Genomic DNA, 57,671 nt, shown 5'->3' on the forward strand with positions numbered 1-57,671 from the left:
GCAACAGCATGATTGGCGAGTTGCTGCCACATCGCTGGACGCCGCCAACCGCGTCACCCTGACTGTCACCACCACTGCAGGGCCGCGGTCAATATGGGTTTGCCGCGCGCTTACGATGTTGGCGTCTTTGGGTAGGGTAATTTCTACCAGCGCTTCATGCTTTTTCTTGCACAACACGATGCCGACGGTGGCCGCCTCCGTGTCGGTTTTGACATAGCGGTCAAAGTAGTTGACGTACATCTGCATCTGGCCCAGGTCTTGGTGCGTGAGCTTGCCGAGCTTCAGGTCGATGAGCACATAGCAGCGCAGCAGGCGGTTGTAAAACACCAGGTCCACAAAAAAGTGGTCGTCGTCAAAGGTGAAGCGCTTTTGCCGCGCCTCAAACAAAAAGCCCTTGGCCAGCTCCAGCAAGAAGTGTTCGATCTTGTGGATGATGGCCGACTCAAGCTCGGATTCAGAAAACCGGGCCTGCTCTGACAGGCCCAAAAACTCCAGCACCAACGGCTCTTTCAGCAGATCACTGGCTTGGCTGACGATTTGCCCTTGTTGGGCCAGTTGGCGAATGCCGTCTTGGTCGCGGCTCAAAGCCAGGCGCTCGTACAAGCTGCTTTGGAACTGGCGGCGCAGCTCCCGCAGGGTCCAGTTTTGCTGGGTGGACTCGATTTCGTAGAAGCTGCGTTCATCCGCTTTTTTGATGCCGAGAAGGAAGACTTAGTGGGACCAACTGAGGGTGAAGGGGCGTTTGCCATTGCCTGCAGCCAATAGGTCAGACAGTGTCTGGCTTATTGGGCGCAATGTCTGGCCATCAGAAAAGCCAGACGCTGTCTGGCCAATTCGAGGCGCGTACTGCACATAAAACAGCCGCATGAGCTTGAGGTTGCTGAGCGAGAAGCCACTCCCAAATTCGGCAGTCAGGCGTTCGGCCAATTGCTTGAGCACTTGTATGCCGTACTCCGCACGTTCATTGCCTTGCTGTTCAAACTCCACAATGTGCCGCCCAATTTCGAAGTTGGTGTGAACCTGCACCAGATCGACACCGCGGGCAATGGTGCTGCGGGCGGATTCGATCAGCGCGCGGATGCTGGCATAGAGCGTGGACTCAGCGTCGATGGCGGCGGGGAGGCGAGGCGTCTTATTCATGGCAGTTCCTCAAAAAACGGTTGGGATACGCTGATGGCTGTATTTTTACACAGTATTTCTGGCTACCGATTTGCTCTGCTATTGATAGCTGCTCGCGCATATTCCACGAGGGCTAGAGGCCTATTTCATCCTCAAGCCTGCGGCAAATACTGATCCAGCAGCACCTGTACCGCATCGGCCTGCAATACGTCCCGGCGGCGCTTGAGAGGGTCACGGTCCGCTTGGCCGGCCAGCCACCGTTTGAACGCCACAAACGTGGCCGGGTGCACGGCATTCATGCGCGCCATGGTGCCGTTGGTGGCGACGATGACCGCGGAGAAGCCCGGCGGGTCGTCACCGGTCTGTTCCCGGCGGATGATGTCCACTTCAAAACCGTCATTGTTCACCGCGGTGTATTTTTGACTCTGGCGCATGCGAAAGCTGGAATCCACTTTTTTGAGCACGCCCAGCATGGAGCTATCTACCCGAGCCAACTGGGTCGAGAAGATGATGCGCTTGCGGGTGTTCCAAAGCAAATCAATGTCGCGCGTGGCGAGGGCTTCGGCATCCAGCCGCACGCCGGCGGCGGCTTCATACGCATAGAGGGCATGGGTGCCGACGACGCGAAAGTGTTCGCTGAGCTGCGTGCTGGCCAGGCGGTTGAGCAGCGCCACTACCAGCGGGTCCACCCGGCTCACGCGCAGGGCGCGATTCATGCGCTGTTGCTGGTCCAGCGCCGCCTTCAGGCCGGTCAGCCGCTCGGCACTGGCCTGCTTTCTTTAGGTGAAGTTGTCGTGGCTGACCTGCGTCTCGGGTGTGCGAGGGCCCAGGCTGGTTTCCGCCCCAGCGGGCGTGGTGCGCACCATGGCCGATGCCTTGCAGTGCGCTAGGCGCTGGCCTCCATCCGCAACCTGAAGGAATACTCGGCCCGTTTGCCTCGGCAGTCAGCCCACACGCCGGAACGTCAGGTTGATGCGCCGCCGCCCCACCAGCGCATGTGTGCCATCGGCCAGTGGCTGCACACCGTGAAAGGCCAGCCGGGACGGCCCGCCCCACACCACTACGTCGCTATGCACCAGCCGGTAGCGTTGCGGACGGTCGCGCCGGTCCAGGGTGCCAAACAGGAAGACGGCCGGCAGGCCCAGTGATACCGAGACGATGGGCGCGGTGAAGTCTTTTTCGTCCTTGTCCTGGTGCAATGACAGTTTGGCCCCCGGCGCATATTGGTTGATCAGGCAGGCGTTGGGCGCAAAGTGGGCATAACCCGCCTGCGCTGCGGCGCGTTGGGCCAGGTCGGCAAAGCACGCGGGCATGCTGGGCCAAGGCTGACCGGTGTGCGGGTCACGCGCGGCGTAGCGGTAGCCATGCGGGTCCGACACCCAGCCCAGTGCGCCGCAACTGGTCGTCGCCACCGTCATGGTGTGGCCGCCGGGGGTCTGCATGTGGCGCAGGGGCGCCTGGGCGGTGAGGCCGTCCAGGGCGTGCAGCAGGGCTGCGTCCAGGTGGCGGGCAAAGCCGTGCAGCAGCACCGCGCCGGGGGCCAGGGGCGTCGGGGGCGCGTCGGCGTCGGGTGGCAAGTCGTCGAAAAGGTCATTGGTCACGGTGCCAAGGCTACCTCAGCCTTCCATTACTATCTCCACTCCCCGTAACAAGCCCTACAAAGGATAAAGCGATGTTCAGTCATGTGATGGTTGGTTCAAACGATCTTGAAGTCTCCAGAAAGTTTTACGACGCGCTGCTCGGCACGCTGGGCATTGCCCCGGGCGTTGCCAACAAAAACCGCTATTTCTACCGCAGCCCCACCGGCACTTTCGGCATTACCACGCCCATCAATGGAGAGCCGCCCACCCATGCCAACGGTGGCACCATTGGCTTCGCCATGCAGTCGCCCGAGCAGGCCGATGCCTTCCATGCGGCCGGCCTCGCAAATGGCGGCACCACTTGCGAAGACCCACCAGGATGGCGCGATGGTTCTGTGGGCAGGCTCTACCTGGCCTACTTGCGCGACCCGGACGGCAACAAGATCTGCGCGCTGCACAGCGCTAAGTGAAGAACCAGGCACTGCCCCACGCCGTTTCCCGCCTGCGCACCGAGCGGCTGGCGCGCAGCGCTAAACCCTTTCTGGCCCGCGGTGGCCCGCGTGGGGAGCGTTGCGCGGGTTGCCGCCTGGTGCCCAGCCATTGCATTTGTGCGTTGCGGCCCGCTGTGCCCACGCGCGCCGGGGTGTGCCTGCTGATGGCCGACATCGAGCCGCTCAAGCCCAGCAACACCGGCTGGCTGATTGCCGATGTGGTGGCCGACATTTTTGCCTTTGGCTGGGCGCGTACGGAGGTCGACCCGGCGTTGCTGGCCTTGCTGGCCGATCCGCAGTGGCAGCCGTATGTGGTGTTTCCGGGGGAGTTTGTGTCGCCAGAGCGGGTGGTTACCGTTGTGCAAAAGGCTGACGACGACAACGCCACAGACGGCCAATTGGCCAAGCGCCCCTTGTTTATTTTGCTGGACGCCACCTGGCCCGAGGCGCGCAAAATATTCCGCAAAAGCCCCTACCTGAACCATTTGCCCGTGCTCAGCCTGCACCCCGATCAGCTCTCACGTTACAAGCTGCGCCGCTCCCGGCGCGATGACCACTTTTGCACGTCTGAAGTTGCGGCGCTGTGCCTGGACCTGGCCGGTGAGACCCATGCAGCGCAAACGCTGGAAGCGTATCTGGATGTGTTTACCCACCACTACCTGCAAGCCAAGCGCCAGTTGCCTGCCGACCTGGACGACGCGGCGCACCAGCGTTTGTCTGGCTTGGCTACTGGGCAGCAGCCTTTTGCACTTCTTCCCATTGGTGCTTGGGGATGTGGCCGGTAAAGCGCTCCACCACCATGTCCATCACCTCCGCATTGATTTCATGGGCCAGGAAGGGGATGACGTCGGCGGTGACATCGCCCCCCAGTCCCACCAGGCGTTCTGCTGCAGACACACAGTGGCCGTAGTGAATAACCGGGTCTGACTTGCCGTGGATGAGGTGCAGCGTGGTTTTCTCGGGCGCGTGGGTGGGCAGCTGGGCATAGCGCCCCGATAGCGCGACAACACGCGCGACCAATCCCGCCTCAGCCTGCGCCGCCTCCAGCGCCATGATGGCGCCTTGCGAAAACCCCACGATGGCGGTGGCGGTCGGCTCCACGCCGCTGTGTTGCTGCCAATAACGCAGGTTGTGGATGAAGGCGGGCATTACCTCGGCAACGCGTGCAGGGCGGTTCTCGTCAGTAATGCCTTGCACCGAAAACCATTGGGCACCCATGCCTCCACTGCTGAGGTCGCACGCAAAGGGAGCATGCACGCTCACGATGAAGGCACTAGGGAACTGCGCCGCCAAGTGCTGCCCCAAGGGGACCATGTCTTGTGCGCTGGCGCCCACGCCATGGTGCAAAACCAGGAGCTGTTGCGCGGCTTGGGAGGGTTGCTGGATGATGATGGAATCAGACACGGTACAGCCTTGCGAAGTAAATAGAACGATCAGCACCACATGGGTGCACATGTCAAGCGTACAAGATGCCGGATCCGCTCCGCGCGTTCCAGCCATTTGACGGTTGTCAAGCGCGGCCCATCCAGCCGAGACGAAGGGCCGGCAAACGAGCCTAATTGACGCAGTTGAATCACAACCAGTTTTATTAAGGGAGTTGCAGATGACCGCCATGATGAAAGCCGCCGTATTTATTTCCCCGGGTCGCATTGAGCTGGCCGACAAGCCGATACCTGATGTGGGGCCCAACGACGCGTTGGTGCGCATCACCACCACCACCATTTGCGGCACCGATGTGCACATCCTCAAAGGCGAGTACCCGGTGGCCAAAGGCCTGACCGTGGGCCACGAGCCGGTGGGCGTGATTGAAAAGCTGGGCAGCGCGGTGCAGGGCTACACCGAAGGCCAGCGCGTGATTGCCGGGGCCATTTGTCCCAACTTCAATTCCTATGCCGCGCAGGACGGTGTGGCGTCGCAGGATGGCAGCTACCTGATTGGCCAGGGCCTGTGCGGCTGCCATGGCTACAAGGCCACCGCCGGCTGGCGCTTTGGCAACCTGATTGATGGCACCCAGGCGCAGTACGTGCTGGTGCCCGATGCGCAGGCCAACCTGGCCCCCATCCCCGACGGACTGACCGATGAGCAGGTGCTGATGTGCCCCGACATCATGTCCACCGGGTTCAAGGGCGCGGAAAACGCCAACATCCGGATCGGCGACACCGTGGTGGTGTTTGCGCAGGGCCCCATTGGCTTGTGCGCTACGGCTGGTGCGCGTTTGCTGGGTGCCTCCACCATCATTGGCGTGGACGGCAACGACCACCGTTTGGGCATTGCCAAAAAGTTGGGAGCAGATATCACGCTGAATTTCAACAACTGTGACGTGGTTGCCGAGGTGATGAAGCTCACCGGCGGGCGGGGTGCAGACTCTGCCATTGAGGCGCTGGGCACACAGGCCACATTTGAGTCGGCCCTGAAGGTGCTTAAACCCGGCGGCACGCTGTCGAGCCTGGGCGTGTACTCCACCGACCTGACGATTCCGCTGGGTGCATTTGCCGCAGGCTTGGGTGACCACCGCATCAACACCGCGCTGTGCCCTGGCGGCAAGGAGCGCATGCGCCGCCTCATGAATGTGCTGGAGGCCAGCCGGCTCGATCTGGGTGTGATGGTGACGCACCACTACAAGCTCGACGACATTGTGGCGGCCTACGACCTTTTCTCGCACCAGCGGGACGGCGTGCTGAAGGTGGCGATCAAACCCTGGTAGGCGCGAGCTGGGGTACGAAGCGTGCCGCCGGATTTGCGGCCAGAATGTGGGCATGAACAATCTCTCTACCTTCCCCATTACCCACAAATGGCCTGCGCAGCACCCTGAGCGGCTGCAGCTGTATTCGCTGCCCACGCCCAATGGCGTGAAGGTGTCGATCATGCTGGAAGAAACGGGCTTGCCCTACGAGCCGCACCTGGTCAGCTTTGAGAGCAACGACCAGATGTCGCCCGAGTTTCTGTCACTCAACCCCAACAACAAGATTCCGGCCATCCTCGACCCCAACGGTCCCGGCGGCAAGCCGCTGGCGCTGTTTGAGTCGGGCGCCATCCTGCTGTATCTGGCGGAGAAGACGGGGCAGTTTCTGCCCAAAGATGCCGCGTTGCGGTACGAGACGATTCAGTGGCTGATGTTCCAGATGGGCGGTATTGGCCCCATGTTTGGGCAACTGGGCTTTTTCCAGATTTTTGCCGGCAAGGACTATGAAGACAAACGCCCGCGCGACCGCTATGCCGCCGAAAGCCGCCGCCTGCTGGGGGTGCTCAACGCGCGGCTATCCACGCGCACCTGGATGATGGGAGACAACTACACCATCGCCGACATCGCCATCTTTCCCTGGGTGCGCAACCTGATTGAACGCTACAAGGCGGATGACTTGGTGGGTATTGACGACTTTGCCCATGTGCAGCGCGCGCTGGCAGCGTTTGTGGCCCGCCCTGCAGTGACACGGGGTCTGCTGATACCGGCGCGGGCCTGATTCAGCTCTTGGTGTACCAACCCCAGGGTTGGTCGCTGGTGCATCGGGTGATTTGCTTGGTTTCCAGGTAGTTGTCCAGGCCCCAACTGCACGCCGGGCACCATGCCGTCTCCTATGACAATGTGCTGGCTTGCCTCTACCAGCCGCGCCAGAAAGCGTTCGTACAAACCGCGTTGTACCAGCACGCGCGAGGTGGCTGAGCAGACTTGGCCCTGGTTCCAGAAAATGCCAAACATTACCCATTCAACGGCCTGCTCCAGGCTGCTGTCGTCGAAGACGATGAAGGGCGATTTGCCGCCCAGTTCCAGGCTGATTTTTTTGATGTCGCGCGCTGCGGCCGCCATGACCCGGGAGCCGGTGGGCACCGAGCCGGTAAAGGCCAGCTTGTCCACGCCGGGGTGCTCGGCCAGTGCCAACGCGGTGAGAGGTGTTAACTCGGATGGCTTGAGCGCCACGGTGCAGCCCGCAGCCAGTGCAGGGGCCACTTTCCATGCGGCCATGAGCAGCGGGTAGTTCCACGGAATGATTGCACCGGCCACGCCCAGGGGCTCACGCACCGCCCGGGATTCAAAACGGTCGTCCGGCAGGGCAATGGGCTGCACGCGTTCGGTGTCCAGTGCCTCGGCCAGCTCCGCGTAGTAGTCAAAGCAGGCGGCGGCGTCAATGTCCTGCGCCGTGGCGGCAGCAACCTGGGCGATAAGTGCCTGGGTGGCAGGGTTGTAAACCGCCAGGGCTTCTCCCAGAGCGGCCGATGTCCAGCTGCCGTTGATAAATAACTTGTCTTGCACGTTGCAGTCCTTTTCAATAAATTTCAGTGCCATGTTTCCACTAGCTTAGCCATGCTGTTACCGGGTTGGCCGCATGAAGACCTTGCTGCCAGACTGGAGCTGCGTGGCCCTGGCGGCGGCGAAATGTTTCGGACGGTAGCTCGTCAAACAGTGCGCGGTAGTCATGGGCAAAGTTGCCAAAGTGCCAGAAGCCGAAACAGGTGGCCGCCTCGGTGACGGACGCAGCGTCTCGCAACGCCCTGCGCACGCGGTTGAGCCGCTCTACGCGCAGGTACGCAACGGGGTTGATTTCCAGTGCATCCTGAAACGCATATTGCAGGCTGCGCCGGCTCACGCCCAGTGCGGCCACCAGTTCGGCGACCGACAAGGGGCAGTCACTCTCTGCTTGTTCCATCAGAGCGCGCGCAGACTGCACAAGGCCCCAGCTGCGTGAAGGGCCGACTGCCGCAGCACTGTCGTGCACAGGCTCCGCGTCCAGCAGATCCGCAATTCCAAAAACCATGGATTTCTCAAACGCGTCACAGACCGCGGGAGTTTCCAGCAGGTGCGGGTTGGTGCCGACGGCTTGAAAGATGGCGCGCAGTAGTTGGCGCATGGCGTCCAGCCGGCCGTCACCCATGTCCATTACGGTGGCACGGGGGCCGAGTTTGACTGCAATGCCGCCCAATGCATCCCGCAGTGCGGGGTTGGTAAAACGACCGGGATAGAACTCGATGTCCACCACGACGTGGCGCTCGGGCGAGCGGAACTCGAATCCGTCGGGGTCCGAGAAAACATGCAAGCCGTCCACATGACTGCGCTGGCCGCACAGCCGCGAATGGCACCGGTATCGATCTCCATGACGCCGCCTTCAAACGCACCAGCAGACAGTTGGCAGTACGACTGATTCCACGCGTGCAGCATGGAGGCCTGCTGGTCAAAGTCCTGGCAATGGAAGACATTGAAGTGCCTGTTTTTTGCTGTGGGTACCCAATTCATGCATTGACTCCAGTCAGGCGTTGCGGTGATGCCTCGCCTTGAGAACTTAGCAGTAAGCAAGTCTTTTGCCAATTCTGGATAGTCCCCGCTTTGTGAAGTCCATAAACTGAATTTTCGGGTCGCAAATGGCCTCAACAAGGAGCAAGACAATGGCAGGTAGGTTGGCAGGTAAGGTGGCGCTCATCTCGGGTGGCGCGACAGGCGCCGGGGGCGCGGCATCGAAATTATTCGCCGCAGAAGGTGCGCGCGTGGCGGTAGTGGACATCAATGTGGCAGCCGGCCAGGCGGTGGTGGCAGAGATTGTGCAGTCCGGCGGTGACGCTGCATTTTTTGAGGCCGATGTGTCCGACCGGGCACAGATTGAGCGCGCCATAGCGGGCACGAATGCACGCTTTGGCACCATCTCTGTGCTCTTCAACCATGCGGGCACCATCATCGTGAAGCCGTTTCTGGATACCAGCGACGACGATTTCGACAGGCTGATGGATGTCAACGTCAAGAGCATGTTCATGATGACGCGCGCAGTGTTGCCGCAGATGCTGGACGCCGGCAAAGGCAGCATTGTGTGCACCGCGTCCATATCGTCCGTGGCCGCCACACCACTGGAAGTGCTGTATTGCATGACTAAAGGAGCGTGCGCCATGCTGGCGCGCGCGGTAGCGGTGGAGTACCGCGACCGCGGCATTCGTTGCAATGCGGTATGCCCCGGCTTTATCGACACACCCCACGGACAGCGCGAAATCGCCGCGCTGGCGCAGCATGGTTTTGATTCCTCGGTGGAGGCGCTTTCGGTTCAGCAGGGGCGCCTCTGCCAACCCGAAGAGGTGGCCAAAGCCGCCCTGTTCCTTGCCAGTGACGATGCCAGTTTCGTCAATGGCGCCCATCTGTATGTCGACAACTGTTTTACCGCGGCTTGACTTTCAACTTAATCGCAGAAAGGTCTGTTTATGAATGCAATCTCTCCCTCCGCCATGGATGCGGACGTCAAACTCCTCCATGAAATGGGCTACGCGCAGGAACTTTCGCGGCGCATGGGGCGCTTCTCCAACTTCGCCGTGTCGTTTTCGCTGATTTGTATTTGTCGGGCGGCATCACCTCGTTCCAGATGGGCTTGTCTGCAGCGGGTGGCGCGTCCATCGGGCTCGGTTGGCCGTTAGGTGGTTTGTTTGCGATGATCGTGGCTGCGTCGATGGCGCAAATCGCATCGGCCTATCCCACCGCGGGCGGGCTTTACCACTGGGGCTCCATTCTGGGTGGCAAAGCCTGGGGCTGGATCACCGCGTGGTTCAATTTGCTTGGCTTGGTGTTTGTGGTGGCCGCCATCAACTTCGGCACCTATGACCCCTTCTTCAAAACGCTGATAGCGCCCCTGTTTGGCATAGCGCCCGAGTCGCTGGGCTGGGTGCACCAGACCATTTTTCTCACCGTGATCACCGGTTTGCAAGCGCTGCTAAACCACTGGGGAATCAAGTGGGCCAGTCGCATCACGGATCTGTCGGGCTACCTGATTTTTCTCGTGACGGTGGTGCTGGTGGTATCTCTGGTGGCGTATGCGCCGGGCAAGCTGGACTTCAGTCGCCTCTACACCTTCACGAACCTCACGGGTACCGAGGGTAGCGCCTGGCCTCAGCAAACACTGGTCATGGCCTTTTTGTCCGGCCTGCTGCTGACCGCGTACACCATTACCGGTTTTGACGCTTCGGCCCACACGGCAGAAGAAACGCATGATGCGGCCAAAAACGTGCCCAAGGGCATCATCAGTTCGGTACTGTGGTCGGTGCTATTTGGCTACGTCATGGTGTGCAGCTTTGTGCTGGTCATGCCTGACCTGACCGCGGGTATGAAGATGGGAACGGGATTTTTTGAAGCCATTCTGGCGCCTATTCCTGCGCCCTTGCGCATCAGCATTGAAGTGCTGATGTTCTTCATCAACTTTGTGTGCGGTCTGGCTGCAGTGACCTCCTGCTCGCGCATGATGTACGCCTTTGCCCGCGACGGCGGGCTACCCGGTTCGCATTGGCTCAAGCAGGTGCACCACGTGCACCGCACGCCCGGGGCGGCCATCTGGGTCACCGCCATTCTGGCGATTTCAATCACGCTGTATGGCGATGCATTCACCGTGCTGAGCGCCGGTAGCGCGGTGTTTCTGTTCATCTCGTACGCCATGCCGATTGCCGCCGGACTCTTTGCCGAAGGCAAGACCTGGACCAAGAAGGGCCCATTCACCCTGGGTGCCTGGTCCAAACTCTTTGCCGTTCTGGGTACCGTGGGCGCTTTGGTGCTGGCGTATGTCGGTATGCAGCCACCCAACGAAAAAGTGGCCTACGTGAGGATCACACTCTTCGTGTTGCTCAATGTCATCTGGTTTGGCCTGGGCGTGCGTAACCGCTTTGCCGGTCCGCCCATTGGGTTGCGCATCGCAGAACGCCAGTCGCACATGGACGAAATTGAGGCGGAGTTCAAGGCCTAGAAAACGCAAGTTTGGGGCGGCAGCAGGGTGCTGCTAGGATGCCAGAGCTATTTCTGCCAACCCTGCGAGACCCCTCATGATCCCTTCCGATGACAATGCCGCTACGTATCTGGAGAAACGGTCTCTGTTGCTGCTGCTGATTGCCGTTTCTCTGGCGCTGGGGTGGATTCTGCTGCCGTTTTATGGGGCCATCTTGTGGGGCTTCATCATTGCGCTGCTGTTCACGCCCCTGTACCGCTGGTTGCTGCCGCGGTTGAAATTCAGGCGTAACACGGCTGCCATACTGACCATGCTGGCGGTTTTGCTGGTGGTTGTTTTGCCTTTGATTTTGATTGCCGCCTCGCTGGCGAGCGAGGCTACTTCGGTCTATCAGCGTGTGCAATCCGGCGAGCTGAGTCCGACGCTTTATCTGCATGGCGTATTTGATGCGCTGCCCGCTTGGGTGAAGTCGTTGTTGGACCGCTTCGGGTTGGCGAATTTCGGCACACTGCAGCGCCGCTTGAGCGCCGCATTGACCGAGGGCAGTCAGTTCATCGCCACGCAGGCGCTCAGCGTGGGCCAAAACACATTTGATTTTGTTGGCAGTGCTTTCATCACGCTGTACCTCGCTTTCTTTTTGATTCGTGACGGCGATGCCGTGGCGCGCTCCGTGCTGCATGCGATCCCGTTGACATCTGCGCACAAGCGGGAACTGCGCAGCAAGTTCACCACCGTGATCCGGGCAACGGTCAAGGGCAATCTGCTGGTAGCCGCCGTGCAGGGGGCGCTGGGTGGTCTCGCTTTCTGGTATTTGGGGGTCAGTGCGGCGGTATTGTGGGCCGTGCTGATGGCTTTTTCTTCGCTGTTGCCAGCGGTGGGTGCCGGGCTGGTGTGGGTGCCGGTTGCCGTTTATTTTTTCTTGACGGGTGCCATCTGGCAAGGGGTGGCGCTGACGGCCTGGGGCGTGTTGGTGATCGGGCTGATTGACAACCTGTTGCGGCCCATGCTGGTCGGCAAGGACACGCGCATGCCCGATTACGTGGTGCTGATCACCACGCTGGGCGGCATGGCCGTTCTGGGGATTAATGGCTTCGTGGTGGGGCCCACGATAGCGGCAATGTTTATCGCGGTGTGGCACCTTTACGTGACCACGCGGCCAGGGGAAGCGGCTGACTAGAGAGTTCCACGCAGTGGGTGGATGAATTTTTTGTAAGGGGGCTTCATGGTTATACTGTATTTTTATACAGTATTTATATGGAGATTGTTGACCCCCATCCTGCCTACGCCGAGCTGCATTGCCTGAGCAATTTCAGCTTTCAGCGGGGTGCTTCGCAGCCTGAAGAACTGGTGGAGCGTGCGGTTGCGCTGGGCTATAGCGCGCTGGCCATTACCGACGAATGCTCGGTGGCGGGCGTGGTGCGTGCGCACGGCGAGGCGCGAAAACCGGGCTCGCTGGGTTTGAAACTGCTGCTGGGGGCTGAATTCCGGGTCAGCCGCGCCGGCACGGATTCGGGTTTCACCGTCATTGCCCTGGCGCACCATTTACAGGGCTGGGGCAATTTGTGTGAATTCATCACCGTGGCACGGCGGGCGGCGCCCAAAGGCGAATACCAGGTGGGCTGGAGCGGTCCGGAGAACCAGGCGCTGTGGGCGCGGTTGCAGGGATGCGAGATTCTTTTGGCCTTCTCATCTGCTATCAATATAGAAGCGGCTTGCGCAATAGCGACGGGGGCTAGAGCCCTGTTTGGCTTGAATTTGTGGTTGGCAGTTCCAGCGCGCCTGGGCCCGGACGACGCTTTGCAGTTGCACCGTTTGCAGCAGCTGGCGCAGCTCACCGGCGTGCCGCTGGTGGCGGCAGGCGATGTGCGCATGCATGTGCGCTCGCGCAAGCCCTTGCACGATGTGCTTACGGCCGTGCGCCTGGGCAAACCGGTCGCCGAATGCGGCTTTGCGCTGCAGCCCAATGCCGAGTCGCACCTGCGCTCCCGCGCGCGCCTGGCGGCGATTTACCCAGCGGCACTGCTGGCCAATACCTTGGTTGTGGCGGAACGGTGCAACTTTGGTCTGGAAGCGCTGCGCTACCACTATCCGCTCGAAGCGGTGCTGCCCGGCCACACCCCGGCGCAGACGCTGCGCCAGTACACACAGGAGGGCGCGCAGATACGGTACCCGCAGGGCGTTCCTTCCTCGGTACAAGGGCAACTGGAGCATGAGCTGGCGCTGATTGCCGAGCTGAAATACGAGATGTATTTTTTGACCGTGCATGACATCGTGCGCTTTGCCCGCGAGAAAAACATCCTGTGCCAGGGCCGTGGCTCGGCGGCCAACTCGGCGGTGTGCTACTGCCTGGGGGTGACCGAGGTGGACCCGTCGCGCAGCAGTGTGCTGTTTGAACGCTTCATCAGCCGCGAGCGCGATGAGCCGCCCGATATTGATGTGGACTTTGAGCACCAGCGGCGCGAAGAGGTCATTCAATACATCTATGCCAAATACGGCCGCGAACGTGCCGCCATTACCGCGGTGGTGACCAGCTACCGCCCGCGCAGCGCGCTGCGCGATGTGGGGCGCGCACTCGAGATTCCAGATGACCTGATAGCGGCACTGGCCAAGGAGCATCCAGGCATGTACAGCCGGGCGGTGCTGGCGGAGCGTCTGCAAGCGGCCATTGACCGGCTGGGGCCCGGGTTCCAGGTGCCACCTTCCGAGAGGCTGGAACTGTGGGTGAACCTGAGCACCCAGCTGCAGCGTTTTCCGCGCCACCTGAGTCAACATGTGGGCGGCTTTGTGCTCACCCAGGGCCCACTCACCCGCCTGGTGCCGGTAGAGAACGCGGCCATGCCGGACCGATCCATCATCCAGTGGGACAAGGATGATCTGGACGCCGTGGGCCTGTTGAAGGTGGATGTGCTGGCCCTGGGCATGCTCAGCGCCATCCGCCGCTGTCTGGCGCTCATCAGCCAGTGGCGCGGCAAGACAATGCGCATGCAGGACATTCCGGCTGAGGACCAAGCTACCTACGACATGATCTGCAAGGCCGATACCGTGGGCGTGTTTCAGATCGAAAGCCGCGCGCAGATGAGCATGCTGCCGCGCCTCAAGCCGCGCTGCTTTTACGACCTGGTGGTAGAAGTGGCCATCGTGCGACCGGGCCCCATTCAGGGCGGTATGGTGCATCCGTATTTGAAGGCCCGTGCCAACCCCGAAGCCGTGGAGTACGCCAGTCCGGCACTCAAGGAGGCTCTGAAACGCACCCTGGGCGTGCCCATTTTTCAGGAGCAGGTAATGCAGGTGGCCATGGCCGCCGCCGATTTTTCTGCCGGAGAGGCGGACCAGTTGCGCCGTTCCATGGCCGCCTGGAAACGCAAGGGCGGCGTGCACAAGTTCTACGACCGGCTGGTGGGCGGCATGCGCAAGAATGGCTACACGCAGGAGTTTGCCGACACGCTGTTCAAACAAATAGAAGGCTTTGGTGAATACGGATTTCCCGAGAGCCACGCGGCCAGCTTTGCCTTGCTGGTGTATGTGAGCTGCTGGCTCAAGCACCATGAGCCAGCGTGCTTTTTGGCCGCCATGCTCAACAGCCAGCCGCTCGGGTTCTATGGTCCTGCGCAACTGGTGCAGGACGCCCAGCGCCACGGTGTGGATGTGCGTGCAGTGGATGTGGCGCACAGCGATTGGGATTGCACGCTGGAGCCCGGTGGCCATGCCCAACCCGCCATTCGCCTGGGCCTTCGTATGGTCAGCGGCTTGCGCCAGAGAGTGGCGGACGGCATTGCAGCGGAGCGCGCTCAGGCACCATTCACCAGCACCCAGAACCTGGCGCTGCGCTGCAGCCTGAACGAGGGTGATCTCAAAACACTGGCCAGTGCGGACGCGCTGCGGTCCCTTTCCGGCCACCGTCGCCAGCAGGTATGGGACGCATCGGCCCTGAAACCCGCCCCCGAGCTTCTCAAAGGGGTCCCTGTGGACGAAGATGATTTGCTGTTTATTCCAGCCGAAGAGGGCGAAGAAGTGGTGTTTGATTACGCTGCGGTAGGCCTCACTTTGCGCAGCCACCCCTTGGCCCTGCTGCGTGCGCAACTCTCAAAACAGAAGCTGCTGACAGCTAGGCAAATGGCGACCATGCCCAGTGGTCGCCTGGTGCGCGCCTGCGGAATTGTCACCATGCGCCAGCAACCCCAAACTGCAAAGGGTGTGGTTTTCATTACGCTGGAAGATGAGACCGGCAGTGTGAATGTGATCGTCTGGAAATCCGTCAAGGAGCGTTTTCGCCAGGAGGTTTTTCGCGCACGCCTGATGGCGGTGTATGGCGTGTGGCAGCGGGATGAAGAGAGCGGTGGTGAAGTGCGCCACGTGATCGCCAAGCGCCTGGTGGACCTGACACCGATGCTGGGTGAGCTGGCCACCAGCAGCCGGGATTTTCACTAAGTGCGTCGTTTTTACGCACCCATGGCGACGGGGTTTTGCGATGCAGTCATACTTTGTTACAAAAATTTGTGGAGTTGATTCGCTTCGTGCGCCATCGAACAGACGCTTAATGCGTGTGTGAATAAGCTGCAGTTCAGGGATCAGATCTTTGCAGGCTAATTTTTTTCACAGGACAAACACATCATGAAGCAACTCAAACTTATTTCCATCTTGCTGGGTGCCATCGCTTTGACTTCCATCGTGGGCTGCGCATCCACCAACAAACAGGAAAGCGCGGGCCAATACGTTGACGACAGTGCTATTACCACCCGGGTCAAGACGACGATCTTCAACGATCCGTATTTGAAGTCAACCGAAATCAACGTGGAGACATTCAAAGGTCGTGTTCAGCTCAGTGGTTTTGTGAATTCCCAGGCAGCCATCAATCGAGCAGTTGTGGTGACCCAAGGCGTTGCCGGCGTGACATCTGTCAAGAACGACATGCAACTCAAATAGGGAAATTTAGCCATACCGTGCGTCAGCAGTTCAAATAGAGGCCATCCAATGAGAATCCACCACACTGTCACAGGCTTGCTCCTTACTTCGTTGCTGGTCGCGTGTGGTGGGGGTGGGGGTGGGGGTGGGGGTAGCGCGCCAGTGACGACAGGTCCCGTCATTTCAACGCTGTCATTCCCGTTTCAAAGCGCAAACAGTGCGCTCATAGCGAATGGGTACACAAAGACTTACACCATATCGGGGGATTGCACAGGAACTGCAACAGATACCGCGATGCCCGCTGCGGCGGTGACAGGCGGAGCAACCTTTGGTTCTGGTTCAACAGTCGGGCAGCAATCAGTGCAGCAAACGCTCTCCATCAACTTCACGAGTTGCACCGCGTCGTCCAGTGTGTCAACGGCGATCAGCTACTTTGACAGCAACTACACGCCCCAGGGCAGTGTAGCTAGCGCCATTTCTCGCGTTTACCTGACGCCCCCTGTCATTCCGGCGTCGGTAGTCGTTGGAAGCGGGGGGCGTATCGGGACATTAACCAATTACGATCGATCGCCCACTCCAGCTGTCATTGGGACAACCGATGTGAGTTACCTTGTGGTGCCCGAAACAGCCACCACGGCCATTTTAAATTTGACGTCCGTTAATGCCGATAATGCCGGCACGGTCATCAGTACCGAGCAGGACCGGTACCGGATTGGCATCACGGGAGCATTAACCCCGATTTCCATCGACATTCTCCAAAATGTCACAGCCGGTCCGAAACATCTGGTTTTCCAGTAATTCAGCCAGCCGCCTGCAGGGGAATCAACCTGTCGACAGCGATAGCGCTGTCCAGCGCATCAAGTAACTCCTTGCGCACCTTGAGTTTCGTGTTCTTGTGGGCCGACATATTGAGCGTTTTCAATTGCTCCGCCACCTCGTTGGCAGCCGGCAACAGTTGGTCCGCCGATTCGACTCTGTCCAGAAACCCCGCGGCCAATGCGCCCTGCGGGTTGAACATCTCGGCATTGATGACGCTGCGCTGAAATACGGGTGTGCTCAGCCGATCACGCGCCAGGGCAATACCCACGTGGTGCATGGTCATGCCAATCCGGACTTCATTGAGTCCAATGTTGAACGGCCCCTCGACACCGATACGGTAGTCGGCTGATAGCAGCAAAAACGCCCCCTTGGCCACGGCATGACCCGGGCACGCCACGATGACCGGAAACGGGTGTGCGAGCATGCGGCGCGCCAGTGTGGACCCCGCAGTCACCAGGTCCATGGCCTGCTGGGGGCCGGACACCATGACCTTCAGGTCATAGCCGCCGCTCAGAATGCCGGGCCGACCGGTCACGATCACGATCGCACGATCCTGCTCGGCCTGGTCCAGCGCACGGTTGAAGTCGGCTATCAGATCGGGGGAAACAGCATTGACCTTGCCGTTGTTCAGGGTCAGGGTGGCCACGCCATTCTGCAGGCTGTAGATAACCAATGGGTTCATGATCAAGGTCCGGTCGGTTGGAAGTTCACCAGTCTAACTCCGGGTGCGGGCTTCAAGCCGATCGGCACCGACCTGTTTTTGTGCACGGTGTTGGTGGACAATCACCGCCAAAGCGGGGTTGCACCACCCCCAGCAAAGACCACCTGACCACCCCGCATGAATTCCCTCATGACCCTTTTATCGAATCCTTCCGGCTGGAAACGCCGCGCCGCTTTCGGCGTGGGCGGCATCTTCTTGCTCTGGGCATTGGCCTGGCTGGCGGTTCCGCCCTTGCTCAAGAGCCAGATCGAGGCCCAAGGCAGTGCGGCGCTGGGCCGCAAGCTCACCTTGGGCGCGATCGATTTCAAACCGTGGACACTGGAGCTCACGCTGACCGATCTGGCCATTGCCACGGCCGATGGACGCGACAGCCAGTTCAAAGTGGCCCGTGTGTATGTGGATGCCGAGCTGGAGTCCATTTTTCGCCTCGCGCCGGTACTGGATTCGGTGGTGGTAGAGGCCCCCGAATTGAAGCTCACGCATACGGGTGGCGGCCATTACGACATCGATGGCATCATTCGCCGCCTGAGCGAGCCGTCGCCCGACCCTGCATCGGGTCTAGTCCATTTTGCGTTCTACAACCTGGAACTGCGTGACGGCAAGGTGGACTTCACGGACACACCCATGGCGCGAGAGCACAGCCTGCAGAAACTCCATGTCACCGTACCATTCCTGAGCAATCTGGATGCCAAGCGAGACATCAAGGTAGAGCCGCGACTGGCGTTTGTGCTCAACGGCAGCGCGTTTGACACCGCTGCCCAGGGCACTCCTTTTGCGCAGATTCGCAAGGGGGACGGCAAGCTGAAGATCACCGGGCTGGACCTGGCGCCGTATCTGGCCTATCTGCCGGTGGGTCTGCCCGTGCAACCCAAAGGGGCGGTCATCGACGCCGATCTGCGCGTGGATTTTGTGAAGACGCCCAAAGTGGCGCTTTCGCTGTCGGGCACCGTCAAAGTGTCTGCCCTGAAGCTGGCGGATGCCAGCGGCGCAGACCTGCTGGGGGTGGAGTCGATAGCGGCCACCTTGTCCGATGTACGCCCCCTGGAGCAGGTGGCCAAGCTGGCGTCGCTGGAGCTTACCGGTCCGAAACTGCGGGCCGTGCGCAACCGTGCCGGTGCGCTGAACCTGGATTTTTCGCCTTCCTCATCGTCGCCACATGCTATAAAAAAAGGAGCTGCTTCCGCAGACTCTACGGGGGCTACGGGCTTAAATGACCCTAAATCCCCGGGTGCGAAGGCCTGGACGCTGGAGCTGACACGTTTCGCCCTGCACAAGGGCGAAGTGAGTTGGGCCGACGAGAGCACCCGGCCCCATGCCCGCATGGCACTGACCGATGTGGAGTTGCAGGCCGACGCCGTTCACTGGCCGTTTGCGCAGACCTCCGCCCAGTTCTCTGGCTCGCTTGCAGTGGCTGGCAAGGGCCAAGTCGCTCAGTTGACATTTGGGGGCCAGGGAACCGATGGTGCGGGCAAGGTGCACGCCACCGTGGCCGACTTCGGCCTGGTCAGTGCAGCGCCCTACGTGGCACTTTATCTGGAGCCCCGACTCCGTGGTGCGATGGATGCCGAGCTGGACGCCGTCTGGCAGGCGGACGGCGTGCAGGTGGCCGTGCAAAGGCTGGCCTTGCGCGACGCCGTATTGCAGTCCGACAAAGGCGGCGATTTGGCCAAACTCAAGGCGCTTGACGTGACCGATGCGCGGATCGACGTCAAAAATCAAAGCGTTCGCATCGGAAAAATCGCCTTGCGTTCGCCCAGCGGCAGCGTGCAACGCGGGGAAGACGGGCGGTGGATGGTGGAGCAATGGCTCCGGTCTTCTCCCGCCGCAGGAGAACCGGCAAAAGCCGGCAAGCCGTGGCGTGTCGCAGTCGACGATCTGGACATAGGCGACGGCACCGTGGCGTTCGCAGACCATAGCCTTGCCAAACGGGTGCGCCTGTCGGTCTCAAGCCTGAACCTGCGCATGCAAAATCTGGCGTTGGACGGCAAGAAGCCCGCGCCATTGGCGGTGTCCGCACGCATCAAGTCGGGCCAGACCGAGCCGGGCACTTTGGCCTACAAGGGAACAGTCATGTGGGACCCGGTACTGGTGCGGGGCAGTCTGGACATGCGGAACATTCCCGCGCATGCGCTGGCCCCCTATTTTGCAGACCAGCTCAACGTGGAGTTGCTTCGCGCGGATGCCAGTTTCAAAGGGCAGGTGCGCTACGCCCCCGGCCCGGCGGGCGACCGGGTGGACCTCAAGGGTGATGCTGCACTGGACGACTTTCGCGCCAACAGCATTGCGTCGGGTGAGGGTGCCCTGCGGGTGGGCGAGGAGTTGCTGAGCTGGAAGTCGCTCACCGTGCCCGGCGTACAGCTGGCCCTGGCCCCCGGAGTGGCGACCCGGCTCACGGTGCGCGAGGCCGCATGGGCCGACTTTTTTGCGCGGGTGGTGGTCTATGAAAATGGACGGCTCAACCTGCAGGACGTGGTGAAAGACCGCAACGCACCGACGGCGGCCACGCCCGATTTGGCCGCATCCGCTCCCGCACCCGTTGCGCCGGTGCCCGTTGTCCCCGTAGCCGCGGCCACCACCCCGCTGGGTGCCATCATCCAGATCGGCCCCATCAGTCTGGTCAATGGCAAGGTGCTGTTTTCGGACCGTTTCATCAAGCCCAACTATTCCGCGGACCTGAGCGAGCTCACGGGCAAATTGAGTCAATTTTCATCGGTGCCCGATGGCGGCGTCATGCAGCTGGCTGACGTGGATGTGCGTGGGCGTGCCGAGGGCACCGCTTCGCTGGAGATAACCGGCAAGGTCAACCCGCTGGCGCGTCCCGTAGCGCTGAATATTCATGGCCGTGTGCGTGATCTTGAGTTGCCACCCCTGTCACCCTATGCGATCAAGTACGCAGGCTACGGTATTGATCGTGGCAAGCTGAGCGTGGATGTGAACTACGCCATCCTGCCCGATGGACAGCTCACGGCGACCAACAATATTGTTCTCAACCAGCTGAGATTTGGCGACAAGGTGGAAGGGGCACCCAACAGCCTGCCGGTCAAACTCGCGGTCGCTTTGCTGGCAGATCGCAACGGGGTGATCGACATCAACCTGCCCGTCAGTGGCTCCATCAACGACCCGCAGTTCAAGCTGGGGCCCGTGGTGTTCAAGCTCATTACGAACCTGATTGTGAAAGCGATCACGGCACCGTTCAGCCTGCTGGCCAGTGCATTGGGCGGAGGCGGGGATGAGCTGGGAACGGTTCCCTTTGCAGCCGGTAGCAGCGTGCTGAGCGCGGACGCGCGGGCGGGCTTGAACAAGGTGGCCAAAGCCCTTGCCGACCGACCCGCCCTGAAAATGACCGTAACCGGTACGGCATCGCTGGAGGCTGAGCGCGAGGCCGTCAAGCGGGAGCGCCTGGGCGCGCTGCTAATGGCCGAGAAACGCCGCCGCTCCGTGGTTGCCGGGCAGGATGGCGCAGAGACGCCAGCGGTAACGGACGCGGAGTACCCCGATCTGCTTAAGGCCGTTTACCGGCGCGCCGACATCCCTAAACCGCGCAACTTGGTGGGCTTGACCAAAGACATCAGCGTGGTCGAGATGGAGTCGCTGTTGATGACCAGCATGGGTGTGACGGAAGACGACCTGCGGGCGCTGGCGTTGCAGCGCGGGGTGGCGGTCAAGGACTACCTTGCGGCCCGTCAACTGCCAGCCGAGCGCCTCTTTTTGGGGGGCGTAAAAGTGATTGCTCCCCAGAATGGCTGGAAACCGCAGGCCGAGTTGAGCCTGACGGCCAATTGAGCCTAGCGTTCTTCAAGTTCGCCATTGGCGTGCAACGCGAAACGGCCTTTGTCACGCGGGTGCACCGGGTTGTTCTTCGGCCAGGGCCAGCCGCCAAATTCAGTGGCGCGGTAGTCGGCAAAGGCCTGGTGGACTTCGGCCTGCGTATTCATGACAAAAGGGCCGTATTGCGCAACGGGCTCTGCGATCGGCCGGCCTTGCAGCACGAGCAATTCGCACACGGTATCTCCTGCAACCAGCTCGACGGACTGGTTGGCCTTTACTTCAATCGCAGAGCTCGCGGGTACGTTCTGCCCGTCAATGCGCAGGTGTGAACCGTTGAAGAAATAGAGTTGACGGCGTGTGTCAGCCCGCTGTGCGGCCGGAATTGTCCAGTGCGCGCCGGCTTCCAGACGGATGGTGAAGATAGCGACTTCGGAATCTACCTCTGATGCCCATGAATCGGGCGGCGGAGGGAGCCCCTGGACCTCGTTCAGTGATCCGGCAATGCACACCACGTCGCAGGCTTTGCCCTGCGCATCGGTGGCGTGCACACGGGCGATTTTCTCGTGCCAAAACATGGTGAAGTGCGGCTCGACCATCTTGTTCTTCGCCGGCAGATTCAGCCAGATCTGGAACAGTTCCAGCGGGTTCGGTTGGTCTTGCCGGGTGAGGGGAAACATCTCGCAATGCACGATGCCTTTGCCTGCGGTGAGCCACTGCACATCGCCACCGCCGAAGCGCGCCGTGGCGCCCACCGAGTCGGAGTGGTCAATCAAGCCCTGGCGCACGATGGTGACGGTTTCAAACCCCCGGTGAGGGTGCGACGGGAATCCCGGAATGGTGGACCCGTGGTACATGCTCCAGCCATCCTTGCCGGCAAAATCCTGGCCGATGTTGCGGCCCGCCAGAGAGGCATCCGGCCCCATGTCGGCATTACCCTTCGGATAGGCATCGTCGTGGTGCACACAAAACAAAAAGGGGTCAAGCGTTTGCCAGGGAAAGCCCAGTGGCTGCACGTTGAGGATGCTGGTTGCGGACATGGTGGTATTCAGTATTGGTTGCCGGTACGCCCATTGTCCGGGAAACGCCGGCCTCTTGTTATCAGCCACTAAGATACACATGTTTTATACGCATGTTTTCTCTTTGCAGGCCTGCCTCTTTTGTCACTTACACCGTCTCTTCGCTCTGTTTATTGGCGCCTGTTTTTTGCCGTGCTGGCCGGTGTTGTCATTCTGGCGCTGGATAGCCTGCAGCGCTCGCCATCCCTGGACGCTGCCGCTGCCGTGTGGATGAACCCTGCTATGCCGGACGTACGCACGTTGCAGGAGACCGCCCGAGGCGAGATTCCCATGCCTGCCGGTGCCGCCGCTGCACATGCCAGTTCCCTGCTGGTGATGCCCGAAAAAAATCCTGCCGCGTTGACGATTTTCTGGTTTTCGGGAGAGCGCGAGAGCGGCCCCCTGGTGCAGATTGCGGCGTCGCAATTCGACCGGGCCACCCAGCAGTGGTCGCCTCCGCGCTTTGTGGTCAATCGGCACGAAATGGGCAACCAACTGGGCTACGGTGTGCGTCGCCTGGGCAATCCGGTGGCGTGGACGGATGGCAAGGGCCGAATCCATCTATTTGTGGTTGCAACGGGGTGGGGCGGCTGGGCAGCCGCGCGCATCCTGCATGTGCGCCAGACCAGTACCGGCAACGGCTTGCAGGAGCTGGCCTTTGAGCCGGCTCAGGTGTTGCCCTTGTCCTGGTTGTGGAACACCAGTTTTCTGGTGCGCAACGCGCCCCTGCCTCTGGTCGACGGCGGCATGGTGTTGCCGGTTCATTTTGAACTGGGAATCAAGTACCCAGTCGCCCTGCGTTTTGACCGGGAAGGCACGTTCAAAGGCATGGTGCGGATGTCGCAGCGGCCCTACCTGTTGCAGCCGGCATTGATCATGCGGTCCCCTCACGAGTGGCTGGCGGTGATGCGCGACGAGCGGCCCAACGGAAAGATAGGTGCGGCAAGCACCGTCGACGGTGGCCAGCACTGGAGTGACTTGCCCGATTTGGCACTGGACAACCCGGATGCGGCTGTTGCGGCTGTCGGCATGGCGCCGGGTCAGATGTTGCTGGCCCACAACTCGTCGCCGGGTTCACGCGCCAAGCTGGATCTGAGTCAATCAAGCGATGGACGCCACTGGACGCGGGTCCAGACCCTGGAGCACGGCGCGTCCGAAGACGAGTTTTCTTACCCGGCCATGGCCTGGGCCGACAGCAGTTTGTGGATCAGCTACACCGTGGATCGCCAGCGCATTGCGTGGCAGCGGTTTGCGGTGGGTTCTGCGCAACCGGGAGCCAAGCCGTGAACGCGGCAGGTTGGGGGTGGGTCACCCCGTTGCTGTCCAGCGACTCACCTCTGTTGCCCACAGCCTGGGTGATGCAGTGGGCACTGCACTTGTCGTGGAGTGTGGTGTTGGCGTGGCTGGGTGCCAGCGTGGTGGGGTATTGGTCGCAGCGCAAGCCGCTTCTATGGAGTACGGCGCTGGGGCTGGCATGCTGGTCATGGATACCGGGGCCCTATGCTCCCGTGCACTGGCTGGGCCTGGCGTTTCAGGCGCCCAGCCTGGTGACCGTTTTACTGTGTGCTGTGAACCTGCACGCGCGGCTCTTTTCTGCCCGGACTTTGAAACGGTCTGCAGAGCCCACGCCTCGGGCCTCTCTGGCGCTGGCTGCGTTGGGCGTGCTGGCGGGCTGGGCCTTGCTGCTCGACACCTTCGCCTGGTTGCCGGTGCAGCTCTACCAGTGGGGCTTTAGCCCGGCTGCGTCCGCACTGATGTTGCTGGTTGTTTTGGTTCCGTGGGTCATTGGCCGCGCCGAAAGAAGAGCGGGCATCATGATATGGGTGGCACCGCTTGCTATCGTGTTGTTCGTGGTCTTGCGGCTGCCCACGGGCAATCTATGGGACGCCGTTCTAGATCCGTGGCTGTGGATTGCGTTGCATGTGGTCGCAGTTCGGTACTATTCAGTGCGCCGCTGAAACTTCGCTTTGAGTGCCCCGCAACTGGCGACGAAGAATTTTCCCCAGATTGGTTTTAGGCAGGGGTTCGGTGCGGAACTCGATGATCTTGGGTATCTTGTAGTCCGTCAGGTGCTTGCGGCAATGCGCCAGCAAGTCTTCCTCAGTCAGCGCAGGGTCGGCTTTGACTACGAAGATCTTCACCACTTCACCCGACCGTTCGTCGGGCACGCCAATGGCGGCCACTTCCTGCACGCCCGGGTGTAACGCCACGGCATCTTCAATCTGGTTCGGAAAAACCTTGAAGCCGGAGACCACAATCATGTCCTTCTTGCGGTCGGTGATCTTGAAGTAGCCGCGCTCGTCCATGAAACCCATGTCGCCCGTGCGCAGCCAGCCGCCACGGGTAAAGACCTTGGCGGTTTCATCCGGCCGGTTCCAGTAGCCGGCCATGACCTGGGGCCCACGTATACAGATTTCGCCCACTCCTCCCAATGGCATTTCCTGGTCATCTTCGTCAAAAATGATGGCCTGGGTCGACGGAAATGGCATGCCGATGGTGCCTGTCCACTCTTCGATATTGAGCGGGTTGCAGATGGCGCCGGGCGACGTCTCGGTCAATCCATAGGCTTCGATGATGGGCACGCCGGTTGCCTTCTTCCAGCGCTCGGCTACCACGCGCTGTACCGCCATACCCCCTGCGTTGACCACCTTCAGTGTGTGCAGATCTACCTCGGAAAACTCAGGCGCATCCAGCAGCGCCCGGTACAGGGTGTTGACACCGACCATGGCCGTCACCGGATACTTTTTGAGGTCGTGGATGAACGCATGCATGTCCCGTGGATTGGTGATCAGGACGGTATGGGCGCCGATCTTCATAAACACCAGGCTGGAGTTCAGTGCATAGACGTGGTACAGCGGCAAGGGGCAGACAAACACTTCCTTGCCATCCAGCAGGTCATGGGCAATCCATGCACCCACCTGCTCCAGGTTGGCAACCATGTTGCCGTGTGTCAGCACGCCGCCCTTGGCGACTCCGGTCGTACCGCCGGTGTACTGCAAAAACGCGGTGTCGCTGTGATCCAGCGCAATGTGCTGCAGGGTCTCTTTCGCACCCGTGCGCAAAGCGGCGTTGAATTCCGTGGTGTCAGCAATGTCCCAGGATGGAACCATTTTCTTCACGTACTTGACCACCACGTTGGTGACCAGTTCTTTGACCACCGGCAGCATATCGCCGACTTCGGTCGTAATGACGTTCAGGCTCAAAGTGGGGTTTTTTGCCAGCACCTCCTGCAAGGTATGCGCAAAATTTTCCAGCACCACGATGGCAACGGCCCCCGAGTCCTTGAGTTGGTGCTCCAGCTCCGGCACGGTGTACTGCGGGTTGACATTCACGACCACCAAACCCGCCCGCAACACGCCGAAGAGCGCCACGGGATATTGCAGCAGGTTGGGCATCATCAGGGCCACGCGGTCCCCTTTGTGCAGCCCCAGCGTGTTTTGTAGATAGGCGGCAAAGTCTCGACTGTGGAGGTTGAGTTCAGCGTAGGTGAGCGTTGCGCCCATATTGCTATAGGCTGGCAAATCGGCAAATCGTCCGCAACTGGCCAGCAATACTTCGCGTAGCGAAGCGAACGCGTTGACATCCACTTCGGCCGGGATGCCTTGGGGATAATTCTTGATCCAGACTTGCTCCATGGTGGCCACTCCTGCGACGTATCAACAGGACTTACCGCAACCATTGCCATAAGGCCCTGCCGAGAAATGCACTATGGGGAAAACGCGCGCGAAACGCTTTGCGTATTATCAAAAAACCGATGAAAACTCAGCCCTCTGCCGGGGTTGTTTTGATGACCAGCCACTCGTGCCGAAACAACCACTCCTGCGGGTACCAGAGATTCTCCTGGGTGACTTCACCTTCCTTGTGTCGGCTTTTGACATGCCAGCGCGAGCCTATCAGCCGGCATTGGGGCACACAGCTGGGTTCTGGCTGGTCCAGGCTGTCCTGGAGCCACACCACGGCGTCGAATTGGTCTAGCAGGTAGGCCAGGCGCTCGACCGGTGGCATCTCGGGTGCGAGCGCTCCCGTGTTGCGTCCCTCGGCATCAAAGGGGGTGATATGTGCGCCCGGGAGCACAAAGTGAAAACGCTCATATTGGCCTGTGAATCCGTTGGGTACCGCAACGCGCTTGCCCTGCAGCTGGCTTTGCACTGCGGCGCTGTAGTGGGCGCCGGAAGTGCTCAAGGGTTCGACCATCAGGCCGAAGGTCGCGTACAAGGCCAGGCAGGCCACCAGCGTGGCCGCTCGACACCACTGTTTATGCAAAAATCCGGCGATAGCCCCCGTCAAACCTGCGCAGGCAGCTATCAAAGTCATAGCGGTTTGGATGGGGGTCGCAATCTGCATTTCACCCATGACCCAGCCGATGCGCGCCAGCATGACGAGTGCGGGCACTGCGATAACGAGGGTGATCCAGAAACCGGGTTTGGGAATCTTCTCCCATGCCAGTGCCATGACGATGGCCAGTGCCGGCATGGCTGGAATCACATAGCGTGCCGAGCGTTGGCTGGGAATGGTGAAGACGATCAGCCACACCGCCAGCCAGGCCAGCAGAATCCACAGGGCAGGGGAGAGCTGCGCATAGCTTGCGCGCTTGAAGGCGCGCGCCAGGCCCACCCAGCCAAGCCCCAGCACCGCAAAAAACAGCAGGCCTGCGTTTTCCGGGTAGGCCAGGAGCTGCGTCCACATCGGGTAGGCACCAAACAGTGCCGCGTGCCAATAGCCTTGCCCGCCCGACATCTTGCCGGCATTCTCGGCCACCACAAACTCCTGCCACACTGCAGAAGGGTCGGGATCCAGCACAAACCACAGGGCAAATATGCCCACGGCGATGACGGTGCTCCAGGTCACGCCCAGCGTCGTTTTGAAGGCAAAAGGCCAGCGCAAGGGGCGCTCGATCAGCAAGACGGCGCACCACAGTGCGGCCGCCGCGGGCGCGGCCAGGGCAAATGATTTGTAGGCGCAACCCAGACCGACCGCCATGCCAAACAGCGTGTAGGCCCAAAACCCTAAAGTCCGCGGGCCACTGCCACGCAGTTGCAGCCACAGAACCCACCACAGGGGCAGCGCCAGCCAGAAGGTCTCTGGCGCGGACGTCAAATACACCCGGCCATAACGGAAAGTGGAAAAAAACAGAAGATACAGCGCTGCCGCCAGGCACGCTGTACGCAAGCGCCCACTGATGCGGTGGGTGAAGAACGCCAGCAGGGCGGTGGTCAGAAAAGTGTAGATGACGCTGGGCAGGCGCAGCGCAAATAGGGACCATTGCTGACCCCAATCGCCTGCCGCGATGGCCTGCCAGATCAGCAGAGGTGGCTTGGTGTTGCGTGTGCCGATCAGCTCGGACTGCAGCGGCAGCCAGTGGCCTGATTCCGCCGTCATGCGGGCGATATGGATGTACACCATCTCATCGCCATTGGTCGGGGCATAGGGGCCGCCCAGGCCAAAAAGGTAAACCCCCATGGCCACCAGCACCAAAAGCATCCATGCCCGTTGGGTCAATGGGCTGTCGCCAGGCGTTGGCAGCGGGTTCATGGATTCGGAGCGACGCGGACTTTAGCGACGGCGGAAGGTTAACCGGTCGTTGACCAGAAAGTTGCTGACACTGGCGATCACGATGGCAATGACATTGGCCAGCAGGTAATGCAGGGCGTGGGCGAGCCAGAGCGTCAACCCATATTGCAGGGCGATGCCCAGCAGGGAGGCCAGGGTGTATTTGCCAAACTGGCTGACCAATGCGCGCGAAGAAGGACTCTCGTTGGCGGCGTTCAACGCTGCAAACTCGCGAATGCGGTCAGCCCAAGTCCACAGGCGGTTCCAGGTAAAGTTGTTGATGGTGGCCAGGGCAATGGCGAACGCAAGGGATGCGTACAGGCGACTGCGCGGAGATTCAATGCCCAGAAACAGGAACTCTTGCCCCAGGTACAGCACCACCATGTTGACCACGGTGCCGCTGGCCCCGACCAGTCCGAACTTGATATAGCGAAACCCTTTGAGCCATTCGATCAACTTAAATGCGCGCTGTTGCCAGCCGGTGGTTTGTGTCATGGGACGTTCAAAAACTGCAGCGCATCGGCCAGCACCGGGTCGGGCGCAATGCGTTTGAGGCACTGGTTGTCACCGTCGCAAAACGTCAGACGGTGGTTGTAGGCGGAAAGACATGGCGAGCAGGCAATGCCGGATTCAAGCACCTTGTTGCGCGTGCCCAGCGGGCCATACAGCTTGCCCGTTTCGGGTCCGAAGAAGACCATGGTCTGTATGGGCGTGAGCGTGGCAAAGTGACCCGGGCCGCCGTCGTTGGTGATCAACAAATGGGCGGCATGGAACAGCATCAGCAGTTCGCGGATGCTGCGGGTGTATCCCGTGAGATCAATGCATGCCTCGCTGTGGATTTTGTCGATGAGGTCTTTGGCCAGTTGCGCATCGTCTTTCAGGCCAATCAGTCCCACCGCATAGCCCGCACTGCATAGCCCTTGTGCGACCCGTGCGTAGTGGTTAGCCGGCCATGCGCGTTCAGGCAGGATGCCGCCGCCGGCATACATCAGCACCAGCTTGCGGCTTGCGGTGACGGGGTGGTCCGACTGCACTTTGTCGCGGTAGGCCGTAATCTCCCCATCGGCAAATGCGACCGAGAGTTCGGTCGTGACCGGAGTGTTGCGAATGGGCGCGGCCTTGTTGCGCGGCACACTGCCCGCCGAATCCAGTGCATCCACCAGCGATAAAAACTGTTTGCTGATGTGCTGATAGGGGTTGTAGGGAATAGCGTGGTTGATAAAGCTGCCGCGGTACAGGCCTTCCTGGGTGTGCGGTGTAAAGCCGACGCGCACCGGGGCACCGGTGGAGAAGGAGAGCAGGGCGCTGACGCGCGAAAACAATTCGCAGTCGATGACCGCGTCCAGTCCCAAACTGCGCATCGCGACACTCACCTTGAGAATGTCACGCACCAGGGAGCCGCCCGAGCTGTCGTCCAGACTGTGCATGCACTCCGGCGTGGTCAGTTGCAGCAGTTTGGAAACCTCCTGGTTCTTCTTGAGCTGCAGGACATGAATTTTCGCCGTCGGGTAGGTGCGGCGCAAAGCCGCAAACATGGGCCCCGCCAGCACAATGCTGCCCATCTCGGACAACAGAATCACCAAGATATGGCGCGGCTCTTTCGCAAGCCGGGCAGGTGTTCCCCAAAGACTGGTGAATCGCACCCACTGCGACACCACGCCACACAGAAGCTGGCCTGCCCAGCGATCAATAAAACGTTGTGTCTGCAGTTTCATGGGTGAACAGTCCTCGATTACAGACCCGCGGCAGCGCGCAGGGCTTGCGCCTTGTCGGTGCGTTCCCAGGTGAACTCGGGCTCTTCGCGGCCAAAGTGGCCATAAGCGGCGGTCTTTTCATAGATCGGGCGCAGCAGGTCGAGCATCTGAATGATGCCTTTGGGGCGCAAGTCAAAGAGTTCGTGGACCAAGGCCGCGATTTTCTCGTCAGAAATCACGCCAGTGCCTTCGGTGTATATCGTCACGTTCATCGGCTTGGCAACACCAATGGCGTACGCCACTTGAATCTGGCATTGTGTCGCCAGACCGGCCGCCACAATGTTCTTGGCGACGTAGCGTGCGGCGTAGGCCGCCGAGCGATCAACCTTGCTGGGGTCTTTGCCTGAGAAGGCGCCGCCGCCGTGGGGGCAGGCACCGCCGTAGGTGTCGACAATGATCTTGCGGCCCGTCAGGCCGCAATCGCCCTGCGGACCGCCGATGACGAAACGACCGGTGGGGTTGATCAGGTAACGGGTGTTTTGCAGCCATTCTTTTGGCAGCACCGGCTTGATGATTTCTTCGATGATGGCTTCAGTGAAGCTCGCCTTCATGGTGTGCTGGGTCTCGGACTGGTCCGGGCTGTGCTGGGTGGACAGCACCACGGTGTCGATGCTGTGGGGCTTGCCATTCACATAGCGCATCGTCACCTGGCTTTTGGCGTCCGGGCGCAGAAACGGCAGGCGGCCATCCTTGCGTAGTTGGGCCTGGCGTTCCATCAGGCGGTGCGCATAGTAAATAGGCGCAGGCATCAGTTCGGGCGTCTCATTGCAGGCGTAGCCGAACATCAGGCCTTGGTCGCCAGCACCAATGTTCAGGTGGTCGTCCGATGCGTGGTCCACGCCCTGGGCGATGTCGTTGCTTTGCTTGTCGTAAGCCACCAGCACGGCGCAGCCTTTGTAGTCAATGCCGTATTCAGTGTTGTCGTAACCGATGCGCTTGATGGTGTCACGCGCAACCTGTATGTAGTCCACATGCGCGTTGGTGGTGATCTCGCCGGCCAGTACCACCAGACCGGTGTTGGTCAGGGTTTCAGCGGCGACGCGCGAACGCGGATCCTGTTTGAAAATCGCGTCAAGAATTGCGTCCGAAATCTGATCCGCCACCTTGTCGGGGTGACCTTCAGAAACAGACTCGGATGTGAAGAGGAAATCGCTCGCCATGTGTGTGTACTCCAAGAAAACATCAAGTCGCGTTGCTTGGGCTTTGGAGCTTCGGCGAACGCTTTAGCAGAATTGTCAATATTGTCAATATTGACAAGGCACAATGGCATTCCGTTGAAGAAAGCCAGAGTGGGCGTCGCCCTGCAAGTAGTTCCGTAACTCAGCGACACGCATAATTTTATCCCAGACATGACCCCACTGTTCAAAATGCTGTCCTTCCTGCCGTTGTGGCTTCTGCACGGTTTGGGCTGGTTGCTGGGCTGGATTGCGTTCTTGGCGTCGCCGGTTTATCGGCAACGTTTTCGTGCGAATGTGTTGCAAGCCGGGTTTTCGCTCGCCGACTGGATGCCGGCGGTGGGCGCAGCCGGACAGTTGGTAAGTGAACTTCCTCGCCTGTGGTTGGGAAGGCCCGTCAGGATTCAGTGGGATGGTGCGCCGCATGTCGAGGAGGCACTGGCCCAAAAGCGGGGTATTGTGTTTTTAGCGCCCCATCTCGGCAGCTTCGAGATCACCGCCCAAGCGTATGCACAGCGCTTTGGGGCGCGCCAGCCGATGACCGTGCTGTTTCGGCCAGCCCGCCAGCCGTGGTTGCGCGATCTCATTGCTTCGGCGCGCTCGCGCCCCAACTTGAAGACTGCACCCACTACGATGGCTGGAGTCAAGCAACTGCTCAAGGCATTGCGCCATGGCGAGTCCGTGGGTTTGTTGCCCGATCAGGTGCCGCCGCACGGGCTGGGTGTCTGGGCCCCGTTCTTTGGCCGGCCCGCCTACACCATGACGCTGTCCGCAAGATTGGCCCAACAGACGGGGGCAGTGGTGCTGGTGGCTTGGGGTGAACGCATGAGTTGGGGACGCGGTTTCAAGGTTCATGTCATGCCTTTGAGGGAAGCACTGCCGGCGAATGCCGAGCAGGCAGCAATCCGCATCAATCAGGCCATGGAGCAACTGATAGCCCATTGTCCGCAGCAGTATCTGTGGCCTTATGCGCGGTACAAACAACCACGCCAGGAAGGCCTTTGATGCAGCATCCGGGTGTTCTCTTTATGCGGCTGATCGCCCCGCTGCCTCTAGCTTGGGTCCGGGCAATTGGTACGCTGCTCGGGTATTTGCTGTACTGGGTGGCCGTCCCGCGCCGCCGGGTGGCGATGATCAATCTGGCGCTGTGTTTTCCGCAGGAGCCCCCGGCACAGCGTCGTCGCTGGGCGCGCCAGACTTTCGTGTACTTCGCACAAGCGTGGCTCGACCGGTCCTGGCTCTGGCATGGCAACCCTGACACCGTGCGCAAGCGTCTGAAGCTCAAAGGGGCTTTGTCTGTGCTGGAAGGCCGCAAGCCAACGATCATCTTCGCGCCGCATTTCTACGGGCTCGACGCGGGTGGAACCGCGCTCAACCAGCAGGTCGATCGGCCCATGTGCAGCATCTACACGCCGCAGCGCAACCAGACGGTAGACCAGTGGTTGCATGACGGACGCAGGCGTTTTGGTCAATTGCGCCTGTTCCACCGGAATGACGGCGTCAAGGCCGTCGTCTCCGCCTTGCGCGCCGGTGATCTCTTGTATTTGCTGCCGGACATGAATTTTGGCCGCAATGAGTCGGTCTTTGTGCCTTTTTATGGTGTGCAGGCGGCCACCGTTCCATCGCTGTCGCGGTTTGCCAGGCTGGGCCGGGCCCAGGTGGTTCCTGTGGTTTCGCGCATGACCGATGCGGGGTATGAAATTGAGGTGATGCCCGCCTGGGAGAATTTTCCGAGTGACGATCCAATTGCAGACACAGCGCTGATGAATCTGCGTCTGCAGGGCTACATTGACACCATGCCTTCGCAGTATTACTGGGTGCACAAGCGCTTCAAGGATCAGCCAGACGGGGTGCCGGCGCCGTATTGAAAGTCGCCGCCTGGCGCGCAATTGCACGCGACTTTAGTCTGGTTTTGATTGCAGGAATTGCTGGAGCAGTTGCGTCACCAAGGCAGGCTCCTCGTGAAGGATCCAGTGCGTGGCGCCCGGTATTTTGTGAATCGTCAGATGCGGCACGAATTCTGCAAGGCCTTCGATCAAATCGGGGGGTAGTGCCTTGTCATCCATGCCCCATATCACTTGCGTGGGCATGGAAATCGTCAGCATGCTTGGCGGCAAGTCAACTGCCGCGGCGGCCGGATCTTCAGGACGAGGCGGTCTCAGGGGTGAGGACCGGTAGTAGTTGCAGCCGCCATGCATGCCGCAGCCCCACACCTCGCGGTATTGCATTTTCACCGCATCTGTCAGCCACTTCGTGCTGTGCCCAGCCCCGAACATGTCCGTCAGAAACGACCACAGCATGCGGTAATCGTCTTCAACCAATCGTTGTTCTGCGTCCTCGCGGATCAGAAAGTTCATGTAGGCGCTGGCACGCTGCTGGACCGGATTGGTTTTGAGTTCCCGCAGGAATGTTCCCGGATGCGGCGAGTTGATGATTGCCAGTTTTCGGGTGAGATGCGGGAGCTGGTTGGCGAAATTCCATGCAACAGCACCACCCCAGTCATGTGAGACCAGACACTCCAGTGCTTCTGCCCCCTGCGTCTCTATAAACACGAGCGCGGCAATGTCCTGCACCAAATGCTTGGGTCGATACGCGGAGACTTCTGGCGGAGCGGAGGATCGTTCGAACCCCCGCAAATTGGGTGCGACACACCGGTAACCACCATTTTTGTCTTTTGCGAAATACTCGAGTATTTCGTCCCAAATGAACGCGCCTTCGGGGAATCCGTGCAGGAAGAAAAGTACGGGCCGTCCGCGGGAGCCTGCGGCCCTGCAACTCAATGTGATCCCGTGCGGGAGCGGTTGCAGGTAAGCTTCAATCACGGGGCTGAGTCTGGATCTGAAGCTGGCGCTGGCGCTGGCGCAGGATCTGCAGCCTGAGTCGGTGGCGTTGCACCGTGTGGGTGCGCCCACTTCCACAACAGTTGGGCTACGTCATCGACCCCTTTGCGTTTGGTGGCCGAAAACAGCATGACTTCACCTCCGCCGGCCTGCAGTTTGGTGATGGACAGCACTTTGGCGCCTTCGCTACGGGTCAATTTGTCCGATTTGGTCAAGATGATCAGGAATTTCAAACCTTCCTGCACCCGTGGACGGATGACGTCCAGAAGGATCTCGTCCAGCTCGGTCAGGCCGTGGCGGGGATCGCACATCAGCACAATGCCCATCAGGTTCTTGCGCGTAATCAGGTAGTTGGCCATCACTTGCTGCCAGCGGATCTTGTCCTGCTTGGGCACTGCCGCATAGCCATAACCGGGTAGGTCGGTCAGGATGGCGTCCGTGATGCCCTGTTTGCCCAGGCTGAACAGGTTGATGTGCTGGGTTCGTCCGGGTTTCTTGGACGCGTAGGCCAGTTGTTTTTGTTGCGTCAGCGTGTTGATGCAAGTGGATTTGCCGGCATTGGATCGACCGACAAAGGCGATTTCAGGTAAATCCAGCGGCGGCAGAAAGTGCAATTCTGGCGCAGTGGTCAAAAATTTGGCTGTGTGCAGCCAGCCCAAAGCAATAGTTGCTGGAGACTTTTCAGCGGGGCCTGATGCAGGCGCCGGATGAGAAACAGAGGGTGGGTTTGTGTTGGTAGTCATTAATTTAGGCGGGGGACCCGAGCCTCCATTGTAGAATGATGCTGTTTTGCTCACCAAACACGACAGCCATATGAAGTTGATTGCCCAATTACTATTCGCCGCATCTGCCGTTGCGGCACCATTCTTAGTTCTTGCTGCGGACGCCGTACCCGCGCCTGCTGCTCACTCCGAGGCAGTCGTTGCCAAGGTAGTCAAGCCGGATCTGGTGAAGGGCGAGGCAAGCTATGGCGCTGTGTGCGCTGCATGCCACGGTGTGGATGGGAACTCCGGAACGCCGGCCTATCCCAAACTCGCGCAGCAGCACCCCGAATATCTGGTCAAGCAGTTGCAGGAGTTTAAATCTGACAAGCGCAACAACGCCATCATGAAAGGCTTCGCCTCCGCGCTTTCTGATGAAGATATGAAAAACATCGCGTTTTGGGTGACTTCGAAGAAGGCCAAGACTGGTTACGCCAGCGACAAGAGCCTGGTGACTCTGGGTGAGCGTATTTATCGGGGTGGTATTGCTGACCGCCAGGTTCCCGCATGCGCTGGTTGCCACAGCCCTACGGGCGCAGGCATTCCCGCGCAGTATCCTCGTCTGAGTGGCCAGCATGCGGACTACGCCGTCGCGCAGTTGACGGCATTTCGCGACGGCGTGCGCAAGAACAGTCAGCAAATGACCCAGGTGGCGGCCAAGCTGAATGACCGTGAAATCAAGGCAGTGTCGGATTACGTGGCCGGACTGCGGTAATACCTTTGCCGCTATTTGGTTCTTTATGGAACCAAACGACGGCGGCACACCCTAATCGGGGCGGACGCATCGCAGGATGGTCTGCCCTTTTTTCTTTGAGTCTCCCGAATCCTATTCATGACAGTCACTACACACGGCATTGAACTGAAGTCCGGATCGCGCGCCCTGCGTGCGTCGGTGGAACTGCTGTCTTCCATGCGGTTTTCAATCTCACTGTTGACCGTCATTTGCATTGCTTCGGTGATCGGTACGGTGCTCAAGCAGCGTGAGCCGTTGGGCAATTACGTCAACCAGTTTGGCCCGTTCTGGGCGGAGGTGTTTTCTGCGGTCAGTTTGTACAACGTCTATAGCGCCTGGTGGTTTCTTCTCATCATGGGCTTTCTGGTGGTCAGCACGTCGCTGTGCGTGGCCCGCAACACGCCCAAAATACTGGTAGACCTCAAGTCGTACAAGGAAAACATCCGCGAACAAAGCCTCAAGGCGTTTGGTCACCGGGCACAGGTCGTGCTGGAGGAGTCTCCCGAGACCGCGGCGCGCCGGATTGGGCAGTTGCTGGTCGGCGGTGGCTGGAAGGTCAAGCTTCAGCAGCGTGAAACGGCGAAGGGCGGCGGTTGGATGGTGGCGGCCAAGGCGGGGGGAGTCAATAAAATTGGCTACATCGCTGCACACAGTGCGATTGTCCTCGTGTGCCTTGGTGGACTACTGGACGGCGACCTGATTGTCCGCGCGCAAATGCTGTTCAACGGGAAGACGCCCTACAAGGGCGGCGGGATGATCGTGGACGTGGCACCCGAGCATCGTTTGGGTGAACGCAATCCGACGTTTCGTGGAAACTTGCTGGTGGCGGAAGGTACCCAGTCCAGCACGGCTATTCTGAATCAGGCAGATGGAATTTTGTTGCAGGAACTGCCATTTGCCATCGAATTGAAGAAGTTTGTGGTGGAGTACTACTCCACGGGAATGCCCAAATTGTTTGCCAGCGACATCGTGATACATGACAAGGAGACGGGCGAAAAATTGCCGGCTCGCGTGGAAGTGAACCATCCTGCGAGCTACAAGGGCATTGAAATCTACCAATCGAGTTTCGATGATGGTGGCTCCACTGTGCGTCTGCGTGCCGTGCCCATGGGGGCGGAAACCAAACCCTTTGAACTGGAGGGGGTCATCGGCGGATCCGCAAATCTGACGCGTGGAAACGCACCGGGTGCTGAGCAACTGACCGTGGAGTACACAGGCCTGCGTGTCATCAACGTGGAAAATTTTAGTGGTGATGGGCTTTCCGGGACCGATGTTCGCAAGGTGGATCTGCGAGCGTCCATTGATGCCCGCATGGGTGCTGCCAACAAAAATGCCAACAAGAAAAATCTGCGCAATGTTGGCCCCAGCGTGAGTTACAAGCTGCGTGATGCGGCCGGACAGGCCCGTGAGTTCAATAACTACATGCTTCCCGTGGATATGGGCGATGGCGCGCCGATTTTCTTGCTAGGGACGCGTGACACCCCGGCGCAACCATTCCGCTATTTGCGCATTCCTGCTGACGCGCAGGGCTCCATGGATGAGTTCTTGCGGCTACGCGCAGCGCTGTCTGATGCCCGCATGCGCGACTTGGCCGTGAAACGGTACGCCAGTAAAGCGGTGGATGCCAAACGTCCGGAATTAACCCAGCAGCTCAGCGTGTCAGCCGCCCGGGCCCTGTCCCTTTTTGCGGGAACCAGTGGAAGCAAGACGTCAGCGCCAACCGCTGGTTTGCAGGCGGTTGCGGATTTCATTGAAGCCAATGTGCCCGAATCCGAGCGGGACAAGGCCGGGGAAGTTCTGGTCCGGATTTTGAATGGGTCGCTTTTTGAGTTGGCCCAGCTTGCACACGAAGAGGCCGGGCTGAAACCCATGGTGCCTGACGACAAAAGTCAGGCCTTTATGACGTTGGCGGTTCTGGCTTTGAGTGACGCTCCTCTCTACCCTGCGCCGGTAGTCTTGCAGTTGACGGACTTCACGCAGGTTCAAGCCAGCGTGTTTCAGGTTGCACGTGCTCCCGGGAAAACGGTGGTCTATCTAGGGTGCGCCTTACTCATTCTGGGGATATTTGCCATGCTGTATGTTCGTGAACGGCGTTTGTGGGTATGGCTGTCACCCAGTGAGTCGACAGAGTCTGCGCCGAACCCCGCGGCACAAGCCACGATGGCCCTCTCCACCAATCGTAAAACGATGGATGGGGATCGAGAATTTGAACAACTGAAGTCCAAATTGCTGGGCTTGAAGGAGTAGAGACATGAATACGATGACATCCAATAGCCCCGCCGCGGTCCAGAACATCTCGCTGAACGAGGGTTATTTTTCGAAACGCAATTGGCTGGACTGGTTGTTTGCCGCTTCGGTGGTGTGTGGTGGTCTGTATGTTTTTTCGATTTATGGCGGTGCGATGGACGTCTATGAGAAAGGAATTCTTATGGCCGCAATGCCGAGTGCGATCGCTCTTGGATGGTTCTGGCGACCCCTTCGGATTTTGATGCTGGCCGTTGCCGCCCTGTCATTGTTTGGCATCCTGTCGTACCAGGGTAATCTGGAGCGTGCAGAGACGGTTTTCTGGCTCAAGTATTTCCTCTCCAGCCAGTCGGCAATTCTCTGGATGAGCATGCTGTTCTTCATCAGCACTGCGTTTTACTGGATTGGCGTTTTCGCCAAAGGCCGTGCGGATGGGATGGAACTGGTTGCGTCACGCCTCTTGTGGGTTGCCGTCACCATGGCTCTGGTCGGCACCATGGTGCGCTGGTATGAAAGCTACCTGCTGGGAGCAGATATTGGCCATATCCCGGTGAGTAATCTGTACGAAGTATTCGTTTTGTTTTGCTGGCTCACGGCTGCGTTCTATTTGTATTTTGAGGCGCAATACAAAACCCGCGCCCTGGGTGCATTCGTCATGCTGGTCGTGAGCGCTGCAGTTGGATTTTTGCTGTGGTACACGCTGGTGCGCCAGGCGCATGAAATACAACCGCTGGTTCCCGCATTGAAGAGTTGGTGGATGAAGCTGCACGTGCCAGCCAACTTTATTGGTTACGGTACGTTTGCCCTTTCGGCCATGGTGGCGTTTGCCTACCTTATCAAACAGCAGGCCGGCGAGGCGCGTTGGTACAAGCTGGCACCACTGTGGCTACTCGGCGTTGTATTGTGTTTTGAACCCGTGGTGTTTCGCAAATCAGCGGTTCTGGGCATGAGTGATTACTGGGCCGTTTATTTTGGTATTTCCGCCTTGATTGTTGCGAGTATTTTGTTTGGGCGGCGGCGTCTCGCCGAGCGCTTGCCTTCGTTCGAGGTACTCGATGATGTGATGTACAAATCCATTGCGGTTGGCTTTGCCTTCTTCACTATCGCCACGGTTCTGGGGGCCTTGTGGGCGGCCGAGGCTTGGGGTGGCTACTGGAGTTGGGATCCCAAGGAGACCTGGGCGCTGATCGTGTGGCTCAACTACGCAGCCTGGTTGCACATGCGCCTGATGAAGGGCTTGCGCGGCACGGTGGCGGCATGGTGGGCGTTGGGTGGGTTGGCTGTCACCACGTTTGCATTTATTGGCGTCAACATGTTTCTGAGCGGGTTGCATAGTTACGGAACCTTGTAAGAACGGCGCTCCTCAGACGACCAACACTTAAACGAGGACTTCAGCATGCTTATCAAAGACCAACGTAACGGGTTTAACCACACCACAGCGAGCGAGATTACCGACCGCGGCTTCTATGAGAATAGGCGTGGCATTTTGAAACTGATCGCGACGGGTGCCGCTGGGTCGGCAATGGCGACTTGGGCATCCCGCCAGGCGCTTGCCCAGGGTGCAGGTCCGGTACCGCGGCCCGGCAAGCTCCCCGTCCTGGCGGCAAGGCAGTCGGCAGTGGCTGGAGCCGCAACCATGGAGAAGGTGACCGCTTACAAGGACGCCAGCACCTACAACAACTTTTATGAGTTTGGCACCGACAAGGCAGACCCTGCAGTGAACGCGCATACGCTGAAGACCAGTCCCTGGACGGTCGAGATTGAGGGCTTGGTGAAGAAGCCCGGCAAGCTGGGCCTTGAGGAACTGCTCAAGCTCAGTGCGATGGAAGAGCGCATTTACCGCTTGCGCTGTGTCGAGGGTTGGTCTATGGTCGTGCCGTGGGTAGGCTATTCGCTGGCTGAGTTGATCAAGCGGGTCGAGCCTCTGGGTAGTGCCAAATACGTCGAATTTGTGACCCTGGCTGACCCCAAGACCATGCCGTTCGTGGGTTCCCGGGTCCTCGATTGGCCCTATGTCGAGGGGCTGCGGCTGGACGAGGCCATGCACCCTTTGACCTTGCTGACGTTTGGCATGTATGGCGAGGTGCTGCCCAACCAGAGTGGTGCCCCGGTGCGTCTTGTAGTGCCATGGAAATACGGGTTCAAAAGTGGCAAAAGCATTGTCAAGATACGATTCACCGACAAGCAGCCCGCTACGGCTTGGAACAAGGCTGCGGCCAATGAATACGGTTTCTTTTCCAATGTCAATCCGGATGTGGACCACCCGCGCTGGAGTCAGGCCACCGAGCGGCGAATTGGCGAAGACGGGTTGTTTGCGAAAAAGCGCAAGACTTTGATGTTCAATGGATATGAAGCGCAAGTAGGGCAGTTGTACGCCGGTATGGACCTGAAGAAGTTGTACTGAACCCGCTGTGCGTGCGTCCCTGAACCAATGGCTGGGCAGTCGCCTGGCCAAACCCATGGTCTTCGTTCTGGCATTGCTGCCCTTTCTCTGGTTGGTCTTGGCCGCAGCATTGGACTGGCTCGGGGCCAATCCAGCGGAGGCGCTGGAGCGCTCCACCGGTGACTGGACTCTGCGCATGCTCTGCCTCGTGTTAGCGGTAACGCCATTGCGCACGATAGCCCGCTTGCCAACCTTGGCCCGCTTTCGTCGCATGCTCGGGCTATTTGTCTATTTCTACGCGCTTTTACACTTTGCCGCCTACAGCTGGTTCGACATGGGCTTTGACCTGGGCGCTATTGCCAAGGACATCCCCAAGCGGCCGTTCATCTTGGTCGGATTCTTGTCGTTGGTGCTCTTGACCCCGTTGGCCTTGACGTCGTTCAACCGGGCCATTCGGGCGCTGGGTGCGCGTCGGTGGCAGATGCTACACCGTTCGGTCTACGCCGTCGCCGTGCTGGCCGTGGTGCATTTCTTCTGGATGCGCGCTGGCAAGAACAATTTTACCGAAGTCGCAGTGTATGCGCTGGTTCTTGGTGTTTTGCTTGGCTGGAGAGTCAATCAAAAATTTAGAAAAAAAGCCATCTAGCCCCCGATCACACTGCGTGTAATGCTATAAAAATAAGAGCAAAATGTGGTGTGTGGGATTGAGCCGAACGGCCCCGCTTGATCAGGGAAAATGGCAAAACGCCTGTTGCCAAGCGCGGCGAAGTCCAGCAACGGTCAATGCGCAAACGGGAGACTATTCCGAAAACGGGAGTGGCGGGCGCGCTGGTAGGGATACAGGCGCTGACGGCTTGGGTGGTTGGGCCGTGGCAGGCAAATACAGTGGGCCGGTTTGGCCGCAGCCGGAAAGATTCAGCACACTGGCGCCAAGGGCAAGCGCGCTGATTAGAATTTGCTTTGTTGTCAACATGGTGAAATTGTAATGACCGACCCTGAATTCATGGACCGAGCGGAAACGTTGCTGAAAGCCGTAGAGGCCTGCTGCGATCAGATCAATGATGAAACGGACGCAGATGTCGATAACCAGCGGGTGGGAGGAATGGTCACCCTGACCTTTGCCGACCGGAGCCAGATCATCATCAATCTGCAAAAACCCCTGCAGGAAGTCTGGATGGCCGCCAAGTCCGGCGGTTACCACTACCGATGGATGGACGGCCAATGGCAAGATACCAAAGGCCAGGGCGAGTTTTTTGCAGCGCTGTCGCGCAACGCCAGCAATCAGACAGGCCGGGAGCTGCAATTTCGATGTGACTAGTTTTTGAAGAAGTCCATAATCCTTGTTTTCTCGTCCTCAGGTGCGGTGGCCTTTGGAGTCGTCCCGCCCCCTTTTTCTTCCGGGCCAGTCGACGCGGCGGGAGTAGCTGTTCCAAGCCCAAGGCCTGCCACTCCCGCTCCTTTGGCGAACTCGTCGAAATACCATTCCCCTCCTACTTGGACCACGCCTTCCGGCGCAGTTGGCTCCATCACGGAGACATTGCGGAGTGCGGTCTCCATGTAGCTGATCCATACCGGCAGACTGAGGCCTCCACCCGTCTCCCGGTCGCCCAGCTTGCGAGGCGTGTCATAGCCGATCCAGGTCACGGCGGTCAACGTGGGCTGGTATCCCGCAAACCAGGCATCCATCGAGTCGTTGGTTGTTCCCGTTTTTCCGTAAACATCCGGGCGTTTCAGTGTTGCTTGCGCACGTGCAGCAGTGCCTGAGCGTGTCACTTCCTGCAATAGGCTGGTCATTAGAAAGGCATTTCGGGCGTCAATGGCCCGCTGCGATTCAGTTAACACTGGCGCTTTTGATTCGATTAGCAATTTCCCGCGCTGCTCGGCAACTCTGGAAACCAGCCATGGATTCACCCGAAACCCGCCATTGGCAAATACAGAGTACCCGACGGCCATTTGCATGGGTGTCACAGATCCTGCGCCCAGGGCCATGGTGAGGTAGGGAGGATGCTTTTCTGGATCGAAACCGAAGTGAGAAATCCATTCTTGCGCATACTGGGGTCCAATGGCGCGCAGAATCTGGATCGAAATCATATTTTTTGATTTCGCCAGTCCGCGACGTAGCGTCATGGGCCCTTCAAAGGTGCCGTCGTAGTTTTTGGGCTCCCACGGTTGCCCGCCTGTGACGCCCGCATCAAAGAACAGAGGCGCATCGTTGATGACTGTTGAGGGCGTGAAGCCTTTTTCCAAGGCGGCCGAATAGATGAACGGTTTGAAGCTGGACCCCGGTTGTCGCCAAGCCTGGGTCACGTGGTTGAACTTGTTTTTCGCAAAGTCGAACCCTCCAACCAGTGCTTTTATGGAGCCATCGCGCGGATCAACCGAAACAAATGCCCCTTCAACTTCAGGCAATTGGGTAATTTCCCAAGTGCTCTTTTGGGTCTTTGAAACCCTGATGATGGCGCCTCGGCGAATCTTGATGTTGGGTTGCGCCTTGTCTGACAGCCCGGACTGAGCGGGCTTAAGGCCGTCCCCTGTGATTTCAAGTAACTCGCCCCCCTGACGCATGGCTCTTATTCGCTTTGTATCTGCGTCCATCACCACGGCAGACATTACGTCGCCATTGTCGGGATGCTCGTCCAGCGCGTCGTCAACTGCCTCTTCAATTTCTTGTGCATTGGCAGTCAAAGTGATGAATTTCTCAGGACCGCGATAAATTTGCCGCCTCTCGAAATCCATAATTCCCCTGCGCAGGGCCTTGTAGGCGGCATTCTGGTCACCAGTCCTCAATGTGGTCTGAACGTCCAGACCGCGGGTGTAGGTCTCTTCGCCGTATTGCGCATATATCAATTGACGGACCATCTCTGCTACGTACTCAGCATGCACCTTGTTGTTGTTGGGGCCATTTCGGATGATCAGTTCCTGGTTTTTTGCTGATTCCGCTTCTTTCGCTGTAATGAAGCCATTCTCCAGCATGCGATCAATAATGTGACGCTGGCGAATCCGCGCGCGTTGGGGGTTGCTGATCGGGTTGTACGCCGACGGCGCTTTGGGTAGGCCGGCAAGCATTGCAGCCTCGGCCACAGTTATATCTTTTAGTGGCTTTCCGAAATAGATTTCAGAGGCTGCAGAAAATCCGTACGCGCGATTTCCCAGGAAAATCTGGTTCATGTAAATTTCAAGAATCTGATCTTTGCTCAGCAAGTGTTCCAGCTTGAATGTAAGCAAAATTTCATAGATCTTGCGGGTGAACGTCTTTTCAGTCGAGAGGTAGACATTGCGTGCAACTTGCATCGTAATGGTCGACGCGCCTTGGCTTTTGGCCTTTCCAACATTGGCCAAGCCTGCGCGCAGAACGCCCAAATAGTCGACTCCTCCGTGTTGATAGAAGCGCGCATCTTCTATCGCCAGAACCGCATTGGTCATCACTTTCGGGATTTCCGTGATGGGAGTCAGGTTGCGCCGCTCTTCGCCAAACTCGCCTAACAGATCACCTTCAGCAGAAAAGATGCGCAGAGGTAACTTTGGGCGGTAATCGGAAAGGTCAGAAATATCCGGCAGGTTAGGGAAGGCCACTGCCAATGCCAACGCGATCAATACCAGTAGCGAAAAGACTCCCGCCACCGCAATTCCCATACTCCACAAAACCAGGCGTATAGGCCATTGCAGCGTCGCCAAGCCGGTGTGCTGATCTGTATTCTTCTTTGATGGGGGGGTGGTCGTTGGCATAGAAATATGAAATGAGTCGCCTTTGCATTATAAAAATGCAGATCTTCGCGCCGGCAAACTGTGCAATTAGTGGATTGTTGCCGCTTCCTCCTCAGGAAGCCAAATCTGTATATTGTTTTTGATCGCAAACAAAAAACGTCTGCTTTTGACAACGTTTGAAATCATTTGAAACAGAAAAAATCTTTGCGGGACAAGGTGCTTACTGATAGCATTGAAGTGATTTCTTAAGTCTGGCCGACGTTTTTTCGGTCTGTTTCAGGGGATAGTTTTGATCTCATTGGGGTCGTTTTTTAGTCGTCAGCCCGCACCTATGCTTGGGTTGGATATCAGTTCCTCTAGCGTCAAGCTGGTGGAGTTGGGCCATGACAAGGCCGGCAACCTGGTGCTTGAGCGTTGTGCAATTGAGCCGTTGGAGCGAGGTTGGATTACGGACGGCAATATTGAGAAGTTTGATGAAGTAGCCGGCGCGTTGCGGCGACTTGTCAAGAAAAGCGGCAGCAAGACAAAAAATGTCGCTATGGCTTTGCCTCCATCAGCAGTAATCACCAAAAAGATCATTTTGCCTGGCGGCATGACCGATCAGGAGCTTGAGCAACAGGTAGAGACTGAAGCCAATCAATACATTCCTTTTCCGCTGGATGAGGTCAGTCTGGACTTTTGTGTGATTGGCCCGAGCGCAACTTCCGCGGGCGATGTGGAAGTGCTGATCGCTGCATCTCGCCGCGAAAAGGTGCAGGATATTCAAGGATTGGCTGAAGCTGCCGGGCTAACCCCTGTGGTTGTTGATGTGGAGTCGTATGCAGCCAGGTTGGCAGCCGGGCGACTCATCGAGAATTTGCCTAACCGGGGTGCTGGCTTGATTGTGGCCTTGTTTGAAGTGGGGGCCCTAACGACCAGCATGCAGGTGCTTCGAGACGACGAGGTGCTCTACGATCGGGATCAAGCATTTGGCGGCGCGCAGCTTACCCAATTGATTGTTCGTCAGTACGGATTTTCGCCGGAAGAGGCAGAAAGCAAAAAGCGCAGCGGAGAGCTCCCGGACGACTACGAATCCGCAGTGTTGCGACCTTTTATTGAGACAATGGTGCAGGAGTTGGGGCGCGCACTGCAGTTCTTCTTTACCAGTACACCGCACAACAAAGTTGACTACATCATGTTGGCTGGCGGATCGGCGGCGTTGCCAGGCCTGACCGCCGCAGTGACTCAGCACACCACTTTTCCCTGCAGTTTGCTCAATCCATTTGATGGAATGGAAATTGGTGATGGGGTCCGGCTGAAGAGAATGACGCGTGAAGCGCCCTCGTACCTGACGTCTTGTGGCTTGGCCTTGCGGAGGTTCGCGCAGTGATTCTTATCAACCTGCTTCCCCACCGCGAAGCTGCACGCAAACGGCGTCGTGATCTGTTTAATGTGTCTTTGGGGGCTTCGGCCGTTTTGGGTGGCCTCATAGCCGGAGCGATTTTTCTGTGGTACCAGGGCGCAATATCTGCGCAACAGGGTACTAATGTGGTTCTGGAAACAGAGATCAAGAAGCTCGAAGGGCAAATCAAGGACATCGTTGGCCTCGAAGCCGAGATTGCCGCACTGCGTGCGCGACAGCAAGCGGTGGAAGACCTTCAATCCGACCGCAATTTGCCAGTTCATTTGCTTACCGAATTGGTCAATCAGTTACCCGACGGCGTCTATATCAACAAAATGACGCAAGTCGACCAATTGGTGACCATCAATGGGGTTGCCCAATCTAACGAGCGGGTGTCAGAGTTGCTGCGCAATCTATCCAGTAACACGCCCTGGTTTAGCAAGCCTGAGCTAGTGGAGATTGTGGCTGGCACCGTAGCATTGTCTGCTCGTGACCAAAGGCGAGTGGCTAATTTTACGATCCGGGTTCGACTGGTGCGGGCAACCGAGGCTGAAAAAGCGGCGGCCAAACCTGCGGGAGTGGCGTCTGCGCCTGTCGCACTGGTCGACGGTAAGAAATAGTGGGATCCCAAATGGCAACCAAAACCCCCATTTCTTTTGACTTTGCAGCATTCCAGCAGAAACTGACGAATCAGTTTCGTGATCTGGATCCCAAAGACCCGTCCGCTTGGCCGTCGCTTCCGCGATACGCCCTGTTCGCTTGCACGTCCATCGTCATCGTGGTGGCGCTGTGGTTCGTTTGGTTGAATGGGTCACAGGAAATGCTGCAGCAGGAGCAGGACAAGGAGGTCAAGCTCCGTGAAGACTACAAAACCAAGCTTACAAAGGCAGTTAATCTCGATGTTCTCAAGAAACAGCGTGAGCAAGTGCAGCAGTACGTGACCCAGTTGGAGAAACAGCTCCCCAGCAAAGCAGAGATGGATGCACTCCTTTCCGATATCAATCAGGCAGGCTTGGGTCGAAGTCTGCAGTTCGATTTGTTTCGTCCAGGTCAAATTGCGGTGAAGGAATATTACGCCGAGCTACCGATTGCTATTCGGGTAACCGGTAGGTACCACGATATAGGAGCATTTGCCTCGGATATCGCAAACTTGTCACGAATTGTCACGTTGAACAACTTGACTATTGCTCCCAAGCCTGACGGCACATTGATCCTTGATTCAACTGCCAAAACCTTCCGCTATCTTGATGCAGATGAAGTAGCTTCACAGCGCCAGGCGTCTGCCGGTAAAGGAGTCAAGAAATGAAGCGTTTGAGCTTTTTCTCGGTGCTCGGTGTGCTGAGTGTTCTGGCAGGGTGCGGAACTTCGGGTGAGGACGATATTCGGCAGTGGATGGTCGAGGAGCGAAATCAGACACGTCCCAAGGTGGCCCCTATTCCTGCACCCAAGCAGTTCAAGCCCGAGGTGTATACCAATGCGACGGCGATTGAGCCTTTCAGCAATCAGAAACTTACGCAAGCCTTGAAGCGGGATGCGTCGCAGGTGGCGGCCAATGGGGCTTTAGTGGCGCCTGAGCTTGCGCGTCGCAAGGAGCCCTTGGAGGCGTTTCCGCTAGACACCATGAACTTGGTGGGGAGCATTGTCAAGGCGGGACAACCGGTCGCGTTGGTGAAGGTGGACAATTTGCTGTATCAGGTGAAGTTGGGCAATTACTTGGGGCACAACTATGGTCGGGTGACCAAAATCAGTGAGTCTGAGGTAACTTTGCGCGAGATCGTGCAAGACGCCGGCGGTGAATGGATTGAACGCATTGCAACATTACAGTTGCAAGAGAGGTCTAAATGAAACATCAGAATAAGCGTATGGGATTGCACATGTGGCAAGGCATTATTTTTTCAGTTGCCTTGTTGTTGGGGGCGGCGGCGCAAGCGCAGACTGCAATTGAGTCGGTAACCGGCTCCGTGCAAGGGGGCACCGAGGTCGTCAGGATTGACCTCTCGCAGGCTTTGACCGCCGTACCGACAGGCTTCGCCATTCAGTCCCCCGCGAGGATCGCGCTGGATTTCCCGGGTGTCTCGAATGCCATGGGGCGTTCCACCGTCGATATAAACCAGGGTAATTTGAAGTCTGTGAGTGTCGTTCAGGCTGGGGAACGCACGCGTGTGGTGCTAAACCTGAAGCAACCTGCGACGTACAAGACGGAGATTCAGGGCAAATCACTGCTTGTGGTGCTGGAATCAGCAATAGCGACTTCTCCGCGCGCATCGATAGCCCCTGTTTTTGCCGAAAATCGCAGTCGGGATTCCGCTCCCTTGAAGGATGTGGACTTCCGTCGGACCGCGGACGGGGCTGGACGAATTGTGGTGACATTGCCAAACAATCAGGTCGGAGTCGATATTCGTCAGCAGGGCCAAGCGTTGGTGGTGGAGTTCATGAAGTCTACGCTGCCAGAAGGGTTGCGCCGCCGATTGGATGTTGCCGACTTTGGCACACCGGTGAAGTCGGTGACCACATCCCAGTCAGGAGATCGCGTGCGGATGGTCATTGAGCCCAAAGGTCTGTGGGAGCACAGCGCGTACCAAAGCGACGAGCAATTTGTAGTGGAGGTCAAGGAACTGAAGGTAGACCCGAAGAAGCTGACCCAAGGCGTCGGTTACAGCGGGCAAAAACTGTCACTGAATTTCCAGAATATCGAAGTTCGATCTCTGCTCCAGGTGATCGCCGATTTCACGAACTTCAACATTGTCACCTCGGATTCGGTTTCTGGTTCGGTCACCCTGCGCTTGCAGGATGTACCTTGGGATCAGGCTTTGGATATTATTTTGCAGGCAAAGGGTCTGGGCTTGCGCAAGAGCGGGAATGTTCTGTGGGTCGCGCCCAAGGATGAAATTGCAGCGAAAGAGAAACTGGATCTTGAGTCGGTAGCATCGGTGCAAAGTCTTGAGCCATTGCGTACCCAGTCATTCCAGATTAATTACGCGAAGTCGTCTGAGATTGCAGCGCAGCTGACGGCAGGCGGTGGTGGCGCGGCCAGTGCCCGAATGCTAAGTGCACGCGGTAGCGTGATTGCTGAGCCACGCACCAATCAGCTGTTCGTGACAGACATTCCTAGCAAATTGGAGCAAGTTCAACAGTTGATTGCCAAATTGGATATTGCGGTGAGGCAGGTGCTTATTGAGGCGCGAATCGTCGAGGCTTCCGATAGTTTTGGCAAATCATTGGGCGTGAAACTCGGCGGAGGCGGAACCGCCGTGACACTGGGGACTACGGAAGGTGGTCCGTTGAATGGTACGGTTGGGTCAAGTTATGTGACGGGTTCTGCTGCAACTACTTCCGGGAATTTCGTGAACCTGCCATCGACTGGCGCTTTGGGATTTGCCAATCCGGGAACTTTCGCCGTGTCTCTGTTCGGCGCTGCTGCTGGCAATTTCCTGAATTTGGAAATATCGGCTCTCGAGGCTGATGGCAAAGGTAAGGTTGTTTCCAGTCCTCGGGTGGTCACTGCTGACCAGATCAAGGCCTTGATTGAACAAGGTACCGAATTACCCTACCAAGTCGCCTCGTCGAGTGGCGCGACGTCCATAGCGTTTCGTAAGGCCAGCCTTAAATTGGAGGTCACGCCACAAATTACTCCCGAAGGCAGCATTATTCTGGACTTGGATGTGTCCAAAGACACGGTCGGCCAGTCAACTCCAGCGGGTTTTGCCATCGACACCAAACATATCAAGACTCAGGTATTGGTCGAGAATGGCGGGACTGTTGTGATTGGCGGAATCTTCACGGAAGAGCAGACCGACAGTGGAGCCAAGGTACCGTTCTTTGGTGATTTGCCTGGCATTGGTGTGTTGTTCAGAAACAAGGCGACCTCCACTACAAAGCGTGAGATGCTGGTATTCATCACTCCCAAGACCCTTGCCGAACGGGCAGTCGGTCGTTGATACAGCGGCAGTGTGGCCCTGCTTGGAATTCTGGTTCACAATTGTTAGTTAGTCTTGTCGGACTCCCTGGCTCGGGCAAAACGACCGTTGGACGGCAGCTTGCCCGACGGTTGCAGGTGCCTTTTGTCGACTCGGATCATGCTATCGAGTTGCGGTTGGGCTGCTCTATTCGTGAATTCTTCGAGCGGGAGGGCGAGGCAAGCTTTCGAGATATTGAAGAAGAAGTCATTAATGCATTGACCCTCGAGTCTCCGAGGGTTCTGTCCACTGGGGGGGGCGTGGTTTTGCGGTCCGCCAACCGGCAGCATCTGCGCAGTCGCGGAAGCGTGATTTATCTTAAATCCACCCCGGATGAGTTGTATCGTCGGTTGCGCCATGATGTGAACCGTCCTTTGCTGCAAGTAGCCGACCCCTTGGCGCGCATGCGGGACTTGTTTGTGCAACGGGACCCCCTGTATCGTGAAACAGCGCATTTCGTGCTTGAAACGGGCCGCCCGTCGGTCTCGACGTTGGTCAACATGATTGTGATGCAACTGGAGCTCGCCGGAGTCGTTCCTCCTTAGGGCTGACGATCTCATCGCGGTCAGGCGAACGAATGATGGGGACATGTCCGAAGACACTAAACTACGGCGCATGAGTTCTTCGACGTTTCAAACCATTCAAATAGCGCTCGGTGACCGCAGTTACCCCATCAAAATAGGTGGCGGCCTCATGGCGCAGTCCGAAACCTATGCCTCGCTACCATCAGCGGCCACTGCGCTTATCGTCAGCAACTCAACCGTGGCGCCGTTGTATGCAAAGCCGCTTAAAGCGGCGCTGCTCGAAAAATACCCCTCAGTACACGTAGTCGTTTTGCCAGACGGCGAACAATTCAAGACTTGGGAAACTTTGAATCAGATATTTGATGCACTTTTGCAGTACGGCAGCGATCGCAAAACGGTGTTGTTTGCGTTGGGCGGCGGAGTGGTCGGTGACATGACCGGTTTTGCAGCTGCCAGCTACATGCGCGGTGTGCCATTTGTGCAGGTGCCCACGACGTTGCTGTCGCAAGTGGACTCTTCTGTGGGGGGTAAAACGGCTATCAACCACCCGCTGGGCAAGAACATGATTGGTGCGTTTTACCAGCCGTTGCTGGTGGTGTGTGACCTTGACACCATCAACACCCTGCCGCAGCGGGAGCTCAGCGCTGGACTTGCAGAAATTATCAAATATGGTCCGATTGCTGACATGGATTTTCTGGACTGGATTGAGGCCAATATGGACGCTCTTTTGGCGCGCGATCCGGTTGCACTGGCCCATGCTGTCAAGCGCAGTTGTGAGATCAAGGCGTGGGTGGTGGCGCAGGACGAGCGGGACTATGGACTACGCGCCATACTGAATTTTGGCCACACGTTTGGTCATGCCATTGAGGCGGGGTTGGGTTTTGGCACATGGTTGCATGGTGAAGCGGTGGGCTGTGGCATGGTGATGGCGGCAACGCTTTCCCAGCGCCTGGGGCTGATCGATGCCGCCCTGGTGCAACGTCTGACGACACTGATTCGAAGAGCCGGGTTGCCCGTGCAGGGGCCGCGGCTGAACCTCGGCGCTACAGAGAGTGGCGGTAATGCCGATGCCTACCTAGCGTTGATGCGTCACGACAAAAAGTCCGAGGCGGGAGAAATCAAGTTCGTCGTGATTGACGGGCCGGCCCGCGCATCGGTGCGCAGCGCGCCCGACGCCTTGGTGCGTGAAGTGATTGACGCATGTTGTGCCTGATGATTCGCTATTGTTTTGATAGCGGTTTGCGCTTGCTCTATGGGGGCTAGAGGTCGATTCGGCTTGCAACCATGACATTGGCATCGTACGCATGCAATCCCGCACAAACGCGCGGAAGGCGCTTTCCCGAAACACCGGCGCCGACGCGCACTGACTACCAGCGCGACCGCGACCGCATCGTGCATTCCACCGCATTTCGCCGGCTGGTCTACAAGACGCAGGTATTTTTGAACCATGAGGGCGATTTGTTTCGCACCCGCCTGACCCATTCGCTGGAAGTAGCGCAGCTCGGTCGCTCGATCGCCCGGTCACTCGGTCTCAATGAAGACCTGGTCGAGGCCATCGCCCTGGCGCATGACGTGGGGCATACGCCCTTTGGTCACGCCGGACAGGATGCGCTCAACGCGTGCATGGCGGCGGCAGGTGGCTTTGAGCACAACCTGCAAAGCCTGCGGGTTCTGGATCACCTGGAAGAGCGTTACCCTGAGTTTGACGGTTTGAATCTGTGCTTTGAAACCCGCGAGGGAATTCTCAAGCATTGCTCGCGCGCCAATGCGGCGTTGTTGGAAGTGGATGAGCCGGCTTTTGCGGATGGAAATGGCGGCGTCGGCCAGCGATTTTTGAATCGCACCCAACCCAGTCTGGAAGCACAGTTGTGCAACCTGGCCGATGAAATTGCCTATAACGCCCACGACATTGACGACGGTGTTCGATCAGGGTTGATTTCGCTGGAACAGCTTCAGGCGGTCCCCCTGTTTGAGGACTTTCGCCAGCAGGCGCTGGCTTCACATGCACGGCTTGCAGAACCGTCCCAGTCCCGGCGGTTGTTGTATGAGTCTATTCGGTTGATGCTTAGCGCTCAGGTGTATGACGTGATTGCCGCCACGCAAAGCGCCATTGAAGCCGCGCAGCCGCGGAGTGTGAACGAGGCCCGGGCCATGGCGCCGCTGCTGACCTTCAGCATTGAAATGCGGGAGCGCTCCCAACCCCTCAAGGCTTTTCTTTTGCGCGAGTTGTACCGACACCCGCAGGTTGTGCACAACATGGCGCGCGCCCAGCAAGTGGTGCGGGAATTGTTTGCGGCTTATTGCAGCGCACCGCAGGAAATGCAGGCGGGCTTCGTGGCACGTTCAGCTGTGCTGAATGCCTCTAACCCGCGCGATACGCCCCTCCTACGCATTGTTGCTGACTACATTTCCGGCATGACCGACCGGTTTGCCGCGCGCGAGCATGAGCGCCTGACCGGGCAGCACCTGTTGGACTGAGTGCTCGGTAAAATTGGCCAAAAATGCAAAGTGTGTCCGGAGGGTTCGTGAGTTTTCTCGATCAATTGAAATCGCAGGCCAGCGCGCTGCAAAGCCAGCAGTCCTCTCAGTTGAAGAACGACGAGGACCAAGCCGTGCAAACCGAGATCGCCTGCCAGCGGGTATGGCACTACGTGCGTGATCTGGCCAAACAGCTTTCGGTGATCACTCCGGGCGGGCCCCAATATTCGCTCGACGGCAAGACCCCCTGGCCCGCCATGAAGCTGATTAACTTCCGGGTAGATTCGCGCAAGAAAACGCTACGTGACAAAGAGGTGTACGACACTATCGCCATGGGTTGGGACATCGTCCCGCAGCAGGGATCACCTGTCTCTGGCGCCGTCAGCGTCAACTTCCCTCCAGATCTGGAGCGGGTGCAAAAGCGACTGGCATTCGGCCACGTGGACCATGAACGCAAGGACCAGCGCCATCCCGAGAAGGGTACCCTGCAATCCATTTTTTTTGAGTACACCACGCGGGCGCGTGGCAACGTGACTGTGACCGCCGACCATGACAACGCGCAATTGGTGTTTCGGGTCGCCAATGCCGATGGCTTTGGTGTGGTTTCCAGCACTTGGCCAGCCGTTCGTATTCAGAATGATTTGATGGATGAATTGGCCAAGTTGATCATGGCGCAATCCAGCCGGTTTTTATGAATAGTTCAGTGAACCCGGTAGACGCGGTGGTGGTGGATGACACACGTCGCTGGCTGCAACGCGCAGTCATTGGTCTGAACCTGTGTCCGTTTGCCAAGGCGGTCGATGTCAAAGGTCAGGTGCACTACGCTGTCAGCCATTCCATAGGTTACAAAGACCTGTTGGCGGACTTGAAAAGAGAGCTCAATGAGCTCGCAGCCCTCAATGCAGCTGCGCGGGACACTACGCTTTTGATAGCACCAGACGGGTTGGGTGATTTTCTGGAGTTCAACGACTTTCTGGCCCAGGCCGACCGGTTGCTGGTCAAGCTGGGCTTCGACGGCGTGTTCCAGATTGCCAGCTTGCATCCCCAGTACCAGTTTGCCAACACCTCTCCAGACGACATTACCAACTTCACCAACCGCTCGCCGTACCCGACTTTGCACCTGTTGCGTGAAGAGAGCATCGATCGGGCGGTGCAGGCCTTCCCCCATGCGGAGGCTATTTTCGAGGTCAATATGCAAACGATGGAACGCATTGGACACGATGGTTGGGCTGCGCTGGATGTCGATGCCCACACGCGTGGCAAGATCACGCCATGAAACATCGCAAAACCGGCCCGGATTCCCCGTCAGCCACTCCCGCACGCGCGACGAAGCCGGTGGACGCCAACCCCCTTGCTGCCGAGGTGCGTCCTGGCCAAAGTATCGAACTGCTCAAGGAATTGCACATCCTTACCAGAGAGGGCAAGCTCAACCAGGATTCGCGGCGCAAGCTCAAGCAGGTTTACCACCTGTACCAGTTCATTGAGAAGTTGCTTCAGGAGCTGCCCGACGCGGGGCACGGCGTCACGCTGGCTGACCATGGCGCAGGCAAGTCCTACCTCGGTTTCATCATCTACGACCTGTTCTTCAAGAACTTGGCGCGGGGCCATATTTATGGCGTGGAGACACGCCCTGAGCTGGTGCAAAAATCGCGTGAGCTGGCGAACAAACTGGGCTTCGAGCGCATGTCGTTCCTCAATTTGAGTGTGTCCGATTCCACCGACTCCCAGGCCATGCCATCGCAAATCGACGTGGTCACCGCCTTGCATGCCTGTGATACGGCGACCGACGACGCCATCGCCTTTGGCCTGAAAAAGAAGGCGCGCTACATGGTGCTGGTGCCCTGCTGCCAGGCCGAGATCGCGCGCAGCCTGAATGCGGGCAAGGCGCTTTCACTGAACCGCACACCGCTGGCAGAGTTGTGGCGCCACCCTTTGCATACCCGCGAAATGGGGAGCCAGATCACCAACGTATTGCGCTGTTTGTACCTTGAAGCGCGGGGCTACCAGGTTACGGTGACCGAATTGGTGGGCTGGGAGCACAGCATGAAAAACGAGCTCATCATTGCCCGCTACACCGGCAAGCCCAACCGTGCGGCGGCACAGCGCCTGCAGGCTTTGTTGCAGGAGTTCGGGCTCACCGCCCTGCTCGACACCCGCTTTACATTACCGCTGGACAACGAACCCGCGGGCTGACGCGTTCAGTCCGCAAGCGTTACCATTTACCCCTGATTTTTGGAGTTACCAATGAAACCACTATCTAACCTGGGCTTGGCACTGGCCGTAGCCACCACGCTGGTGGCCTGTGCCAGCAGCAGTCCCGACGTGATTCAACGGGGCGATGCCCAACGCATGTCCCAGGTGCAAGATGGCATCGTGCTGTCCGTGCGCAACGTGGTGGTGGATGGCAGCCAGTCCGGCATAGGTGGTGCGGTGGGCGGCGTGGTGGGTGCCATCGGGGGGTATGGCGGTAGTGGCGTGCAACGCGAAGCCCAGGTGCTGGGCGTGCTGGCCGGCGTGGCGGGCGCTGCAGCCGGTAATGCCATCGAGCGTTTCTCCACCAAGGAAGACGCTACCGAAATCCTGGTTCAGCTCAAAGGCGGTGAGCGCCGCGCCATTGTGCAGGCCAAAGGCACCGAGTTATTGGCTGCAGGGGATTCCGTCATCATTGTCACCACGGGCAGCAAAGTGCGCGTTACCAAGGCGCCCCGGTAAGACGCTGAAGGCGGTGGAGTTGCATGGCCCGTCTTCCCCGTCTCACGCTGCCCGGGTTTCCTCACCACATCATCCAGCGCGGCAATAACCGCCAAGCCATTTTTGCGTCGGCCGCCGACTACCAGACCCTGCTGGATTTGCTGGATGCCAGTGCCCGCAAGTTCGGGGTAGCCATCCACGCCTATGTGCTGATGGCCAACCACTTTCACCTGCTGGCAACGCCCCAAAGCACAGATGCCTTGTCACAAATGATGCAGGCCGTAGGGCGGCGCTACGTACGCTACTTCAATGACTCACAAAAACGCAGCGGCACTTTGTGGGAAGGGCGATACCGATCGACCGTGATTCAGGCAGAACGCTACCTGTTGCCCTGCATGGCCTACATGGATCTCAATCCGGTGCGCGCTGGCGTTGTTGCGCAGGCGCGGGACTACCCCTGGTCCAGCCACGGACACTATATCGGGCAGCGCACCGACAAGCTTATTACCCCGCATTCACTGGTATGGGAGTTGGGTAACACGCCGTTTGCCCGCGAGGCAGCCTATGCCGAGCGGGTGCGCGAAGGCATCAGTCCGGTGCAGCAGACCACCTTGACGGACGCCGCCTTGCGCGGCTGGGCCTTGGGTGATCCTGAATTTGTGGCTGAATTGCAAAAAATAACCCAGCGGCGGGTCACGAAAAGCACCGCTGGGCGGCCGGGTTCACCCCAGATAATTTAGACGAATAATGGCTGCAGCTCCCGTCTAGTATGCTTAAAGTGCTATATTTTTTGATGTGTCCCTAATTTATATCTAGTAGTCATTTGTTATTTTTAATTGGGATCTGACCCTTATTATTGTGCTTGGCATCTTTGTTGCATTGCAGTATTCTTGACCCCCCAGTGCAATTACTTTAGGAGTGCGCCATGACTACGGCTGCAGAGATCCAACATCTTCAGAACAACGGTTTGTATTCCCAGGAACACGAGCACGATGCGTGTGGCGTGGGCTTTGTGGCCCACATCAAGGGCATCAAGTCGCATGACATTGTCAAAAATGCGCTCCAGATTCTGCAGAATCTGGACCACCGGGGCGCCGTCGGTGCCGACAAGCTGATGGGCGATGGCGCCGGCATTCTGATTCAGCTGCCAGATGCGCTGTACCGCGAAGAAATGGCCGCGCAGGGCGTCACCTTGCCGCCCCCCGGCGAGTACGGCGTGGGCATGGTGTTTTTGCCCAAGGAGAGCGCGTCCCGTCTGGCCTGCGAGCAGGAGATGGAGCGCGCCATCAAGGCCGAGGGCCAGGTGCTGCTGGGTTGGCGCGATGTGCCCGTGAACCGCGACATGCCGATGTCGCCCACCGTGCGCGAAAAAGAGCCGGTGCTGCGCCAGGTCTTCATCGGCCGCGGTAACGACGTGATCGTGCAAGACGCGCTGGAACGCAAACTCTATGTCATCCGCAAGACCGCCAGCGCCCATATTCAGGCGCTCAAGCTGACGCACAGCAAAGAGTATTACGTACCCAGCATGTCCAGCCGTACCGTGGTCTACAAGGGCCTGCTGCTGGCCGACCAGGTGGGTGTGTACTTCAAGGATTTGAGCGACGTGCGCTGTGTCTCTGCACTCGGCCTGGTGCACCAGCGTTTCTCCACCAATACCTTCCCCGAATGGCCGCTGGCCCACCCCTACCGCTATGTGGCGCACAACGGGGAAATCAACACCGTCAAGGGCAACTACAACTGGATGAAGGCACGCGAAGGCGTGATGTCCTCCCCGGTGCTGGGGGCTGATCTGCAAAAGCTGTATCCCATCAGCTTTGCCGGTCAGTCGGATACCGCCACGTTCGACAACTGTCTCGAACTGTTGACCATGGCGGGCTACCCCATCAGCCAGGCTGTGATGATGATGATCCCCGAGCCGTGGGAGCAGCACTCCACGATGGACGAGCGCCGCAAGGCCTTTTACGAATACCACGCCGCGATGATGGAGCCGTGGGACGGCCCGGCTTCCATTGTGTTTACCGACGGACGCCAGATTGGTGCCACGCTGGACCGCAATGGCCTGCGCCCATCACGCTACTGCATCACTGACGACGACCTGGTCATCATGGGTTCGGAGTCCGGTGTACTGCCGGTGCCCGAGAACAAGATCGTGCGCAAATGGCGCCTGCAGCCTGGCAAGATGTTCCTGATCGATCTGGAACAAGGCCGCATGATCGATGATGAAGAGTTGAAAGCCAGTCTGGCCAACACCAAGCCCTACAAGCAGTGGATCGAAAACCTGCGCATTCGTCTGGATGACGTGGTGGTTCTGACGGCGGGGGAATCGCCCGAGGAACTGCCTGTGACTGCAACTGAGCCGCAATCTGCGGGAATGAAGCATGCCAGCCCCGATTTGCTGGACCGCCAGCAGGCCTTCGGCTTCACGCAGGAAGACCTCAAGTTTCTGATTGCCCCCATGGCCAGTGCGGGCGAGGAAGCCATCGGCTCCATGGGCAACGACAGCCCCCTGGCCGTGCTGAGCGACAAAAACAAGCCGCTTTACAACTACTTCAAGCAGTTGTTCGCGCAAGTGACCAACCCGCCGATCGACCCGATCCGCGAAGCGATTGTGATGAGCCTGGTGTCCTTCATCGGCCCCAAGCCCAACCTGCTGGACATCAACCAGGTCAACCCGCCGATGCGCCTGGAGGTGAGCCAGCCCGTGCTGGACTTTGCCGACATGGCCAAGCTGCGCGACATTGAAAAGCACACGCAAGGCAAGTTCCGCAGCTATACGCTCGACATCACCTACCCGCTGGTTTGGGGCCACGAGGGCGTGGAAGCCAAGCTGGCGTCGTTGTGCGCCGAAGCGGTGGATGCCATCAAGGGTGGCAAGAACATCCTCATCATCAGCGACCGCGCCATCAGCGCCACGCAAGTGGCCATTCCAGCCCTGTTGGCGCTGTCTGCCATTCACCAGCATCTGGTGGGTGCAGGTTTGCGCACCACCGCCGGCCTGGTGGTCGAGACTGGCACTGCGCGTGAAGTGCACCATTTTGCGGTGCTGGCTGGCTACGGCGCAGAAGCCGTGCACCCCTACCTCGCCATGGAAACCCTGACCAGCATCCACAAGGATCTGCCGGGCGACCTGAGCGCTGAAAAGGCCATCTACAACTACGTCAAGGCGGTCGGCAAGGGCCTGTCCAAGATCATGTCGAAGATGGGCGTGTCCACCTACATGAGTTACTGCGGCGCGCAGCTGTTTGAAGCCATCGGAATCTCCACAGCGACCGTCGCCAAATATTTCACGGGCACTCCCAGCCGTGTTGAAGGCATTGGCGTCTTCGAGATCGCTGAAGAGTCTATCCGCATGCACAAGGCTGCCT

52 protein-coding genes and 1 pseudogene (1 of these 53 running past the window's edge) are annotated in these 57,671 nt (G+C 58.7%); 35 read left to right on the forward strand and 18 right to left on the reverse strand.

The features are described from left to right. The 4 genes from AC097W_RS19490 to alkB form a co-directional block, all read right to left on the reverse strand. Positions 1-585, reverse strand: a 585-nt coding sequence (locus tag AC097W_RS19490) for a PDDEXK nuclease domain-containing protein (protein WP_479604300.1), incomplete at its 3' end; no start/stop codon positions are given. 126 nt (positions 586-711) lie between these two features. Beyond that, a complete protein-coding gene (locus tag AC097W_RS19495) occupies positions 712-1,140 on the reverse strand; it encodes a DUF1016 N-terminal domain-containing protein (RefSeq protein ID WP_479604301.1) in 429 nt (142 codons plus the stop codon). 131 nt (positions 1,141-1,271) lie between these two features. After that, a complete protein-coding gene (locus AC097W_RS19500) occupies positions 1,272-1,835 on the reverse strand; it encodes a GSU2403 family nucleotidyltransferase fold protein (RefSeq protein WP_479604302.1) in 564 nt (187 codons plus the stop codon). 228 nt (positions 1,836-2,063) lie between these two features. After that, positions 2,064-2,720 (reverse strand): DNA oxidative demethylase AlkB, encoded by a 657-nt coding sequence (gene alkB / locus AC097W_RS19505; RefSeq protein ID WP_479604303.1) that lies wholly within the window; start codon positions 2,718-2,720, stop codon positions 2,064-2,066. A 71-nt stretch (positions 2,721-2,791) separates the two neighbouring features. Between alkB and AC097W_RS19510 the strand changes: the two genes are divergently transcribed. Further along, positions 2,792-3,169 (forward strand): VOC family protein, encoded by a 378-nt coding sequence (locus tag AC097W_RS19510; protein WP_479604304.1) that lies wholly within the window; start codon positions 2,792-2,794, stop codon positions 3,167-3,169. Next, positions 3,166-3,975 carry a tRNA-uridine aminocarboxypropyltransferase gene (locus AC097W_RS19515; protein WP_479604305.1) on the forward strand — a complete coding sequence of 270 codons (810 nt, stop codon included), beginning with the start codon at positions 3,166-3,168 and terminating at the stop codon, positions 3,973-3,975. Before AC097W_RS19510 ends, AC097W_RS19515 begins: the two co-directional genes overlap by 4 nt. Here the strand turns inward: AC097W_RS19515 and ypfH are convergent. Then, positions 3,917-4,594, reverse strand: a complete 678-nt coding sequence (gene ypfH / locus AC097W_RS19520) for an esterase (protein ID WP_479604306.1) — start codon at positions 4,592-4,594, stop codon at positions 3,917-3,919. The genes AC097W_RS19515 and ypfH overlap by 59 nt on opposite strands. Positions 4,595-4,793: 199 nt before the next feature. Here ypfH and AC097W_RS19525 point away from each other — a divergent pair, with 199 nt between their 5' ends. Next, complete coding sequence (locus tag AC097W_RS19525) at positions 4,794-5,894, forward strand: NAD(P)-dependent alcohol dehydrogenase (RefSeq protein WP_479604307.1); 1,101 nt, start codon at positions 4,794-4,796, stop codon at positions 5,892-5,894. 52 nt (positions 5,895-5,946) lie between these two features. Next, a complete protein-coding gene (locus AC097W_RS19530) occupies positions 5,947-6,651 on the forward strand; it encodes a glutathione S-transferase N-terminal domain-containing protein (protein WP_479604308.1) in 705 nt (234 codons plus the stop codon). Here AC097W_RS19530 and AC097W_RS19535 read toward each other — a convergent pair. Further along, positions 6,534-7,472 carry an aldehyde dehydrogenase family protein gene (locus AC097W_RS19535; RefSeq protein WP_479604309.1) on the reverse strand — a complete coding sequence of 313 codons (939 nt, stop codon included), beginning with the start codon at positions 7,470-7,472 and terminating at the stop codon, positions 6,534-6,536. The genes AC097W_RS19530 and AC097W_RS19535 overlap by 118 nt on opposite strands. Positions 7,473-7,479: 7 nt before the next feature. Next, positions 7,480-8,229, reverse strand: coding sequence for a helix-turn-helix domain-containing protein (locus tag AC097W_RS19540; RefSeq protein ID WP_479604310.1), 750 nt, complete (start codon positions 8,227-8,229; stop codon positions 7,480-7,482). Between the two features lie 337 nt (positions 8,230-8,566). On the opposite strand from AC097W_RS19540, the gene AC097W_RS19545 reads away from it, so the two are divergent. From AC097W_RS19545 to AC097W_RS19570, 6 genes and pseudogenes are all read left to right on the forward strand, one after another. Beyond that, entirely contained in the window at positions 8,567-9,334 is a 768-nt protein-coding gene (locus tag AC097W_RS19545; protein ID WP_479604311.1) for an SDR family NAD(P)-dependent oxidoreductase, read from the forward strand. 30 nt (positions 9,335-9,364) lie between these two features. Then, positions 9,365-10,887 (forward strand): annotated as a pseudogene (locus AC097W_RS19550) (amino acid permease). A 76-nt stretch (positions 10,888-10,963) separates the two neighbouring features. Next, a complete protein-coding gene (locus AC097W_RS19555; protein ID WP_479604312.1) occupies positions 10,964-12,043 on the forward strand; it encodes an AI-2E family transporter in 1,080 nt (359 codons plus the stop codon). A 77-nt stretch (positions 12,044-12,120) separates the two neighbouring features. Then, positions 12,121-15,294, forward strand: a complete 3,174-nt coding sequence (locus AC097W_RS19560; RefSeq protein ID WP_479604313.1) for an error-prone DNA polymerase — start codon at positions 12,121-12,123, stop codon at positions 15,292-15,294. A gap of 183 nt (positions 15,295-15,477) precedes the next feature. Then, positions 15,478-15,789: a BON domain-containing protein gene (locus AC097W_RS19565; RefSeq protein WP_479604314.1), complete on the forward strand. Its 312-nt coding sequence runs from the start codon at positions 15,478-15,480 to the stop codon at positions 15,787-15,789. Between the two features lie 273 nt (positions 15,790-16,062). Next, positions 16,063-16,566, forward strand: coding sequence for a hypothetical protein (locus AC097W_RS19570; RefSeq protein WP_479604315.1), 504 nt, complete (start codon positions 16,063-16,065; stop codon positions 16,564-16,566). A 1-nt stretch (position 16,567) separates the two neighbouring features. Here the strand turns inward: AC097W_RS19570 and AC097W_RS19575 are convergent, their stop codons facing one another. Then, positions 16,568-17,269, reverse strand: a complete 702-nt coding sequence (locus AC097W_RS19575; RefSeq protein ID WP_479604316.1) for a crotonase/enoyl-CoA hydratase family protein — start codon at positions 17,267-17,269, stop codon at positions 16,568-16,570. Between the two features lie 156 nt (positions 17,270-17,425). Between AC097W_RS19575 and AC097W_RS19580 the strand changes: the two genes are divergently transcribed. Continuing rightward, positions 17,426-21,091, forward strand: coding sequence for a DUF748 domain-containing protein (locus AC097W_RS19580; protein ID WP_479604317.1), 3,666 nt, complete (start codon positions 17,426-17,428; stop codon positions 21,089-21,091). Between the two features lie 2 nt (positions 21,092-21,093). Here the strand turns inward: AC097W_RS19580 and AC097W_RS19585 are convergent, their stop codons facing one another. After that, the gene (locus tag AC097W_RS19585; RefSeq protein ID WP_479604318.1) at positions 21,094-22,113 is read right to left on the reverse strand and encodes a pirin family protein; all 1,020 of its coding nucleotides are present in this window, start codon (positions 22,111-22,113) and stop codon (positions 21,094-21,096) included. Positions 22,114-22,233: 120 nt separating this feature from the next. Here AC097W_RS19585 and AC097W_RS19590 point away from each other — a divergent pair, with 120 nt between their 5' ends. Continuing rightward, on the forward strand, positions 22,234-23,418 hold the full coding sequence (locus AC097W_RS19590; protein WP_479604319.1) for a sialidase family protein: 1,185 nt from the start codon (positions 22,234-22,236) through the stop codon (positions 23,416-23,418). Then, positions 23,415-24,089, forward strand: coding sequence for a hypothetical protein (locus AC097W_RS19595; protein ID WP_479604320.1), 675 nt, complete (start codon positions 23,415-23,417; stop codon positions 24,087-24,089). Before AC097W_RS19590 ends, AC097W_RS19595 begins: the two co-directional genes overlap by 4 nt. Here the strand turns inward: AC097W_RS19595 and AC097W_RS19600 are convergent. The 5 genes from AC097W_RS19600 to metK form a co-directional block, all read right to left on the reverse strand. Further along, positions 24,075-25,766, reverse strand: a complete 1,692-nt coding sequence (locus tag AC097W_RS19600; RefSeq protein WP_479604321.1) for an AMP-binding protein — start codon at positions 25,764-25,766, stop codon at positions 24,075-24,077. The genes AC097W_RS19595 and AC097W_RS19600 overlap by 15 nt on opposite strands. Positions 25,767-25,893: 127 nt before the next feature. Continuing rightward, a complete protein-coding gene (locus AC097W_RS19605; protein WP_479604322.1) occupies positions 25,894-27,663 on the reverse strand; it encodes an ArnT family glycosyltransferase in 1,770 nt (589 codons plus the stop codon). Positions 27,664-27,684: 21 nt separating this feature from the next. Beyond that, positions 27,685-28,176 carry a GtrA family protein gene (locus tag AC097W_RS19610; protein ID WP_479604323.1) on the reverse strand — a complete coding sequence of 164 codons (492 nt, stop codon included), beginning with the start codon at positions 28,174-28,176 and terminating at the stop codon, positions 27,685-27,687. Then, positions 28,173-29,396 carry a glycosyltransferase family 9 protein gene (locus tag AC097W_RS19615; protein ID WP_479604324.1) on the reverse strand — a complete coding sequence of 408 codons (1,224 nt, stop codon included), beginning with the start codon at positions 29,394-29,396 and terminating at the stop codon, positions 28,173-28,175. The genes AC097W_RS19610 and AC097W_RS19615 overlap by 4 nt, the downstream gene beginning before the upstream one ends. A 17-nt stretch (positions 29,397-29,413) precedes the next feature. Next, a complete protein-coding gene (gene metK, locus AC097W_RS19620) occupies positions 29,414-30,595 on the reverse strand; it encodes a methionine adenosyltransferase (protein ID WP_479604325.1) in 1,182 nt (393 codons plus the stop codon). A gap of 189 nt (positions 30,596-30,784) precedes the next feature. On the opposite strand from metK, the gene AC097W_RS19625 reads away from it, so the two are divergent. Both AC097W_RS19625 and AC097W_RS19630 read left to right on the forward strand, forming a co-directional pair. Beyond that, the gene (locus AC097W_RS19625) at positions 30,785-31,615 is read left to right on the forward strand and encodes a lysophospholipid acyltransferase family protein (protein WP_479604326.1); all 831 of its coding nucleotides are present in this window, start codon (positions 30,785-30,787) and stop codon (positions 31,613-31,615) included. A 23-nt stretch (positions 31,616-31,638) separates the two neighbouring features. Beyond that, on the forward strand, positions 31,639-32,478 hold the full coding sequence (locus tag AC097W_RS19630; protein ID WP_479604327.1) for a lysophospholipid acyltransferase family protein: 840 nt from the start codon (positions 31,639-31,641) through the stop codon (positions 32,476-32,478). A gap of 33 nt (positions 32,479-32,511) precedes the next feature. Here AC097W_RS19630 and AC097W_RS19635 read toward each other — a convergent pair whose 3' ends face one another. Next, positions 32,512-33,432 carry an alpha/beta fold hydrolase gene (locus AC097W_RS19635; protein ID WP_479604328.1) on the reverse strand — a complete coding sequence of 307 codons (921 nt, stop codon included), beginning with the start codon at positions 33,430-33,432 and terminating at the stop codon, positions 32,512-32,514. After that, complete coding sequence (yihA, locus tag AC097W_RS19640; protein ID WP_479604329.1) at positions 33,429-34,193, reverse strand: ribosome biogenesis GTP-binding protein YihA/YsxC; 765 nt, start codon at positions 34,191-34,193, stop codon at positions 33,429-33,431. The genes AC097W_RS19635 and yihA overlap by 4 nt, the downstream gene beginning before the upstream one ends. A gap of 70 nt (positions 34,194-34,263) precedes the next feature. Here yihA and AC097W_RS19645 point away from each other — a divergent pair, with 70 nt between their 5' ends. The 5 genes from AC097W_RS19645 (at position 34,264) to AC097W_RS19665 (ending at position 40,217) form a co-directional block, all read left to right on the forward strand. Next, positions 34,264-34,926, forward strand: a complete 663-nt coding sequence (locus AC097W_RS19645) for a c-type cytochrome (protein WP_479604330.1) — start codon at positions 34,264-34,266, stop codon at positions 34,924-34,926. Positions 34,927-35,043: 117 nt separating this feature from the next. After that, positions 35,044-37,191 carry a cytochrome c biogenesis protein ResB gene (locus AC097W_RS19650; RefSeq protein ID WP_479604331.1) on the forward strand — a complete coding sequence of 716 codons (2,148 nt, stop codon included), beginning with the start codon at positions 35,044-35,046 and terminating at the stop codon, positions 37,189-37,191. A 4-nt stretch (positions 37,192-37,195) separates the two neighbouring features. After that, the gene (ccsB, locus tag AC097W_RS19655; protein WP_479604332.1) at positions 37,196-38,539 is read left to right on the forward strand and encodes a c-type cytochrome biogenesis protein CcsB; all 1,344 of its coding nucleotides are present in this window, start codon (positions 37,196-37,198) and stop codon (positions 38,537-38,539) included. 45 nt (positions 38,540-38,584) lie between these two features. Beyond that, complete coding sequence (gene msrP, locus AC097W_RS19660) at positions 38,585-39,592, forward strand: protein-methionine-sulfoxide reductase catalytic subunit MsrP (protein ID WP_479604333.1); 1,008 nt, start codon at positions 38,585-38,587, stop codon at positions 39,590-39,592. A gap of 55 nt (positions 39,593-39,647) precedes the next feature. Then, positions 39,648-40,217, forward strand: coding sequence for a protein-methionine-sulfoxide reductase heme-binding subunit MsrQ (locus AC097W_RS19665; protein ID WP_479604367.1), 570 nt, complete (start codon positions 39,648-39,650; stop codon positions 40,215-40,217). A 153-nt stretch (positions 40,218-40,370) separates the two neighbouring features. On the opposite strand, the gene lptM is transcribed toward AC097W_RS19665, so the two are convergent. After that, complete coding sequence (gene lptM, locus AC097W_RS19670) at positions 40,371-40,544, reverse strand: LPS translocon maturation chaperone LptM (RefSeq protein ID WP_479604334.1); 174 nt, start codon at positions 40,542-40,544, stop codon at positions 40,371-40,373. A gap of 12 nt (positions 40,545-40,556) precedes the next feature. Here lptM and cyaY point away from each other — a divergent pair, with 12 nt between their 5' ends. Then, positions 40,557-40,889 (forward strand): iron donor protein CyaY, encoded by a 333-nt coding sequence (gene cyaY / locus AC097W_RS19675; protein WP_479604335.1) that lies wholly within the window; start codon positions 40,557-40,559, stop codon positions 40,887-40,889. Here cyaY and AC097W_RS19680 read toward each other — a convergent pair. Beyond that, positions 40,886-43,297, reverse strand: coding sequence for a penicillin-binding protein 1A (locus tag AC097W_RS19680; RefSeq protein WP_479604336.1), 2,412 nt, complete (start codon positions 43,295-43,297; stop codon positions 40,886-40,888). The genes cyaY and AC097W_RS19680 overlap by 4 nt on opposite strands. A gap of 268 nt (positions 43,298-43,565) precedes the next feature. Between AC097W_RS19680 and AC097W_RS19685 the strand changes: the two genes are divergently transcribed. The 14 genes from AC097W_RS19685 to AC097W_RS19750 form a co-directional block, all read left to right on the forward strand. After that, the gene (locus AC097W_RS19685) at positions 43,566-44,645 is read left to right on the forward strand and encodes a pilus assembly protein PilM (protein WP_479604337.1); all 1,080 of its coding nucleotides are present in this window, start codon (positions 43,566-43,568) and stop codon (positions 44,643-44,645) included. Then, on the forward strand, positions 44,642-45,277 hold the full coding sequence (locus tag AC097W_RS19690) for a PilN domain-containing protein (protein WP_479604338.1): 636 nt from the start codon (positions 44,642-44,644) through the stop codon (positions 45,275-45,277). Before AC097W_RS19685 ends, AC097W_RS19690 begins: the two co-directional genes overlap by 4 nt. Positions 45,278-45,288: 11 nt before the next feature. Then, positions 45,289-45,963 (forward strand): type IV pilus inner membrane component PilO, encoded by a 675-nt coding sequence (locus tag AC097W_RS19695; RefSeq protein WP_479604339.1) that lies wholly within the window; start codon positions 45,289-45,291, stop codon positions 45,961-45,963. After that, positions 45,960-46,502 (forward strand): pilus assembly protein PilP, encoded by a 543-nt coding sequence (locus tag AC097W_RS19700; protein WP_479604340.1) that lies wholly within the window; start codon positions 45,960-45,962, stop codon positions 46,500-46,502. The genes AC097W_RS19695 and AC097W_RS19700 overlap by 4 nt, the downstream gene beginning before the upstream one ends. Beyond that, positions 46,499-48,595, forward strand: a complete 2,097-nt coding sequence (locus tag AC097W_RS19705) for a type IV pilus secretin PilQ (protein ID WP_479604341.1) — start codon at positions 46,499-46,501, stop codon at positions 48,593-48,595. The genes AC097W_RS19700 and AC097W_RS19705 overlap by 4 nt, the downstream gene beginning before the upstream one ends. 41 nt (positions 48,596-48,636) lie before the next feature. After that, a complete protein-coding gene (locus AC097W_RS19710; protein WP_479604342.1) occupies positions 48,637-49,158 on the forward strand; it encodes a shikimate kinase in 522 nt (173 codons plus the stop codon). A gap of 43 nt (positions 49,159-49,201) precedes the next feature. Beyond that, positions 49,202-50,350, forward strand: a complete 1,149-nt coding sequence (gene aroB / locus AC097W_RS19715) for a 3-dehydroquinate synthase (RefSeq protein WP_479604343.1) — start codon at positions 49,202-49,204, stop codon at positions 50,348-50,350. A 71-nt stretch (positions 50,351-50,421) separates the two neighbouring features. Continuing rightward, a complete protein-coding gene (locus AC097W_RS19720; protein WP_479604344.1) occupies positions 50,422-51,615 on the forward strand; it encodes a deoxyguanosinetriphosphate triphosphohydrolase in 1,194 nt (397 codons plus the stop codon). 47 nt (positions 51,616-51,662) lie between these two features. Further along, positions 51,663-52,310, forward strand: a complete 648-nt coding sequence (locus AC097W_RS19725; RefSeq protein ID WP_479604345.1) for a hypothetical protein — start codon at positions 51,663-51,665, stop codon at positions 52,308-52,310. After that, positions 52,307-52,891 carry a DUF1415 domain-containing protein gene (locus AC097W_RS19730; protein ID WP_479604346.1) on the forward strand — a complete coding sequence of 195 codons (585 nt, stop codon included), beginning with the start codon at positions 52,307-52,309 and terminating at the stop codon, positions 52,889-52,891. The genes AC097W_RS19725 and AC097W_RS19730 overlap by 4 nt, the downstream gene beginning before the upstream one ends. After that, a complete protein-coding gene (locus tag AC097W_RS19735) occupies positions 52,888-53,808 on the forward strand; it encodes a class I SAM-dependent methyltransferase (protein WP_479604347.1) in 921 nt (306 codons plus the stop codon). The genes AC097W_RS19730 and AC097W_RS19735 overlap by 4 nt, the downstream gene beginning before the upstream one ends. Before the next feature lie 51 nt (positions 53,809-53,859). Further along, positions 53,860-54,327, forward strand: coding sequence for a glycine zipper 2TM domain-containing protein (locus AC097W_RS19740; RefSeq protein ID WP_479604348.1), 468 nt, complete (start codon positions 53,860-53,862; stop codon positions 54,325-54,327). 23 nt (positions 54,328-54,350) lie between these two features. Further along, the gene (locus tag AC097W_RS19745; RefSeq protein ID WP_479604349.1) at positions 54,351-55,046 is read left to right on the forward strand and encodes an REP-associated tyrosine transposase; all 696 of its coding nucleotides are present in this window, start codon (positions 54,351-54,353) and stop codon (positions 55,044-55,046) included. A 185-nt stretch (positions 55,047-55,231) separates the two neighbouring features. Next, positions 55,232-57,671, forward strand: partial view of a glutamate synthase-related protein gene (locus tag AC097W_RS19750; protein WP_479604350.1) — the 5' portion only. Its footprint extends 2,357 nt past the window's final position; only the first 2,440 of its 4,797 coding nucleotides appear in the window; it begins with the start codon at positions 55,232-55,234; the stop codon falls past the right edge of the window.

Source organism: Rhodoferax sp. GT1R46, assembly GCF_056521285.1.

Excerpts from the sequence above, each read along its gene's own strand:
- AC097W_RS19495 (WP_479604301.1), bottom strand. The coding sequence starts at position 1,140 with ATGAATAAGACGCCTCGCCTCCCCGCCGCCATCGACGCTGAGTCCACG.
- AC097W_RS19500 (WP_479604302.1), bottom strand. The coding sequence starts at position 1,835 with ATGAATCGCGCCCTGCGCGTGAGCCGGGTGGACCCGCTGGTAGTGGCG.
- AC097W_RS19510 (WP_479604304.1), top strand. The coding sequence starts at position 2,792 with ATGTTCAGTCATGTGATGGTTGGTTCAAACGATCTTGAAGTCTCCAGA.
- AC097W_RS19525 (WP_479604307.1), top strand. The coding sequence starts at position 4,794 with ATGACCGCCATGATGAAAGCCGCCGTATTTATTTCCCCGGGTCGCATT.
- AC097W_RS19530 (WP_479604308.1), top strand. The coding sequence starts at position 5,947 with ATGAACAATCTCTCTACCTTCCCCATTACCCACAAATGGCCTGCGCAG.
- AC097W_RS19535 (WP_479604309.1), bottom strand. The coding sequence starts at position 7,472 with ATGGCACTGAAATTTATTGAAAAGGACTGCAACGTGCAAGACAAGTTA.
- AC097W_RS19545 (WP_479604311.1), top strand. The coding sequence starts at position 8,567 with ATGGCAGGTAGGTTGGCAGGTAAGGTGGCGCTCATCTCGGGTGGCGCG.
- AC097W_RS19555 (WP_479604312.1), top strand. The coding sequence starts at position 10,964 with ATGATCCCTTCCGATGACAATGCCGCTACGTATCTGGAGAAACGGTCT.
- AC097W_RS19560 (WP_479604313.1), top strand. The coding sequence starts at position 12,121 with ATGGAGATTGTTGACCCCCATCCTGCCTACGCCGAGCTGCATTGCCTG.
- AC097W_RS19565 (WP_479604314.1), top strand. The coding sequence starts at position 15,478 with ATGAAGCAACTCAAACTTATTTCCATCTTGCTGGGTGCCATCGCTTTG.
- AC097W_RS19570 (WP_479604315.1), top strand. The coding sequence starts at position 16,063 with ATGCCCGCTGCGGCGGTGACAGGCGGAGCAACCTTTGGTTCTGGTTCA.
- AC097W_RS19575 (WP_479604316.1), bottom strand. The coding sequence starts at position 17,269 with ATGAACCCATTGGTTATCTACAGCCTGCAGAATGGCGTGGCCACCCTG.
- AC097W_RS19580 (WP_479604317.1), top strand. The coding sequence starts at position 17,426 with ATGAATTCCCTCATGACCCTTTTATCGAATCCTTCCGGCTGGAAACGC.
- AC097W_RS19585 (WP_479604318.1), bottom strand. The coding sequence starts at position 22,113 with ATGTCCGCAACCAGCATCCTCAACGTGCAGCCACTGGGCTTTCCCTGG.
- AC097W_RS19600 (WP_479604321.1), bottom strand. The coding sequence starts at position 25,766 with ATGGAGCAAGTCTGGATCAAGAATTATCCCCAAGGCATCCCGGCCGAA.
- AC097W_RS19605 (WP_479604322.1), bottom strand. The coding sequence starts at position 27,663 with ATGAACCCGCTGCCAACGCCTGGCGACAGCCCATTGACCCAACGGGCA.
- AC097W_RS19610 (WP_479604323.1), bottom strand. The coding sequence starts at position 28,176 with ATGACACAAACCACCGGCTGGCAACAGCGCGCATTTAAGTTGATCGAA.
- AC097W_RS19615 (WP_479604324.1), bottom strand. The coding sequence starts at position 29,396 with ATGAAACTGCAGACACAACGTTTTATTGATCGCTGGGCAGGCCAGCTT.
- metK (WP_479604325.1), bottom strand. The coding sequence starts at position 30,595 with ATGGCGAGCGATTTCCTCTTCACATCCGAGTCTGTTTCTGAAGGTCAC.
- AC097W_RS19625 (WP_479604326.1), top strand. The coding sequence starts at position 30,785 with ATGACCCCACTGTTCAAAATGCTGTCCTTCCTGCCGTTGTGGCTTCTG.
- AC097W_RS19630 (WP_479604327.1), top strand. The coding sequence starts at position 31,639 with ATGCGGCTGATCGCCCCGCTGCCTCTAGCTTGGGTCCGGGCAATTGGT.
- yihA (WP_479604329.1), bottom strand. The coding sequence starts at position 34,193 with ATGACTACCAACACAAACCCACCCTCTGTTTCTCATCCGGCGCCTGCA.
- AC097W_RS19645 (WP_479604330.1), top strand. The coding sequence starts at position 34,264 with ATGAAGTTGATTGCCCAATTACTATTCGCCGCATCTGCCGTTGCGGCA.
- AC097W_RS19650 (WP_479604331.1), top strand. The coding sequence starts at position 35,044 with ATGACAGTCACTACACACGGCATTGAACTGAAGTCCGGATCGCGCGCC.
- ccsB (WP_479604332.1), top strand. The coding sequence starts at position 37,196 with ATGAATACGATGACATCCAATAGCCCCGCCGCGGTCCAGAACATCTCG.
- msrP (WP_479604333.1), top strand. The coding sequence starts at position 38,585 with ATGCTTATCAAAGACCAACGTAACGGGTTTAACCACACCACAGCGAGC.
- AC097W_RS19665 (WP_479604367.1), top strand. The coding sequence starts at position 39,648 with ATGGTCTTCGTTCTGGCATTGCTGCCCTTTCTCTGGTTGGTCTTGGCC.
- lptM (WP_479604334.1), bottom strand. The coding sequence starts at position 40,544 with ATGTTGACAACAAAGCAAATTCTAATCAGCGCGCTTGCCCTTGGCGCC.
- cyaY (WP_479604335.1), top strand. The coding sequence starts at position 40,557 with ATGACCGACCCTGAATTCATGGACCGAGCGGAAACGTTGCTGAAAGCC.
- AC097W_RS19680 (WP_479604336.1), bottom strand. The coding sequence starts at position 43,297 with ATGCCAACGACCACCCCCCCATCAAAGAAGAATACAGATCAGCACACC.
- AC097W_RS19695 (WP_479604339.1), top strand. The coding sequence starts at position 45,289 with ATGGCAACCAAAACCCCCATTTCTTTTGACTTTGCAGCATTCCAGCAG.
- AC097W_RS19700 (WP_479604340.1), top strand. The coding sequence starts at position 45,960 with ATGAAGCGTTTGAGCTTTTTCTCGGTGCTCGGTGTGCTGAGTGTTCTG.
- AC097W_RS19705 (WP_479604341.1), top strand. The coding sequence starts at position 46,499 with ATGAAACATCAGAATAAGCGTATGGGATTGCACATGTGGCAAGGCATT.
- aroB (WP_479604343.1), top strand. The coding sequence starts at position 49,202 with ATGTCCGAAGACACTAAACTACGGCGCATGAGTTCTTCGACGTTTCAA.
- AC097W_RS19720 (WP_479604344.1), top strand. The coding sequence starts at position 50,422 with ATGACATTGGCATCGTACGCATGCAATCCCGCACAAACGCGCGGAAGG.
- AC097W_RS19730 (WP_479604346.1), top strand. The coding sequence starts at position 52,307 with ATGAATAGTTCAGTGAACCCGGTAGACGCGGTGGTGGTGGATGACACA.
- AC097W_RS19735 (WP_479604347.1), top strand. The coding sequence starts at position 52,888 with ATGAAACATCGCAAAACCGGCCCGGATTCCCCGTCAGCCACTCCCGCA.
- AC097W_RS19740 (WP_479604348.1), top strand. The coding sequence starts at position 53,860 with ATGAAACCACTATCTAACCTGGGCTTGGCACTGGCCGTAGCCACCACG.
- AC097W_RS19745 (WP_479604349.1), top strand. The coding sequence starts at position 54,351 with ATGGCCCGTCTTCCCCGTCTCACGCTGCCCGGGTTTCCTCACCACATC.